This window comes from Streptomyces sp. NPDC048664 (assembly GCF_040650555.1).
In the GTDB taxonomy this organism is placed as follows: domain Bacteria; phylum Actinomycetota; class Actinomycetes; order Streptomycetales; family Streptomycetaceae; genus Streptomyces.
This window is the reverse complement of the sequence record NZ_JBEZHK010000020.1, coordinates 69,910-127,580: the sequence shown is the minus strand read 5'-3', so window position 1 is coordinate 127,580 and position 57,671 is coordinate 69,910. Positions and strand designations below refer to the sequence as shown.

Annotated in this window: 49 protein-coding genes and 5 tRNA genes (1 of these 54 running past the window's edge); 37 read left to right on the top strand and 17 right to left on the bottom strand. The window is 71.4% G+C overall.

Annotated features, from left to right (window positions below; all coding sequences use genetic code 11):
* From AB0C59_RS22230 to AB0C59_RS22195, 8 genes are all read right to left on the bottom strand, one after another.
* Window positions 1-251 carry the 5' end (the start) of an ATP/GTP-binding protein gene (locus tag AB0C59_RS22230; RefSeq protein ID WP_026248371.1) on the bottom strand. 331 nt of this gene lie to the left of the window's left edge, so the window shows 251 of its 582 coding nt (coding positions 1-251); it begins with the start codon at window positions 249-251; its stop codon lies beyond the left edge, outside the window.
* Entirely contained in the window at window positions 232-810 is a 579-nt protein-coding gene (locus AB0C59_RS22225; protein WP_363007115.1) for a DUF742 domain-containing protein, read from the bottom strand. Before AB0C59_RS22225 ends, AB0C59_RS22230 begins: the two co-directional genes overlap by 20 nt.
* Before the next feature lie 96 nt (window positions 811-906).
* A complete protein-coding gene (locus AB0C59_RS22220; protein ID WP_150472905.1) occupies window positions 907-1,320 on the bottom strand; it encodes a roadblock/LC7 domain-containing protein in 414 nt (137 codons plus the stop codon).
* Between the two features lie 10 nt (window positions 1,321-1,330).
* On the bottom strand, window positions 1,331-4,708 hold the full coding sequence (locus AB0C59_RS22215) for a nitrate- and nitrite sensing domain-containing protein (RefSeq protein ID WP_363007113.1): 3,378 nt from the start codon (window positions 4,706-4,708) through the stop codon (window positions 1,331-1,333).
* A gap of 366 nt (window positions 4,709-5,074) precedes the next feature.
* Window positions 5,075-5,650 carry an ATP/GTP-binding protein gene (locus AB0C59_RS22210; RefSeq protein ID WP_363007111.1) on the bottom strand — a complete coding sequence of 192 codons (576 nt, stop codon included), beginning with the start codon at window positions 5,648-5,650 and terminating at the stop codon, window positions 5,075-5,077.
* Window positions 5,631-6,029 carry a DUF742 domain-containing protein gene (locus AB0C59_RS22205; protein WP_363007109.1) on the bottom strand — a complete coding sequence of 133 codons (399 nt, stop codon included), beginning with the start codon at window positions 6,027-6,029 and terminating at the stop codon, window positions 5,631-5,633. The genes AB0C59_RS22210 and AB0C59_RS22205 overlap by 20 nt, the downstream gene beginning before the upstream one ends.
* Before the next feature lie 112 nt (window positions 6,030-6,141).
* Window positions 6,142-6,555, bottom strand: coding sequence for a roadblock/LC7 domain-containing protein (locus AB0C59_RS22200; RefSeq protein WP_363007107.1), 414 nt, complete (start codon window positions 6,553-6,555; stop codon window positions 6,142-6,144).
* Between the two features lie 9 nt (window positions 6,556-6,564).
* Window positions 6,565-10,467: a nitrate- and nitrite sensing domain-containing protein gene (locus tag AB0C59_RS22195; protein WP_363007105.1), complete on the bottom strand. Its 3,903-nt coding sequence runs from the start codon at window positions 10,465-10,467 to the stop codon at window positions 6,565-6,567.
* A gap of 601 nt (window positions 10,468-11,068) precedes the next feature.
* Between AB0C59_RS22195 and AB0C59_RS22190 the strand changes: the two genes are divergently transcribed.
* The 9 genes from AB0C59_RS22190 to AB0C59_RS22150 all read left to right on the top strand — a co-directional run bounded on the left by AB0C59_RS22190 (window position 11,069) and on the right by AB0C59_RS22150 (window position 15,170).
* A complete protein-coding gene (locus AB0C59_RS22190; protein WP_363007103.1) occupies window positions 11,069-11,257 on the top strand; it encodes a hypothetical protein in 189 nt (62 codons plus the stop codon).
* Window positions 11,258-11,427: 170 nt separating this feature from the next.
* Window positions 11,428-12,204, top strand: coding sequence for a fumarylacetoacetate hydrolase family protein (locus AB0C59_RS22185; RefSeq protein ID WP_363007101.1), 777 nt, complete (start codon window positions 11,428-11,430; stop codon window positions 12,202-12,204).
* The gene (gltX, locus tag AB0C59_RS22180) at window positions 12,197-13,672 is read left to right on the top strand and encodes a glutamate--tRNA ligase (RefSeq protein ID WP_363007099.1); all 1,476 of its coding nucleotides are present in this window, start codon (window positions 12,197-12,199) and stop codon (window positions 13,670-13,672) included. Before AB0C59_RS22185 ends, gltX begins: the two co-directional genes overlap by 8 nt.
* Before the next feature lie 140 nt (window positions 13,673-13,812).
* Window positions 13,813-14,568 carry an HAD family hydrolase gene (locus AB0C59_RS22175; RefSeq protein WP_363007097.1) on the top strand — a complete coding sequence of 252 codons (756 nt, stop codon included), beginning with the start codon at window positions 13,813-13,815 and terminating at the stop codon, window positions 14,566-14,568.
* A 91-nt stretch (window positions 14,569-14,659) separates the two neighbouring features.
* Window positions 14,660-14,731: transfer RNA gene (locus tag AB0C59_RS22170), tRNA-Gln, on the top strand.
* Between the two features lie 39 nt (window positions 14,732-14,770).
* Window positions 14,771-14,843 (top strand) — tRNA-Glu (locus AB0C59_RS22165).
* 61 nt (window positions 14,844-14,904) lie between these two features.
* Window positions 14,905-14,977 (top strand) — tRNA-Glu (locus tag AB0C59_RS22160).
* Between the two features lie 20 nt (window positions 14,978-14,997).
* Window positions 14,998-15,069: transfer RNA gene (locus tag AB0C59_RS22155), tRNA-Gln, on the top strand.
* A gap of 28 nt (window positions 15,070-15,097) precedes the next feature.
* Window positions 15,098-15,170 (top strand) — tRNA-Glu (locus AB0C59_RS22150).
* 238 nt (window positions 15,171-15,408) lie between these two features.
* Here the strand turns inward: AB0C59_RS22150 and ndgR are convergent.
* Window positions 15,409-16,125 carry an IclR family transcriptional regulator NdgR gene (gene ndgR, locus AB0C59_RS22145; RefSeq protein WP_363007095.1) on the bottom strand — a complete coding sequence of 239 codons (717 nt, stop codon included), beginning with the start codon at window positions 16,123-16,125 and terminating at the stop codon, window positions 15,409-15,411.
* 189 nt (window positions 16,126-16,314) lie between these two features.
* On the opposite strand from ndgR, the gene leuC reads away from it, so the two are divergent.
* From leuC to AB0C59_RS22125, 4 genes are all read left to right on the top strand, one after another.
* Window positions 16,315-17,739: a 3-isopropylmalate dehydratase large subunit gene (leuC, locus tag AB0C59_RS22140; RefSeq protein WP_363007093.1), complete on the top strand. Its 1,425-nt coding sequence runs from the start codon at window positions 16,315-16,317 to the stop codon at window positions 17,737-17,739.
* 5 nt (window positions 17,740-17,744) lie between these two features.
* On the top strand, window positions 17,745-18,338 hold the full coding sequence (gene leuD, locus AB0C59_RS22135) for a 3-isopropylmalate dehydratase small subunit (RefSeq protein ID WP_363007091.1): 594 nt from the start codon (window positions 17,745-17,747) through the stop codon (window positions 18,336-18,338).
* Window positions 18,339-18,605: 267 nt separating this feature from the next.
* Window positions 18,606-18,836 carry a hypothetical protein gene (locus AB0C59_RS22130; RefSeq protein WP_363007089.1) on the top strand — a complete coding sequence of 77 codons (231 nt, stop codon included), beginning with the start codon at window positions 18,606-18,608 and terminating at the stop codon, window positions 18,834-18,836.
* Between the two features lie 126 nt (window positions 18,837-18,962).
* Window positions 18,963-19,598, top strand: coding sequence for an HU family DNA-binding protein (locus AB0C59_RS22125; RefSeq protein ID WP_363007087.1), 636 nt, complete (start codon window positions 18,963-18,965; stop codon window positions 19,596-19,598).
* Window positions 19,599-19,688: 90 nt separating this feature from the next.
* Here AB0C59_RS22125 and AB0C59_RS22120 read toward each other — a convergent pair whose 3' ends face one another.
* Complete coding sequence (locus AB0C59_RS22120; RefSeq protein ID WP_363007085.1) at window positions 19,689-19,892, bottom strand: hypothetical protein; 204 nt, start codon at window positions 19,890-19,892, stop codon at window positions 19,689-19,691.
* A 9-nt stretch (window positions 19,893-19,901) separates the two neighbouring features.
* Complete coding sequence (cofC, locus tag AB0C59_RS22115; protein ID WP_363007083.1) at window positions 19,902-20,591, bottom strand: 2-phospho-L-lactate guanylyltransferase; 690 nt, start codon at window positions 20,589-20,591, stop codon at window positions 19,902-19,904.
* Window positions 20,592-20,784: 193 nt separating this feature from the next.
* Here cofC and AB0C59_RS22110 point away from each other — a divergent pair, with 193 nt between their 5' ends.
* The 3 genes from AB0C59_RS22110 to AB0C59_RS22100 are packed head-to-tail and all read left to right on the top strand — an operon-like array spanning window position 20,785 to window position 23,836.
* The gene (locus AB0C59_RS22110; RefSeq protein ID WP_363007081.1) at window positions 20,785-21,609 is read left to right on the top strand and encodes a lysophospholipid acyltransferase family protein; all 825 of its coding nucleotides are present in this window, start codon (window positions 20,785-20,787) and stop codon (window positions 21,607-21,609) included.
* Complete coding sequence (locus tag AB0C59_RS22105; protein ID WP_363007079.1) at window positions 21,606-22,616, top strand: NAD(P)H-dependent glycerol-3-phosphate dehydrogenase; 1,011 nt, start codon at window positions 21,606-21,608, stop codon at window positions 22,614-22,616. Before AB0C59_RS22110 ends, AB0C59_RS22105 begins: the two co-directional genes overlap by 4 nt.
* 59 nt (window positions 22,617-22,675) lie before the next feature.
* Entirely contained in the window at window positions 22,676-23,836 is a 1,161-nt protein-coding gene (locus AB0C59_RS22100; protein ID WP_363007077.1) for a D-alanine--D-alanine ligase family protein, read from the top strand.
* Window positions 23,837-24,187: 351 nt separating this feature from the next.
* Here AB0C59_RS22100 and AB0C59_RS22095 read toward each other — a convergent pair whose 3' ends face one another.
* Window positions 24,188-24,670, bottom strand: coding sequence for a DUF3515 domain-containing protein (locus AB0C59_RS22095; RefSeq protein ID WP_363007075.1), 483 nt, complete (start codon window positions 24,668-24,670; stop codon window positions 24,188-24,190).
* 20 nt (window positions 24,671-24,690) lie between these two features.
* Window positions 24,691-24,924: an Lrp/AsnC ligand binding domain-containing protein gene (locus AB0C59_RS22090; protein WP_363007073.1), complete on the bottom strand. Its 234-nt coding sequence runs from the start codon at window positions 24,922-24,924 to the stop codon at window positions 24,691-24,693.
* A 206-nt stretch (window positions 24,925-25,130) separates the two neighbouring features.
* Here AB0C59_RS22090 and AB0C59_RS22085 point away from each other — a divergent pair, with 206 nt between their 5' ends.
* Window positions 25,131-26,096, top strand: a complete 966-nt coding sequence (locus tag AB0C59_RS22085; protein WP_363007071.1) for a thiamine-phosphate kinase — start codon at window positions 25,131-25,133, stop codon at window positions 26,094-26,096.
* 158 nt (window positions 26,097-26,254) lie between these two features.
* Here AB0C59_RS22085 and rpmB read toward each other — a convergent pair whose 3' ends face one another.
* Window positions 26,255-26,440 carry a 50S ribosomal protein L28 gene (gene rpmB, locus AB0C59_RS22080; RefSeq protein ID WP_356404139.1) on the bottom strand — a complete coding sequence of 62 codons (186 nt, stop codon included), beginning with the start codon at window positions 26,438-26,440 and terminating at the stop codon, window positions 26,255-26,257.
* A 289-nt stretch (window positions 26,441-26,729) separates the two neighbouring features.
* On the opposite strand from rpmB, the gene AB0C59_RS22075 reads away from it, so the two are divergent.
* The 9 genes from AB0C59_RS22075 to mutM all read left to right on the top strand — a co-directional run bounded on the left by AB0C59_RS22075 (window position 26,730) and on the right by mutM (window position 36,089).
* The gene (locus AB0C59_RS22075; protein ID WP_363007069.1) at window positions 26,730-28,388 is read left to right on the top strand and encodes a DAK2 domain-containing protein; all 1,659 of its coding nucleotides are present in this window, start codon (window positions 26,730-26,732) and stop codon (window positions 28,386-28,388) included.
* A gap of 261 nt (window positions 28,389-28,649) precedes the next feature.
* Window positions 28,650-30,848: an ATP-dependent DNA helicase RecG gene (gene recG / locus AB0C59_RS22070; RefSeq protein WP_363007067.1), complete on the top strand. Its 2,199-nt coding sequence runs from the start codon at window positions 28,650-28,652 to the stop codon at window positions 30,846-30,848.
* The gene (rsmD, locus tag AB0C59_RS22065; RefSeq protein ID WP_363007066.1) at window positions 30,845-31,546 is read left to right on the top strand and encodes a 16S rRNA (guanine(966)-N(2))-methyltransferase RsmD; all 702 of its coding nucleotides are present in this window, start codon (window positions 30,845-30,847) and stop codon (window positions 31,544-31,546) included. Before recG ends, rsmD begins: the two co-directional genes overlap by 4 nt.
* Before the next feature lie 26 nt (window positions 31,547-31,572).
* Window positions 31,573-32,052: a pantetheine-phosphate adenylyltransferase gene (gene coaD / locus AB0C59_RS22060; protein WP_363007157.1), complete on the top strand. Its 480-nt coding sequence runs from the start codon at window positions 31,573-31,575 to the stop codon at window positions 32,050-32,052.
* A 123-nt stretch (window positions 32,053-32,175) separates the two neighbouring features.
* Window positions 32,176-33,294: a cell division initiation protein gene (locus AB0C59_RS22055; protein WP_363007064.1), complete on the top strand. Its 1,119-nt coding sequence runs from the start codon at window positions 32,176-32,178 to the stop codon at window positions 33,292-33,294.
* Between the two features lie 190 nt (window positions 33,295-33,484).
* Window positions 33,485-34,123: a YceD family protein gene (locus AB0C59_RS22050; RefSeq protein ID WP_363007155.1), complete on the top strand. Its 639-nt coding sequence runs from the start codon at window positions 33,485-33,487 to the stop codon at window positions 34,121-34,123.
* Window positions 34,124-34,125: 2 nt separating this feature from the next.
* The gene (rpmF, locus tag AB0C59_RS22045) at window positions 34,126-34,299 is read left to right on the top strand and encodes a 50S ribosomal protein L32 (RefSeq protein WP_007493396.1); all 174 of its coding nucleotides are present in this window, start codon (window positions 34,126-34,128) and stop codon (window positions 34,297-34,299) included.
* 19 nt (window positions 34,300-34,318) lie between these two features.
* A complete protein-coding gene (gene rnc / locus AB0C59_RS22040; protein WP_363007062.1) occupies window positions 34,319-35,149 on the top strand; it encodes a ribonuclease III in 831 nt (276 codons plus the stop codon).
* A gap of 82 nt (window positions 35,150-35,231) precedes the next feature.
* Window positions 35,232-36,089: a bifunctional DNA-formamidopyrimidine glycosylase/DNA-(apurinic or apyrimidinic site) lyase gene (gene mutM, locus AB0C59_RS22035; RefSeq protein WP_363007060.1), complete on the top strand. Its 858-nt coding sequence runs from the start codon at window positions 35,232-35,234 to the stop codon at window positions 36,087-36,089.
* 257 nt (window positions 36,090-36,346) lie between these two features.
* On the opposite strand, the gene AB0C59_RS22030 is transcribed toward mutM, so the two are convergent.
* Window positions 36,347-37,270 (bottom strand): CAP domain-containing protein, encoded by a 924-nt coding sequence (locus AB0C59_RS22030; protein ID WP_363007058.1) that lies wholly within the window; start codon window positions 37,268-37,270, stop codon window positions 36,347-36,349.
* A 199-nt stretch (window positions 37,271-37,469) separates the two neighbouring features.
* Between AB0C59_RS22030 and AB0C59_RS22025 the strand changes: the two genes are divergently transcribed.
* The 4 genes from AB0C59_RS22025 to AB0C59_RS22010 all read left to right on the top strand — a co-directional run bounded on the left by AB0C59_RS22025 (window position 37,470) and on the right by AB0C59_RS22010 (window position 43,772).
* Window positions 37,470-37,751: an acylphosphatase gene (locus AB0C59_RS22025; protein WP_363007056.1), complete on the top strand. Its 282-nt coding sequence runs from the start codon at window positions 37,470-37,472 to the stop codon at window positions 37,749-37,751.
* Window positions 37,752-38,131: 380 nt separating this feature from the next.
* On the top strand, window positions 38,132-38,335 hold the full coding sequence (locus AB0C59_RS22020) for a hypothetical protein (RefSeq protein ID WP_059131751.1): 204 nt from the start codon (window positions 38,132-38,134) through the stop codon (window positions 38,333-38,335).
* 236 nt (window positions 38,336-38,571) lie between these two features.
* On the top strand, window positions 38,572-42,126 hold the full coding sequence (gene smc / locus AB0C59_RS22015; protein ID WP_363007054.1) for a chromosome segregation protein SMC: 3,555 nt from the start codon (window positions 38,572-38,574) through the stop codon (window positions 42,124-42,126).
* Window positions 42,127-42,353: 227 nt separating this feature from the next.
* Entirely contained in the window at window positions 42,354-43,772 is a 1,419-nt protein-coding gene (locus AB0C59_RS22010; RefSeq protein ID WP_363007052.1) for a sugar porter family MFS transporter, read from the top strand.
* A gap of 126 nt (window positions 43,773-43,898) precedes the next feature.
* On the opposite strand, the gene AB0C59_RS22005 is transcribed toward AB0C59_RS22010, so the two are convergent.
* Window positions 43,899-44,870: an LLM class flavin-dependent oxidoreductase gene (locus tag AB0C59_RS22005; RefSeq protein WP_363007153.1), complete on the bottom strand. Its 972-nt coding sequence runs from the start codon at window positions 44,868-44,870 to the stop codon at window positions 43,899-43,901.
* Between the two features lie 133 nt (window positions 44,871-45,003).
* Here AB0C59_RS22005 and ftsY point away from each other — a divergent pair, with 133 nt between their 5' ends.
* On the top strand, window positions 45,004-46,215 hold the full coding sequence (gene ftsY, locus AB0C59_RS22000) for a signal recognition particle-docking protein FtsY (RefSeq protein WP_363007050.1): 1,212 nt from the start codon (window positions 45,004-45,006) through the stop codon (window positions 46,213-46,215).
* A 224-nt stretch (window positions 46,216-46,439) separates the two neighbouring features.
* On the opposite strand, the gene AB0C59_RS21995 is transcribed toward ftsY, so the two are convergent.
* The gene (locus tag AB0C59_RS21995; RefSeq protein ID WP_363007048.1) at window positions 46,440-47,108 is read right to left on the bottom strand and encodes a bifunctional DNA primase/polymerase; all 669 of its coding nucleotides are present in this window, start codon (window positions 47,106-47,108) and stop codon (window positions 46,440-46,442) included.
* Window positions 47,109-47,552: 444 nt separating this feature from the next.
* Here AB0C59_RS21995 and AB0C59_RS21990 point away from each other — a divergent pair, with 444 nt between their 5' ends.
* The 6 genes from AB0C59_RS21990 (at window position 47,553) to ftsH (ending at window position 57,390) form a co-directional block, all read left to right on the top strand.
* Window positions 47,553-49,055 carry a hypothetical protein gene (locus AB0C59_RS21990; RefSeq protein ID WP_363007046.1) on the top strand — a complete coding sequence of 501 codons (1,503 nt, stop codon included), beginning with the start codon at window positions 47,553-47,555 and terminating at the stop codon, window positions 49,053-49,055.
* A 384-nt stretch (window positions 49,056-49,439) separates the two neighbouring features.
* Complete coding sequence (locus AB0C59_RS21985) at window positions 49,440-50,822, top strand: ammonium transporter (RefSeq protein WP_363007044.1); 1,383 nt, start codon at window positions 49,440-49,442, stop codon at window positions 50,820-50,822.
* Window positions 50,819-51,157: a P-II family nitrogen regulator gene (locus AB0C59_RS21980; protein WP_363007042.1), complete on the top strand. Its 339-nt coding sequence runs from the start codon at window positions 50,819-50,821 to the stop codon at window positions 51,155-51,157. Before AB0C59_RS21985 ends, AB0C59_RS21980 begins: the two co-directional genes overlap by 4 nt.
* 58 nt (window positions 51,158-51,215) lie before the next feature.
* Window positions 51,216-53,678: a [protein-PII] uridylyltransferase gene (locus tag AB0C59_RS21975; protein WP_363007040.1), complete on the top strand. Its 2,463-nt coding sequence runs from the start codon at window positions 51,216-51,218 to the stop codon at window positions 53,676-53,678.
* Window positions 53,679-53,811: 133 nt separating this feature from the next.
* Window positions 53,812-55,362 (top strand): signal recognition particle protein, encoded by a 1,551-nt coding sequence (ffh, locus tag AB0C59_RS21970; RefSeq protein ID WP_363007038.1) that lies wholly within the window; start codon window positions 53,812-53,814, stop codon window positions 55,360-55,362.
* A 93-nt stretch (window positions 55,363-55,455) separates the two neighbouring features.
* Window positions 55,456-57,390 carry an ATP-dependent zinc metalloprotease FtsH gene (gene ftsH / locus AB0C59_RS21965; RefSeq protein ID WP_363007036.1) on the top strand — a complete coding sequence of 645 codons (1,935 nt, stop codon included), beginning with the start codon at window positions 55,456-55,458 and terminating at the stop codon, window positions 57,388-57,390.
* The last annotated feature ends 281 nt before the right edge of the window (window positions 57,391-57,671 follow it).

Here is a 57,671-nt window from a genome sequence, read left to right as displayed (position 1 = left end):
AGGATCAGGTCCTGGTCCAGGGTGATGCGGCCGAAGTCCATGGCCACCGTGGTGGTGGTCTTGTCCCCCGTGTGGGTGAGGTCGTCGATGCCCGCCGAAGCGGACGTCATGACGGCCTCGGTGCGCAGCGGGTTGATCTCCGAGACGGCACCGACGAACGTGGTCTTGCCCACGCCGAAGCCGCCCGCCACCACGATCTTCGCGGAGGTGGTGGAGCGGGAAGGACCGCCGCTAGAGCTTGCGAAGTCCACTGAGCACCCTTTCGAGCAGTGTCACGTCTGGCTGACCGCCGGCGTTCTCGTCGCCGCCGGGCTGATGAATGGCGACCAGGCCCGCCTCCGCCAAGTCGGCGACGAGAATCCTGGCCACGCCGAGAGGGATCGTCAGAAGGGCCGAGATCTCGGCCACCGACTTGATTTCCCGGCACAGATGGCAGATCCGCTGATGTTCGGGCAGCTGCCCCTGCATCTGATGCGGTTGAGCGGTGGTGTGCACCAGCGCCTCGATGGCGAGCTGGTAGCGGGGCCTGGTACGGCCGCCCGTCATGGCGTACGGACGCACCAGAGGATTGTTCGACGATCCCGAAGGCGCCGGTTCGGGTGCTCGGCGCTGCGGCTGCACCGGCTGGATGCGCGGCGCCGGCGGCTGGTCGTACGGCGAGGGACCGGGGCCCTGGGGGCCCTGGGACGCGTACGGCTGACGCCGCGGAGTTGAGGGGTAGCCGTACAGGTTCTGCTCGCCCTGCCCCTGCCCCTGGCCGGGGCCGTAGGGCCAGTTACCCGCGGACGAACCGCCTGGGGGTGTTGCCACGTTCTCTCCTCCTCCTACTGCGCCGGGCATGCAACTCGTGGATGCCGCGTCCCGAAACCTTACGGCCCCGGAACGCCTGCACGCACCGTCCGTCTGTTAGTTGAGAAGGCTTCCCTGAAGCTCCGCACGAAGGTCCGGAGTCAGGACCGTGCCGGCTCGGTCGACCAGAAGCGCCATCTCGTACCCGATGAGGCCGATGTCCGCCTCGGGGTGTGCGAGAACCGCGAGCGAGGAACCGTCGGAGATGGACATGAGGAACAGGAATCCCCGCTCCATCTCCACAACCGTCTGGTTCACGGCGCCACCCTCGAAGATGCGGGACGCACCCGCGGTCAGCGAGGTCAGACCGGACGCGACAGCGGCGAGCTGGTCGGCCCGGTCGCGCGGGAAGCCTTCGGACATCGCCAGAAGGAGTCCGTCGGCGGAGACCACCACCGTGTGCGACACCCCTGGGGTGTTGTCCACGAAGTTGGTGATCAACCAGTTCAGGTTCTGCGCCGCCTGGCTCATCGGGCTCACACTAACGCTCCTGGTTGTAGGTGCTGTCAGGACCGAAGCCCTGGCCGTTCGTTTCACTGCCTTCGGTGCGCCCCCGCTGGACGCCCCGGCGCAGGTTGCTCAGCCTGCCCCGCACGTCCTCGGGAGCACGGGAGACCTGGGGGCCTCCCTGCGGGGTCGTCTCAGCGGCACCCTCGATCAGGTTGGCCTTGGGCACCCGTCGAGGCAGACCGGAAGAGGTGACACCGCCCGCCTTGGGTTTGCGGAGCTGCGAAGCCTGCTGCCACCGCTCGTCGTTGGCGGAGCGCCATGAGTCGCCCTGCTCCGTGGCCGGTGCGGGCTCCTGCTGCACGGGCTGCTGTCGGCCGGTGGAGCCGTCGGCCGCGTGGCCGCGGCGGGGCAGACCGGCGTCGGTCAGATCGTGGGCGGCGGAGGAGGCCGGTCCCGGACGGTCGAAGCCTACGCGGTCCCGCTCACCCGCGTCAGGAGCCTGCCGGGATTCCGTATCCGGAGCGTGATCGGCACGGTAGGAGCCCTGGTAGCCGTTCTGCTGAGGCCAGTCGTCCTGGTAGGACGCCCGCGACTGCTCCTCGAAGGGCGAGAACGACTCGGAGGCGTGGGAGCGGCCTGAGCGGTGGTTGTCCTGAGCCGGTTCCGCGTAGGCGGGCTCGGGGTAGCCGCCGGCGGGCGGGTAGGCGTCGCCCTGCGGCAGACCGCCGCCCTGGGGGCCGCCGTCGCGCAGACCGTTGCCGTTGCCCTGCGCACCGCCGTTCTGCGGGTAGTACGTCTCGTCGTACGACGGCTGCTGCCGCTCCTCGTACCCGGCCTGCCGGCCGTACCCCGACTGCTGGTCGTAGGCCGTCTGCTGGTCGTAGGAGGACTGCTGGTCGTAGGCCGTCTGCTGCTCGTCGTACGCGTGCTGGCCGTTGCCGTAGGAGGGCTGCCGCGGCTCGAAGCCGTCCTGGTAGGACTGCGCCGAGCGCTCGCCGTCCTCCTGCGGGCGGCTGTGGCCCTGCCCCAGCTGCGGCTGGTCCGGCGTCTGGCCGTGCGTCTGGGCCTCCAGGGCCGCGCGGCGCTCCTCGCGCACCAGCGAGCGGCCGACCGGGTCCAGGTCCCGCAGGTCGTCGGGCACCTCGGTGTAGCGGCTGTCGTCGAAGCCCAGCTCCGCCGCCGTCCGCATCGGCTGCCCGTCGAAGCTCTCGGCCGCCTGGAAGCCCTGCTGCTCCGGGATGATCTGCGAGACGGTGAACTCGTCGCGCTCCATCGGCTGCTCGCCGCCACCGCCGTGGGTGATGGCGTCCGGGAGCATGACCAGCGAGGTGGTGCCCGCCTGCTCGCCCGAGGGGCGCAGCTGGACGCGGACGCCGTGCCGGTCGGACAGCCGGCCGACCACGAACAGGCCCATGCGCTGGGAGATCGCGGCGTCCACGCTCGGCGGGTTGGCCAGCTTGTGGTTGATGTCCGCGAAGTCCTCGGCCGTCAGGCCGATGCCCTTGTCGTGGATCTCGATCATGACGCGGCCGTCGGGCAGACGGGTCGCGGTGACCCGCACCTTGGTCTGCGGGGAGGAGAACGTGGTGGCGTTCTCCAGCAGCTCGGCGAGCAGGTGCACGAGGTCGGTCACGGCGCGGCCGTGGATCTCGGCCTCCGGGACGCCGGAGAGCTCGACGCGCTCGTACTGCTCCACCTCGGAGGAGGCGGCGCGCAGGACGTCGACCAGCGGGACCGGCTGGTCCCAGCGGCGGCCGGGCTCCTCGCCCGCGAGGACCAGGAGGTTCTCGCCGTTGCGGCGCATACGGGTCGCGAGGTGGTCCAGACGGAAGAGGTTCTCCAGCTGGTCCGGGTCGGCCTCGTTGTTCTCCAGGTCGGTGATCAGGGTCAGCTGGCCCTCGATCAGCGACTGGTTGCGGCGCGACAGGTTGGTGAAGATCGCGTTGATGTTGCCCCGCAGCAGGGCCTGCTCGGCGGCGAGCCGGACGGCCTCGCGGTGGACCTGGTCGAAGGCCCTCGCGACCTCGCCGATCTCGTCCGTGGAGGCGATCGGGATCGGCGCCACCCGGGTGTCCACCCGGCCGGGGTCGGTGCGCGAGAGCTGGTCGACCAGCATCGGCAGGCGCTGCTCGGCGACACCGAAGGCGGCGTTGCGCAGCTGGCGCATCGAGCGGCTCATCTGGCGGGCCATGAGACCGGCCAGGATGAACGCGGCGAGCAGGGCGATGACGACGATGGCGCCGGTGACGATCGCGGACTGCTTGGCGTCGTCGGAGATGGTCGAGGCGTCCGTCACGGCCTTGTCGGCCAGGTCCGACTCGATCTGCCGGTAGGCGTTGTACTTGAGGGTGTTGACCGCCCACCAGTTCTGCGGGGTGACGCCCTTCTGCGCGAGCCCGTCGACGGCCGACTGGGTCGGGGAGGGCATCGTGGCGAGGGCGCTGACCATGCCGGTGGCGCCGGAGGGCGGCGGTACGTACGTCTCGCCCTTCTGCTGCGCCGCGGCGGCGGCCTGCTCGGCGAGGGCCTTGGCGTCCGCCTGGACCTTCACCTTGGCGTCGTCGAGCTTGCGGCCGTCGGCCTCGGTGCCGCCACCGATGTACTCCTCGGAGGCGATGCCCTCGAGGTAGGCGTACGAGGACAGGGAGACCCGCTGCTTGCCGAACTGGTCGGCGTCCGGACCCGGCTTGATCAGCAGGTGCATGCCGATGGAGCGCTCCAGGGAGAGCGCGGCCTTGGTCAGCGAGATGGCGTAGACGGTACGGCCGTAGCTGGTGATGTTGCCCGTGCCCAGGCCCAGCTCGTTGGCGAACTCCATCAGCGGGTGGGCGACGTCGACGTAGCCCTCCTCGGTCGCCACGCCCTTCAGCTTCGAGGTGTACGCGGCCTGGCGCAGCGCCGGCAGCTTCGTCTCGGACTCGCGGAAGATCGACAGACGGCGCACCAGACCCGGCTTGCGGGGCATGTTCTTGGCCGCCGCGTCGAAGGTCTCGGCCGCCTTGTCCGTGGCCGCCTGGACGTTCTTGACGGTCGCCTTGTCCTCGGCGGTCTCGTCCTTGCCCCGCAGCAGCGGAGCGGCGGAGACGTCACGCTCCTGGTAGAGGGCGTCCGCGTAGGACAGCGACGCCTGGACCAGACGGGCGGTGGCCTCCGCGTCCTGGGCTTCCTGCCAGGTGTCGATCGAGCTCTTCACCTGGAAGCCGCCCATGACGAGGCCGACCAGGACGGGGATCAGCAGAATGGCGTTCAGCTTGGCAGGCACCCGCCAGTTGCGGGGGGAGAAGCGACTGCCACTGGGCGGGAGCGCGGCCGGCTCCGGTCCAGACACTTGTGCGGGCGCCGCTCCGCGCGGCGGCGGGGTGAAGTTGCCCCGTGCCGACGGCTCGGGACCGTTCTTGCTTCGCCTCACTCGACCAACAACCTCTCGGCGACGGCACCTACGTCGTGCCGCGGTGTCTCCAGAGCCCTGTCTGAGACATGTACGTCCTTGACTCCTGGGCAGTTCAGGAATTTCAGCACGTCAGCCTGCTGATGCCAAACACTCGGAACCGAGCATTCCGCTGACACGAACCACCAGATAAAACGGTCATAAAGAGCGAGCCCCGCCAAAAGGCGGGGCTTTCGTGAACGCAGCGGCATCAGTCGACCGCGACGCGTGTCGATGCCCGCGGATATCTCTGTCGAAACGTTATGAACAGCGGAGCCGACCGTGTCAAACGCCACAGTCGGCTTCCGCACATCTACGACAACTGCCGTACGGAGACGACGACTTGATCTACCGCAGCCGGGCCATCAGGGCGTGCTCGACCAGCGTGATCAGCGCACTCTTGGCGTCCGCGCGGTGACGGGCGTCCGTCGTGATGATCGGGGTGTCCGCACCGATCTGCAGAGCCTCGCGCACCTCTTCCGGGTTGTAGGGCTGATGCCCGTCGAAACCGTTGAGGGCGACCACGAAGGGGAGCCCGGAGTTCTCGAAGTAGTCGACCGCCGGGAAGCAGTCGGCCAGACGCCGGGTGTCGACCAGGACGACGGCACCGATCGCGCCGCGGACCAGGTCGTCCCACATGAACCAGAAGCGGTCCTGGCCGGGGGTGCCGAACAGGTACAGGATCAGGTCCTGGTCCAGGGTGATGCGACCGAAGTCCATCGCCACCGTCGTGGTGGTCTTCCCCCCGGTGTGGGTGAGGTCGTCGATGCCCGCCGAAGCGGACGTCATGACGGCCTCGGTGCGCAGCGGGTTGATCTCCGAGACGGCGCCCACGAACGTGGTCTTGCCCACGCCGAAGCCGCCCGCCACCACGATCTTGGCCGAGGTGGTCGCCCGGCCCGTGTCAGAGCTTGCGAAGTCCACTGAGCACCCTTTCGAGCAGTGTCACGTCCGGGGCGCCGCCGGCGTTGTCGTCGCCGCCCGGCTGGTGGATCGCGACGAGTCCGGCCTCCGCGAGGTCCGCGACGAGGATCCGTGCCACACCGAGCGGCATGGCGAGCAGGGCCGACACCTCGGCCACCGACTTCACCTCGCGGCACAGGTGGCAGATCCGCTGGTGCTCCGGCAGCAGTCCCATCAGCTGGGCCGGGTCGGCCGTGGTGCTGATCAGCGCCTCGATGGCGAGCTGGTAGCGCGGCCGGGTCCGGCCGCCAGTCATCGCGTACGGACGGACCAGCGGCTGGTCGCCCTCGTCCCCGTACGGCTCTGCGTACGGATCGTGAGAGGCGGTGGGCGGGGTCATGAATCCTCCGGGCGGGACAGCAGGTCGGTCAGTCGTGCCGTCGGACGGTGGCCGGTGGGGGGATTGTGGCGGCCGGACGGTTGTTTGGTGTGACGGGTGGTGCCTGGGCCGGTCAGTGGAGCAGACTTCCCTGGAGTTCGGCGCGCAGGTCGGGCGTGAGCACCGCGCCCGCGCGGTCGACCAGGAGAGCCATCTCGTAGCCGACGAGACCGATGTCGCACTCGGGGTGCGCGAGCACGGCCATCGACGAACCGTCCGAGATGGACATGAGGAACAGGAAACCGCGCTCCATCTCCACGACGGTCTGCGCGACGCTGCCGCCCTCGAAGATCCGGGAGGCACCGGCGGTCAGTGAGGTGAGCCCGGAGGCCACCGCCGCGAGCTGGTCCGCGCGGTCGCGCGGAAAGCCGTCCGACAACGCCAGCAGAAGCCCGTCGGCGGACACGACGACGGTGTGGGACACCCCTGGGGTGTTGTCCACGAAGTTGGTGATCAACCAGTTCAGATTCTGTGCCGCCTGGCTCATCGGACTCAACTATCGCTCCTGCTGGTGAGTGGGGCTGGGGTGGCTGCCTGTCTGGCTGTTGCCGGCCTGGCGGCCCTGTGCGATGCCCCGTCGGAGATTGGTCAGCCGGCCGCGTACGTCATCGGGCGCACGCGAGACCTGCGGACCGCTCTGGTTCTGCTGCTGCTGGGCCGTGCCCGCCACGAGGTTGGCGCGCGGGACGCGACGCGGCAGTCCTGAGGTGGTGATGCCGCCCGCGGCGGGCTGCCGGACGCGCTCGGCCTGGCGGCCGAGATCGTCGTTGGGCGAGCTGCGCCAGGTCGCCGCCGTGGGGGCGGGACGCTGCGCGGGAGCCGCGGGGGACTGCTGCTGGGGCTGGGAGGCCCCGCCGTTCGGGTTGCCCCGCCGGGGAGCGGGACCCTGGGCGGCGGAGGACCCGTTCTGCTGCCGACCCTGGCCCTGGCCCTGCGGCTGCCGACCCTGCGGCTGGCCCTGGGGCTGCGCCTGGCCCTGACCCTGGGTCTGCGCCTGGCCCTGGCCGTTCTGGCCGTGGAACCAGTTGGTCTCCAGAGTGTCGTACAGCGGGGTGCGTCCGTCGCCGGGACCCGCCGCCGGGGGCAGCGCCTCGGGCTCCTGACGGCGCGGGGCCGCCTGGGGCTGCGGCATCTGCGGAGCCTGGGACTGCGGAAGCTGCGGGACACCCGGCCGGGCGCCACCGTAGCCGTCGCCGTCCGCGCGGGGCCGCTCGAACTGGCCCGTGGTGGACGCGTCCTGGCGGTTCCCGTAGCCGGGGGAGGCGAACTGGCCGGTGGAGGCGGCGTCGTAGCCGGCGGCCGGAACCGCGTACTGCCCGGTGGTGGACGGGTCCTGGCCGCGGACGGGGGCCGGGTACTGGCCCGTCGTGCCGCCGTGCTGCGCGTTCGCGCGTGGGTTGGCCTGCTGCCCCATGCCGTGGCCGGGGTTGCCCTGGCCACCGCTGCCGTAGATCTCCGGGCGGCCGAACTGTCCGCCGTCGCCCTGACCGGCGTCCTGCCGGCCGCTGTTCGCGCCGGGGCGCTGGGCGCCCCGGTCCTGGCCGGTGAACTCGGAGCCGTTCCCGGCGCCCTGGCGGTCGTCGACCCGGGGCATCGGGGCGGTGGAGGTCAGCGCGTCCGGCTCCTCGTGGCCGCGCGGGGCGTCCAGCGAGGCGCGCGGCACCGACGGCTGGGCGTTCTCGTCGCTCCAGCTCGGCCGCTGCTGCTGGCCCTGGCCGCTACCACCCGGAAGCTCGGCACGCGGAGCACCGCGACCGGGCAGCTGCGGGCGGCGGCGGCCGCCGCGCTCCTTGCCCTGCTGCTTCTGGGGCTTGTCCGCCTGCTGGCGGCCGTCCGTGCGCTCCGCGTCACCGGGGCCGCTATGCCGCGCACCCGATTCCGGGAAGCCCTGGCCGCGCTGCGCCTCCGGGGCCGCGCTCTGCCCGAAGGCAGCCGCACTCTGTCCGAAGGCGTCGGCGCCCTGCCCGAAGGAGGCCGCGCCCGCCGGGGCCTGGCGGCCCTGCTGCGGGGAGACCGGGGCCGTCAGGCCCGGGCCGCCGGGACGTGCGCCGGGTCCGCTGCCGGGCAGCGCGGCACGCGGGCCCTGACCGGCGCCCACCTGTCCGCGCTGCGGGGCGGAGCCCAGGCCGCCACCGGGGGTGCCGGTGCCGAAGGACGAACCGCTCTGCTGGGCCTGGCGACGAGCCGCGGCCACACCCGCGGCGGCCTGCGCCGCGGCCGGGCCCGACTGTCCGCCGCCCTGGCCCGGCTTGCCGGGAGCGGGCTTCTTGCCGCCCTGGGCGACGTCGACGGGAAGCATGACCAGCGCGGTCGTACCACCGGAGTCCGACGGGCGCAGCTGGATGCGGATGCCGTGGCGCTGCGACAGACGGCCGACCACGAACAGACCCATGCGGCGGGAGACGGAGACGTCCACCGTGGGCGGAGCGGCGAGCCGCTCGTTGATCTGGGCGAGGTCCTCGGGGGAGAGGCCGATGCCGGTGTCGTGGATCTCGATCAGCACGCGGCCGTCGGGCAGCGCGTGACCGGTGACCTTGACCTTGGTCTGCGGGGAGGAGAACGAGGTGGCGTTCTCCAGCAGCTCGGCGAGCAGGTGCACGAGGTCGTTGACGACCCGGCCCGCGACCTCGGTCGAGGGGACCGAGGCCAGCTCGATGCGCTCGTACTGCTCCACCTCGGACGCGGCGGCGCGCAGGACGTCGACCAGCGGGACCGGGCGGGTCCAGCGGCGGCCGGGCTCCTCACCGGCGAGGACGAGGAGGTTCTCACCGTTACGGCGCATACGCGTCGCGAGGTGGTCGAGCTTGAACAGCGAGGACAGCTGGTCCGGGTCGGCCTCGCGGGACTCCAGTTCGGAGATCAGCGACAGCTGGCGCTGGATCAGACCCTGCGAGCGGCGCGAGAGGTTGGTGAACATCGCGTTGACGTTGCCCCGCAGCAGGGCCTGCTCGGCGGCGAGGCGGACCGCCTCGCGGTGCACGTCGTCGAAGGCCGCGGCCACCGAGCCGATCTCGTCCCGGGAGTGCACACCGACCGACTCGACGGAGGTGTCCACGTCCTGCGGGTCGGACTCGGACAGCTGCTTGACCAGCTCGGGCAGGCGGTCCTGGGCGACCCTGGTCGCGGTGTCCTGCAGCCGGCGCAGCGAGCGGATCATGGAGCGGGCCACGACGAAGGCGCCGACGAGGGAGACGCCGAGGACGAGGAGGACCAGGGCACCGGAGATGATCGCCTCGCGCTCGGAGGCGCTGCGCAGCTCGCGGGCCTTCTGCTCCATCTCCTCCAGGAGCGTGCCCTCGATCTTCTTCATCTGCTCGATCTTGGCCGAGTCGTCGTCGACCCAGTCCTTGTACGAGCGCTTGTCCTCGCTGGTCAGGCCGCTCTTGAGGACGCGGTCGGCGTAGGAGTCGGCCGACTCGATGGTCGGGCTGCCCTGGTCGATCGGCTTGGTGAGCTCCTGGGCGCCGTCACCGTAGATGATGCGGAAGCTGTCCAGCTCGGACTTCTGGCTCTGCAGGGCCGAGAGCGCGTACTGCTGGTCGTTGTCGGAGAGCTTGCCGTACGCGCGGTTGGTCTCGGGCAGCGCCGCCGCGATGACCGCTCGCTGGACGGAGGCGTACTCCTTGGCGTTGGAGAAGGCGGCCAGCGCGCGGGTGCGCTGGATCATCTCCGGGTTGCTGGTCGCCTCCGCCATGTCCTGGGACAGGCCGAGCAGGTCGGTGATCAGGCGGTGGTACGCCTCGACCGTCCGCGTGGAGTTCGACGGGTCCTTGTACGCCGCGGCCCGGATGGCGCTGAGGTTGCTCAGCTCGCTGGTGATACCGACGATGTTCTCGCGGACACCGGTGAGCTGGCCGTTGCTGGACGCGTCGTCGATCTCCTGCGTGCCGTCGACGAAGGACGCCTTGGCGCGGTCCGACTTGTCGCGCACGCCCTTGACCGAGTAGTCGCTCGCGCCCGCACCGTGGGCGAGCGGGCCGGCGGACTCGTCGCGCTCCTCCTGGAGCGCCTCCGCGAGCTGCGTCGCCTGCTTGGTCATGTCCGTCAGCAGCTTCATGTTGTCGAGCTGCTGGATCTGGTCCATGTTGTCGCTGATGCGCAGGGCGCCGAGCGAGGTGGCCGCGACCACGGGGAGCGCGAGCAGCGACACGAGGCGCGTGGAGATGCGCCAGTTGCGCAGGTGCAGACGCGAACCGGAGTCGTCGGAAGGAGTGGTGGTGGATGGGGCGGCGGGCACGGGGGCCGCGGTGGCGCCGCCGCGCCCAGCACGTTCAAAGCCGCCGCCGGACGATGCCGGCCCGGGGTTCTGGGCGTGCTGGGGCGAGGAACCACGGTCGGTCCCGCCGTGCGGCTCCGGCTCCGCCGAAGCGCTGCCATCCCTCTTGAAACGTCCCTGCACTAGCGTCGCAACCTCTGGACCAGGCGCCCCTCCGCGTGAACGGCGGGACGGTGTCGGCGTGATGAGGGGCGTCCTGAATTCGTCCCTCGGGTGGTCGTGAGTGACCGGCGCTGGCTCCCCCTCCCCGCCGCAGCTTTGGCGCTGCGTTGCGCCCTTGCGCGCCGGTGCGATCCCGCGGCGGTCCGTGGAATTCCAGCACAGTGCCGGATCTCCAACAAGGCCAACGGGTGAGCCTGTGACCACCGTGACACCTTGTAAGGAGTACGTCACAAGACGTAGAAAGTTTTCTCGTACATAACGGACGTAAATGAGCGAATCTTTACGCTGCGCGAGGTGTCCCAGTCGCCATGATCAGGAGCGGAATGCGCGCTTCGATGAGTCAATGTCGGTTTTGCCAGGGGGGTGCGGCCGCCCGAATCATCCGCTTTGTCCGTCGCTCAGTGAGCAAACTCACAGACAGATCATGACCACTTCACGCCTTGGGCCGGGAATTGCATGTTTAGCCTGACGCTTTACAGGGATGGCGAATCCGACAACCCGCGCACCCGTGAGAGCCCTTGAGGCTCGCGGGGCGCCCGCAACGACAAGGTCAACAACACCAGTGAAGACCACGATGATGTTCCGCACCATAGCCAACCCGCGGCGCACGACGCTGGCGCACCTGGAGGACGCCGCCGAGTTCGAGGCCCCCGCGGTGCCGGAACTCTCCGTCGACCTTCCCACCCAGACCGCCAATCCCCAGCGCACCGTTCTCATGGAGGCCCCGGTTCAGGTCTCCTTCGCCGAGTAGTACGCGCTCCGCCGGTCGCCCGTTCACGGCGGGCGACCGGCCCTGGCAGCGCCCCGGCGCCGCCACGGGAACCCGGAGGCCTGCCCCCGACCGGCTACCCTGAGTCGTCAGCACGCCGGCAAGCCGGACGGCCAGCCGCACCAGTTCTCAGTGAGGGGCGCAAGGATCCCGTGCGCATCGCCAGGTTCTCCATCGACGGGAATGTCGCTTTCGGCGCCGTCGAGGGCGACAGACAGGACGAACTCGTCCTCGACATCATCAAGGGCATCCCGTTCGCGGACTTCGAGCTCTCCGGCACGAAGGTGCCGCTGAACAAGGTCAGGCTGCTGCCGCCGGTGCTCCCCAACAAGGTCGTGGCCTACGGCCGCAACTACGCGGAGCACGCGCGCGAGCTGGGCGACGAGGTCCCCGAGGTCCCCTTCGCCTTCCTCAAGCCGTCCACCTCGGTGATCGGCTCCGGCGACGAGATCGTGTACCCCTCCTTCTCCGAGGAACTGCACCACGAGGCGGAGCTCGCCGTGGTGATCGGCCGGCTGTGCCGCGAGGTCCCGCGTGAGCGCGTCAAGGACGTGGTCCTCGGCTACACCTGCGCCAACGACGTGACCGCGCGTGACGTCCAGCGGCGCGAGAAGCAGTGGGCCCGGGCCAAGGGCTTCGACACCGCCTGCCCGCTCGGCCCCTGGGTGGAGACCGACCTCGACCCGGCCGACCTCACCATCCAGCTCACGGTCAACGGGCAGCAGCGCCAGCTCGGCCGCACGAGCGAGATGATCAACTCGGTCGAGGACCTGATCGTCCACATCAGCGAGGCGATGACGCTGCTGCCCGGCGACGTCATCCTCACGGGCACCCCGGCTGGGGTCGGCCCCCTCAACCCCGGCGACGAGGTCGCCGTCACCATCGAAGGCATCGGCACTCTCACCAACAAGGTGATCAAGCGTGGCTAACGGCTCCGTCCGCGTACGTTTCTGTCCCTCCCCGACCGGCAACCCCCACGTGGGCCTGGTCCGCACCGCCCTGTTCAACTGGGCGTACGCCCGCCACACCGGCGGCACCTTCGTCTTCCGCATCGAGGACACGGACGCCGCCCGCGACTCCGAGGAGTCCTACGTCCAGCTCCTGGACTCGCTGCGCTGGCTGGGCTTCGACTGGGACGAGGGTCCCCAGGTCGGCGGGCCCCACGAGCCGTACCGCCAGTCGCAGCGCATGGACATCTACCAGGACGTCGCCCGCAAGCTCCTGGAGGGCGGCCACGCCTACCGCTGCTACTGCAGCACGGAGGAGCTCGACACCCGCCGTGACGCGGCCCGCGCCGCAGGCAAGCCCTCCGGGTACGACGGGCACTGCCGCGAGCTGACCGCCGAGCAGGTGGCGGCCTACGAGGCCGAGGGCCGTACGCCCATCGTCCGCTTCCGGATGCCCGACGAGACGATCACCTTCACGGACCTGGTCCGCGGCGAGCTGACCTTCACCCCGGAGAACGTGCCGGACTACGGCATCGTGCGCGCCAACGGCGCCCCGCTGTACACGCTCGTCAACCCCGTGGACGACGCGCTGATGGACATCACGCACGTGCTGCGCGGCGAGGACCTGCTGTCCTCCACCCCCCGCCAGATCGCCCTCTACAAGGCGCTCACCGAGCTGGGCATCGCGAAGTCGGTGCCGCAGTTCGGCCATCTGCCCTACGTGATGGGCGAGGGCAACAAGAAGCTCTCCAAGCGCGACCCGCAGTCCTCGCTCAACCTCTACCGCGAGCGCGGCTTCCTGCCCGAGGGCCTGCTCAACTACCTGTCCCTGCTGGGCTGGTCCCTCGCCGCCGACCGCGACATCTTCACCGTCGAGGAGATGGTGGCCGCCTTCGACGTCGCGGACGTGAACCCCAACCCGGCCCGCTTCGACCTGAAGAAGGCCGAGGCGATCAACGCGGACCACATCCGCCTGCTGGACGTGAAGGACTTCACGGAGCGCTGCCGGCCGTGGCTGAAGGCCCCGGTCGCCCCCTGGGCGCCGGAGGACTTCGACGAAGCGCGCTGGTTGGCCATCGCCCCGCACGCGCAGACCCGCCTGAAGGTCCTGTCGGAGATCACCGAGAACGTCGACTTCCTCTTCCTGCCCGAGCCGGTCTTCGACGAGCCGTCCTGGACCAAGGCCATGAAGGAGGGCAGCGACGCGCTGCTGCGCACGGCACGGGAGAAGCTGGAGGCGGCCGACTGGACGTCCCCGGAGTCCCTGAAGGAGGCCGTCCTGGCCGCCGGCGAGGCCCACGGTCTCAAGCTCGGCAAGGCCCAGGCCCCGGTCCGCGTCGCCGTCACCGGCCGCACGGTCGGCCTGCCCCTCTTCGAGTCCCTGGAGGTCCTGGGCAAGGACACGACCCTGGCCCGCGTCGACGCGGCCCTGGCCAGGCTCGCGGCCTGAGTCCCGCACCGCCACGAGAGGCGCCCACCCACCCGGGTGGCCGCCCCTCGGCCGTGCCGCCGCACGGCCCCGACCGGGGGCGCGAGGAACCCCGTGCGCGGGCCTGGCCGGGGCCACAGGACCCCGCTACCGTCACCCCCATGAGCATCCTCGCCGTGGTCTGGGACGTGGACGACACCCTGTTCGACTACGCCACCGCGGACCGCGCCGGCATGCGCGGCCACCTCGCCGTGGAGGGCCTGCTGGCCGGGTACGACAGCGTGGAGCAGGCCCTCGCCCGCTGGCGGGTGATCACCACCGAGCAGTGGGCGCGCTTCGCGGCCGGCGAGGTCACCTTCGAGGACCAGCGCAGGGACCGCGTCCGCGTCTTCACGGGCGCCCGGATGAGCGACGACGAGGCCGACGCCTGGTTCCAGCGCTACCTGACCCACTACGAGGCCGCCTGGGCCCTCTTCCCGGACGTGCTGCCCGTCCTGGACGCCCTCGCGGGCAGCCACCGGCACGCGGTCCTGTCCAACTCCAACGGACGCGTCCAGGAGCGCAAGCTCCGCGTCCTCGGCCTGCGCGACCGCTTCGAGGCCGTGCTGTGCGCGACGGAGCTGGGAGTCTCCAAGCCGGACGCCCGGGCCTTCCACGCGGTCTGCGACACGCTCGGCCTGGCCCCGCACCAGGTGGCGTACGTCGGCGACCACCCGGAGATCGACGGCCGCGGTGCCGCCGACGCGGGGCTGGTGTCCGTCTGGATCGACCGCGCCGGCCCCGGCGCCACGGCGGCGGCGCCCACCCCGATGCCGGCCGGCGGCGCCCCCGGCCCGTACCGGATCGCCTCCCTCGCCGAACTCCCCGCGGTCCTCGGCGCGGATAGCCGTTTTGGAGCGCCGTCCACCTTCGGGTAATGTTCTTTCTGCGCCGCCGAGGAGCGGGCCGAAAGGCCGGGACTCGGAGGCGCAAGCTAGAACAAAATCCCCGCAGGGGCTTGTGTTCCAGTGGCCTATGGTGTAATTGGCAGCACGACTGATTCTGGTTCAGTTAGTCTTGGTTCGAGTCCAGGTAGGCCAGCTCGCAGAGCTCATCTGCACCCGCGGATCTCATCCGCGAGCCCCCGTTGTGTAGCGGCCTAGCACGCCGCCCTCTCAAGGCGGTAGCGCCGGTTCGAATCCGGTCGGGGGTACAGATCCTTCCCGCGAAGGCAACCGGGTCGCTCCCGTTGCCCTCGACGCAGGATCGCTAGGGCCCCCGTTGTGTAGCGGCCTAGCACGCCGCCCTCTCAAGGCGGTAGCGCCGGTTCGAATCCGGTCGGGGGTACGAACTGGTCTAAACCACATTGGTCTATGGTGTAATTGGCAGCACGACTGATTCTGGTTCAGTTAGTCTTGGTTCGAGTCCAGGTAGACCAGCTCGGATCTGCGGAAACGCAAGATCCACGCCCCCGTTGTGTAGCGGCCTAGCACGCCGCCCTCTCAAGGCGGTAGCGCCGGTTCGAATCCGGTCGGGGGTACGCGACCCGTAGGGCCCCTACTCCGGTAGGGGCCCTACGGCGTTCCTGCGACCCCGCGCATCAACTCCACGCAGAACACAAGCCGTTCCACGCCGCGGGCGCAGCCGAGCACCCCCTTCAGGGGCGCGGGGAACTGCGCAAAACCCACAACGAGGGCCGCACCCGACGACGCACGGCAGCGACCCCCTTCAGGGGCGCGGGGAACTGCGCAAACCCCCACCTCCCCCGAAAGCCCCCCTCAGCCGTTCCGCCGCAACGCCTCGGAAAGACGGGACGCGGCGTCGATCACCGCCTGCGCATGCATCCGCCCAGGATGCCGCGTGAGCCGCTCGATGGGCCCGGACACGGACACCGCCGCCACCACCCGGTTGGACGGCCCCCGCACCGGCGCGGAGACGGACGCGACCCCCGGCTCACGCTCACCGATCGACTGGGCCCACCCCCGGCGCCGCACACCGGACAGCGCCGTCGCCGTGAAGCGGGCGCCCTGAAGACCCCGGTGCAGCCGCTCGGGCTCCTCCCAGGCCATGAGGATCTGCGCCGACGAGCCGGCCTTCATCGTGAGCGTGGAGCCGACCGGCACGGTGTCCCGCAGTCCGGACAGGCGTTCCGCGGCGGCCACGCAGATCCGCATGTCGCCCTGGCGGCGGTACAGCTGGGCGCTCTCGCCGGTGACGTCGCGCAGATGCGTGAGCACGGGCCCCGCCGTCGCCAGCAGCCGGTCCTCACCCGCCGCCGCGGCCAGCTCGGACAGCCGGGGACCGAGGATGAACCGTCCCTGCATGTCGCGCGCCACCATCCGGTGGTGCTCCAGTGCCACGGCCAGCCGATGAGCCGTGGGTCGTGCCAGCCCGGTGGCCCCGACCAGACCCGCGAGGGTGGCCGGACCGGACTCCAGAGCGCTCAGGACAAGGGCTGCCTTGTCCAGAACGCCGACGCCGCTACTGTTGTCCATGCAACGATACTCCCGTCTCACTCTGTGAAACGCAAGTTCAATTTTCCGTGGAACGCGCAACCCTGGAATGCACAAGGGGCCCGTGGATCGGCGGGCCCGGCGGCGGGCGCCCGAGGCCAGGGGGCGCGGGAGCCGCCCCCCGAGATCTCTAGCAGGGCCGGCACTCGCGTGCGGGCCGAAGGGAAAGCGATGGGTAGGACACTCGCGGAGAAGGTCTGGGACGACCACGTCGTCCGGCGCGCCGAGGGCGAGCCCGACCTCCTCTACATCGATCTGCACCTGCTGCACGAGGTGACCAGCCCGCAGGCCTTCGACGGGCTGCGCAAGAACGGCCGCCAGGTCCGCCGCCTCGACCTCACCATCGCGACCGAGGACCACAACACCCCCACCCTCGACATCGACAAGCCCATCGCGGACCCGGTCTCCCGCGCCCAGCTGGAGACGCTGCGCAAGAACTGCGCGGAGTTCGGCGTGCGGCTGCACCCGCTCGGTGACGTCGAGCAGGGCGTGGTGCACGTCGTCGGCCCGCAGCTCGGCCTGACCCAGCCGGGCACGACCGTCGTCTGCGGCGACTCGCACACCTCCACGCACGGCGCCTTCGGCGCGCTCGCCTTCGGTATCGGCACCTCCCAGGTGGAGCATGTGCTCGCCACTCAGACGCTGCCGATGGCCCGCCCCCGGACCATGGCGATCACGGTCGACGGGGAGCTGCCCGAGGGCGTCACCGCCAAGGACCTGATCCTCGCGATCATCGCCAGGATCGGCACCGGCGGCGGCCAGGGCTACGTCCTGGAATACCGCGGCCCGGCCATCGAGAAACTCTCGATGGAGGCGCGGATGACCATCTGCAACATGTCGATCGAGGCCGGCGCCCGCGCGGGCATGATCGCCCCCGACGACACCACGTTCGCCTACCTCGAGGGCCGTCCGCACGCGCCCGAGGGCGCCGACTGGGACGCCGCGGTGGAGTACTGGAAGACCCTGCGCACCGACGACGACGCGGAATTCGACGCCGAGGTCCGCATCGACGCCACCGCCCTCTCCCCGTTCGTCACCTGGGGCACCAACCCGGGCCAGGGCGCACCGCTTTCGGCGTCCGTCCCCGACCCCGCCTCCTACGAGGACGCCTCGGAGCGCCACGCCGCCGAAAAGGCCCTGGAGTACATGGGTTTGGAGGCCGGGCAGCCGCTGCGCTCCATCGAGGTGGACACCGTCTTCGTCGGCTCCTGCACCAACGGCCGCATCGAGGACCTGCGCGCCGCCGCCGACATCCTCCGGGACCGCAAAGTCGCCGACGGCGTACGGATGCTGGTCGTGCCGGGCTCCGCGCGGGTGGGCCTGCAGGCCGTCTCCGAGGGTCTGGACGTGGTCTTCAAGGAGGCCGGCGCCGAATGGCGGCACGCGGGCTGCTCCATGTGCCTCGGCATGAACCCGGACCAGCTGGCCCCGGGCGAGCGCTCCGCCTCCACCTCCAACCGCAACTTCGAGGGTCGGCAGGGCAAGGGCGGCCGCACGCACCTGGTCTCCCCGCAGGTCGCCGCGGCCACCGCCGTCACCGGCCACCTGGCCTCCCCGGCCGACCTGTCCGACGTCCCCGCGCCCGCTGGAGTCTGAGAACGATGGAAGCATTCACCACGCACACCGGCCGGGCCGTGCCGCTGCGCCGCAGCAACGTGGACACCGACCAGATCATCCCCGCCCACTGGCTCAAGAAGGTGACCCGGGACGGGTTCGAGGACGGGCTGTTCGAGGCGTGGCGCAAGGACCCGCGGTTCGTGCTCAACCGCCCCGAGCGGCAGGGCGCGTCCGTCCTGGTCGCGGGTCCCGACTTCGGCACCGGCTCCTCCCGTGAGCACGCGGTGTGGGCGCTGCAGAACTACGGCTTCAAGGCGGTCGTCTCCTCGCGCTTCGCCGACATCTTCCGCGGCAACTCACTCAAGAACGGCCTGCTCACGGTCGTGCTGGAGCAGAAGATCGTGGACGCCCTGTGGGAGCTGACCGAACGCGACCCCGAGGCGGAGGTGACCGTCGACCTCGAGGCCCGCGAGGTCCGCGCCGAGGGTCTCACCGCCCCCTTCGAGCTGGACGAGAACGCCCGCTGGCGGCTGCTGAACGGCCTGGACGACATCTCCCTCACCCTCCGGAACGAGCCCGACATCGCGGCGTACGAGACGGAGCGGCCCTCCTACAAGCCGCGCACGCTCCACAGCTGATCCCGGGCGCCTCCGCAAGGCTGGTTTCAGCCATCGCAACACCCCTGTGTACCCCCAATCGTGGACGGTTGGGGGTACCGCCGTGTCGGGGGTGGAACAGCCTCGGCGCGCCGCCCCGCGAGGCGGCAACATGCCTGGTTACAAGGGGTGTTGTGGGGGTAGCCGCCTCCCGGGACGGGGAGTTGGACAGGCGCCCGAGGCGCCGCGAATCAGCGGCAGTTGCCCCCAGCGCGGGCGACAACTCGCCCCAGATGGCACAATCTGTGCATGGACCACGACGGCCAACTCGCGCTCTATGCGGCAGTCGCGGCCAAGCTCAAGGAAGCGCACGCAAGGGTGCGCTCACTGCAAGTCCCGGAGGGCGTACGGATGGCGCTGACCCGGAAGCTGCTGGTCATTACGGCCGCGGCCAAGCACGATCCCGCCGAAGCGGCCAGGCGGCTGGAGCGGTTCACCAGCGATCTCGACGTGGACCGAATCCCTGATGACGAACTCTGAGCGGCCGAGTCTGTTGCGGCACAAGGGTGATTAGCCCGTTTCGTGTTTGATTTGCGGTATATATCTGCCTAACGTGCGAAATAGCTTGAACACATTCGTTCTGGCGATGTCTCCGAAGGGGAAGACGTGAACAAGGCGCAGCTCGTAGAAGCGATTGCCGACAAGATGGGCGGCCGCCAGCAGGCCGCCGATGCTGTCGACGCGGTCCTGGACGCCATCGTCCGCGCGGTTGTCGGAGGCGACCGGGTCTCGGTCACCGGCTTCGGTTCGTTCGAGAAGGTCGAGCGTCCGGCCCGTTACGCCCGTAACCCCCAGACGGGCGAGCGGGTTCGTGTCAAGAAGACCTCCGTGCCGCGCTTCCGCGCCGGTCAGGGCTTCAAGGACCTGGTCAGCGGGACGAAGAAGCTCCCCCGTGGCGGAGAGGTCGCCGTCAAGAAGGCGCCCAAGGGAAGCCTCACCGGCGGTGCCTCGGCCACCGTCAAGAAGGCCGCGGCCAAGAAGAGCACCGCGAAGAAGGCGACCGCCGCCGCGAAGAAGACCGCCGCGAAGAAGGCGACCGCGAAGAAGACCACGGCCGCCGCCAAGAAGACCACGGCGAAGAAGACGACCGCCAAGAAGACCACCGCAGCGGCCAAGAAGACCACGGCCAAGAAGACGACCGCGAAGAAGGCGGCCGCCAAGAAGGCCCCGGCGAAGAAGGCCCCCGCCAAGAAGTCCTCGGCGCGCAAGACCACCGCCAAGAAGGCCACCGCCCGCGGGTGACCGGGGCGCACGCACAGACACTCACGCGACGGGCCGGGCTCCCAGGAGGAGCCCGGCCCGCGGTCTGTCCGTCCCCGGCGCCCCGGAAATTCAGAAGGTCTGCAGGGTGATCAGCGTGATGCGGCCGGCCGCCGTCCCGCCCTCCGTCTCGATCCGCACCCGCTGCCCCGGACGCAGCAGCCTGAGCCCGCCCGCGTCGAACGCCGGCGCGTCGAAGGCCAGGGGAGTGCCGTCGTCGAGCAGCACCTGACCGGTGCGCGTCTCGGGGTCGTAGGTGTACGCGGTCGCCTGCATGACGGCAGCCTACCCACCGCCCGGTGCCCCCGCGGGGCGGTCCTGCGCCGCCCTGCGCCCCGGCTGCCCCGGAACGAGGAGCCGGGCCGCCTCCGCCGCCGTGCGCGGCCCCACGCCGAGCGCCAGCGCCGCCCGCAGATCGTCTCCGGTGTCCACGTCCTGCCGTACGGAGTCCACCGCGCCCGGCGCCAGCTCCACGGCACCCGACGCCAGGTGCGCCCCCCGAGAAGCCGCGCCGAAGGCGGGCCGCAATTCCCGCCAGGGAGCCGCGGTGAGCAGTGTCGTACCGATTCCGGCGGCATCCGGCAGAAAAGCACGGGGAAATGCGGCGGCGGCATCCAGGACCAGGGCCAATTCGGAGGGGCGCAGGGCGGGGAGATCCGCGTTGAGCGCCGCCACCGCGCCGTCGGGACGCAGGCGCCGCACGGCGGCCGCCGCGTGGACGAGTGCGGCGTTGAGCCCGCCCGCCGGCTCGTCCCCGACGATCCGGGCGCCGAGGGCCGCGAGCCGTCGCCCGGCCAACGGATCGTCCGTGACGACCGCCACATCACGCACCGCGGCACTGGCCAGCGCCGCGGCCACCGTGTCCTCGGCGAAGGCGAGCGCGAGCCGCGGCCGCAGTCCGTCCGGCGCGGTGTCCGAGAGCCTGCTCTTCGCCCGTGCCAAGGGTTTCAGGGGCACGACCACAGTCCACTGCACGAGCGCTCCGTCCTCGTCTTGTCGCGTCCATTGTCACCCGATTCCGGCCGGGGCCGACGAGGGAGCGCCGGGCCGCCGGCGGGGCGGGGCGTACCGTGTTCTCGACAGACGGGCGGGCCCGGGGCGACACTTGTGCGGCCCGCGCAGCCCCCGGCTCCGGGCCTCGCCCGGGTCCCTAGAGGAAGGTGTCCGCGTGCCCCGCCGCAGAATCGGCTTCTGGTACCGCTTCGCAGCGGTCCTGTGCAAACCGCCGCTGGTGGTTCTGCTCAAGCGGGACTGGCGCGGAACGGAGAATATTCCGGCCGACGGCGGATTTATCACCGTGGTGAACCACAATTCCCACGTGGATCCGTTCGCCTACGCGCACTATCAGTACAACACCGGACGCGTTCCCCGTTTCCTCGCGAAGAGCGGTCTTTTCAAGAAGGGATTCGTCGGCGCCATGATGCGCGGCACCGGCCAGATCCCCGTCTACCGCGAGACCACGGACGCGCTCAGCGCTTTCCGGGCCGCGATCGACGCGGTGGAGCGCGGGGAGTGCGTCGCCTTCTACCCCGAGGGCACCCTCACCCGGGATCCGGACGGCTGGCCGATGACCGGCAAGACCGGCGCGGCCCGGGTCGCCCTGCAGACCAAGTGCCCGGTGATCCCGGTGGCCCAGTGGGGCGCCAACGAGTTGCTGCCGCCCTACGCCAAGAAGCCCGACCTGCTGCCCCGCAAGACGCACCGGATCCTCGTGGGCCCGCCGGTGGACCTCACGCGCTTCTACGACCAGGAGATGACTCCGGAGCTCCTGAAGGAGGCGACGGAGGTCATCATGGCCGCCATCACCCGGGAGCTGGAGAAGATCCGTGGCCGGAAGGCGCCCGAGAAGCGGTTCGACCCGCGCGAGGTGCGCATCGAGCAGCGCCGCCGCAGCGCCGCCCAGGTGAAGGCGCAGGCGGAGCGCGGGGCGCGGGTCGAGGCGCAGCAGAAGGTGCAGGAGAAGGCCGGGCAGAAGGAGGGGCAGGGCAAGTGAGCAAGCCGGTCAAGGCGGCCGTGTTCGGAACGGGATCGTGGGGGACCGCCTTCGGCATGGTGCTCGCCGACGCCGGGTGCGACGTGACCCTGTGGGCGCGCCGTGCCGAGCTGGTCGAGGCGGTCAACTCCACCCGTACGAACCCCGACTACCTGCCGGGCGTCGAACTGCCGGGGAACCTGCGGGCCACCACGGACGCCGCCGAGGCCGCGCGGGACGCCGACTTCACGATACTCGCGGTCCCCTCGCAGACCCTGCGCGGGAACCTCGCCGACTGGACGCCCCTGCTCGCACCCGACACGATCCTCGTCTCCCTGATGAAGGGTGTCGAACTCGGCTCCGCCATGCGGATGAGCGAGGTCGTCATGGACGTCGCCAAGGTCGGCGCGGAGCGCGTCGCCGTCGTCACCGGCCCCAACCTGGCCCGGGAGATCGCCGCCCGGATGCCGGCCGCCGCCGTGGCCGCCTGCACCGACGAGGCCGTGGCACGCCGGCTCCAGGCCGTCTGCCACACGCCCTACTTCCGCCCGTACACCAACACCGACGTCGTCGGCTGCGAGCTGGGCGGAGCGGTCAAGAACGTCATCGGGCTCGCCGTCGGCATCGCGGACGGCATGGGCCTCGGCGACAACGCCAAGGGCTCGCTCATCACCCGGGGGCTCGCCGAGACCACCCGGCTCGGCCTGGCCATGGGGGCCGACCCGCTGACCTTCTCGGGACTCGCGGGCCTCGGCGACCTGGTGGCCACCTGCTCCTCGCCGCTGTCGCGCAACCACACGTTCGGCACCAACCTGGGCAGGGGCATGACCCTGGCGGAGACCATCGCGGTCACCAAGCAGACCGCCGAGGGCGTCAAGTCCTGTGAGTCGGTGCTGGATCTGGCCCGCAGGCACGGAGTCGACATGCCCATCACCGAGACGGTCGTCGACATCGTGCACGAGGGCAAGCCGCCGGTGGTCGCCCTCAAGGAGCTGATGTCGCGCAGCGCGAAGCCCGAGCGACGCTGAGCGAACCCGCCGGTCAAACGCTGTATCAGGGCGCTACCAACGGGTACTCTCGACGCGATATGAGCACCGAGAACCTCCCCCAGAACCCTGACCAGCAGCCGCCTCGCAAGCCGCGCGTGGCCGTCGTGTTCGGTGGCCGCAGCTCCGAACACGGGATCTCCATGGTCACCGCGGGAGCCATCCTGCGGGCCATCGACCGGACGAAGTACGACGTCCTGCCGATCGGTATCACCCGGGAGGGCCGCTGGGCGCTCACGGCCGACGATCCGGAGCGGATGGCGATCGTGGACCGCCGCACGCCCAGCGTCGAGGACCTGGCGGAGGGGCAGGAGGGCGGTGTCGTCCTGCCCGTCGACCCCGCCAACCGCGAAGTGGTCTACAGCGAGCCGGGTTCGGTCCCCAAGGCGCTCGGTGAGGTCGACGTCGTCTTCCCCATGCTGCACGGCCCCTACGGCGAGGACGGCACCCTCCAGGGCCTCCTGGAGCTGTCCGGTGTCCCGTACGTGGGCTCCGGCGTGCTCGCCTCGGCCGTCGGCCAGGACAAGGAGTACATGAAGCGGGTCTTCACCTCGTTCGGGCTCAAGGTCGGGCCGTACCTGGTGATCAGGCCGCGCGAGTGGAAGCAGGACGAGTCCGCGGCCCGCAAGAAGATCATCGACTTCGCGGGCGAGCACGGGTGGCCGCTGTTCGTGAAGCCCGCGCGGGCCGGCTCCTCCATCGGCATCACCAAGATCGACGACCTCTCGGAGCTCGACGACGCGATCGCCGAGGCCCAGCGGCACGACCCGAAGATCCTCGTGGAGGCCGCCGTGCGCGGCCGCGAGATCGAGTGCGGCGTCCTGGAGTTCGAGGACGGCCCGCGCGCCTCGGTGCCGGCCGAGATCCCGCCGCCGGACGCGCACGCGTACTACGACTTCGAGGCGAAGTACATCGACTCGACGCCGGGTCTCGTGCCCGCGCCGCTGACCGAGGAGCAGACCGCCGAGGTGCGCCGGCTCGCCGTGGACGCGTTCGAGGCGGCGTCCTGCGAGGGGCTGGTCCGGGCGGACTTCTTCCTCGACGAGGACGGGGAGTTCGTGATCAACGAGATCAACACGATGCCCGGGTTCACGCCGATCTCCATGTACCCCCAGATGTGGGCCGCCACCGGGGTGCCCTACGGCGAACTGGTGGACCGCCTGATCCAGAGCGCACTGACCCGCTCCACGGGCCTGCGGTAACGCCCCCCCTCGGGGCCAGGGGTCGCTCCCGGTCGCGAGCACCCGCACGCGCCCGCGGGTGGCGACGTACGGGTGGGGCCGGATCGCCAGGGGCCCGGGGAACCGCGCAAAACCTCCCACGCGCCCGCAGACGACGATGCACGGACGCGGGTCGACAAGGGGCGCGGGGAACTGCGCGAAATCCTCCGCGCGCCTGCAGACGACGACGTACGGGTGGGGCTGGACCAGTGGGGGCGCGGGGAACTGCGCAAAACCCTCCACGGGCCCGCAGATGGCGACGTACGAGAGGGCGGGACCGATCAGGGGCGCGGGGAACTGCGCGAAAGGGCCCGCTGCGCAGGCGCGGACGGGTCAGGAGGCGATGCCCGGAGGGATCGTCCGCTTGAGGGCCGAGGCCAGATCGGTCAGCGGCGAGAGCCCCCCGGAGGCCCGTGACTCGGGCAGGCTCACCTCCACATACGCCTGCCGCAACGTCGTCGTGAACCGGAACGACCCGTCGCCCTGCTTCTCCAGCAGCCACCCCACCCCGTCCACCTCCACCCCGTCCGCCTCCGGGTCGTCCATCTTGGCGGGCCTGGCCACCCCGCAGCGCAGTATGATCGCCGGGCTTCCCCAGCCCGCCGTGAGCGCGGACCGGGGATCGGGATCGTTCCGGTCGAGGCCGTCCACCGTCCGCGGCAGTGCTTCGGCCAGGTTCCGGCAGAGCTTCGTGACCTTCGTGTCCGGACGCGGAACCGCGGCCGTGGGCCTGCCGTCGTCGGAGGAGCAGCCCGCCGCCGCGATCAGCAGGGCGAGGGCGGGCAGACCGAGGAGCCGGTGACGGGAGAATCGCACCGGCCCAGAGTAGACGGGGGCTACAGGTGGACGACCGGGCAGGTCAGCGTGCGCGTGATGCCCTCCACTTGCTGGACTTTCGCGACCACCATGCGACCGAGCGCGTCGACGGTGTCCGCCTGGGCGCGCACGATGACGTCATAGGGTCCCGTCACGTCCTCGGCCTGGATGACTCCAGGGATCTTGCCGATCATCTCGGCGACGGCCGACGCTTTGCCGACCTCCGTCTGGATCAGGATGTACGCCTGTACCACGGAACCTCCAGGGCGGCCACGAGGATCATGTGGGGAGAAGGACCGCCACGGTATCGCGTCGCCACTCACCTCGGGGAGACCCCCGGGGACTGTGGCGTGCGAGCGGGGTACCGGCGGCGACAGAAGTTGACGGTCGACTCGACCGTACCGACGACGATGGCGGCTCGCGACCGGGCCCGGCAGGCAAGAGAAGGGGACGTACGACGATGAAGGGCACCGTGGGCGAGCTCGGCGAGTTCGGGCTCATCAGGGAGCTCACCTCCCGGCTCACCACCACCCCGGCGGTCAGGGTCGGCCCGGGCGACGACGCGGCGGTCGTCGCCGCACCCGACCGCAGGGTGGTGGCGAGCACCGACATCCTGCTGGAGGGCCGGCACTTCCGCCGCGACTGGTCGACCGCCTACGACGTCGGGCGCAAGGCGGCCGCGCAGAACCTGGCGGACATCGCGGCCATGGGCGCGGTGCCCACCGCGCTGCTGCTCGGCCTGGTCGTTCCCGCCGAACTGCCCGCCTCCTGGCCCGTGGAGCTGATGGACGGTCTGCGCGACGAGTGCCAGGTGGCGGGCGCGGCCGTGGTCGGCGGTGACGTCGTACGCGGCGACACGATCATGATCTCGATCAGTGCGCTCGGCGATCTGCGCAACCACGAGCCGGTCACCCGGGCCGGCGCCCAGCCCGGCGACGTGGTCGCCGTCACCGGCTGGCTGGGCTGGTCCGCGGCCGGCCACGCGGTCCTCTCGCGGGGCTTTCGCTCGCCGCGCGCGTTCGTGGAGGCGCACCGGCGTCCCGAGCCGCCGTATCACGCGGGACCGGCCGCGGCGGGCCTGGGCGCGACGGCGATGTGCGACGTGAGCGACGGGCTCATCGCGGATCTCGGGCACATCGCGGAGTCGAGCAAGGTGCGGATCGACATCCGCTCCGGCGCCGTCGACATCCCGTCCCAGATGAACGACATCGGGCAGGCCGTGGGCGTCGACCCGATCCAGTGGGTGCTCACGGGAGGCGAGGATCACGCGATCGTGGCGACCTTCCCGCCGGACGTGAAGCTGCCGGCGCGCTGGAAGGTGATCGGCGAGGTCCTCAACCCCTCGGCCCTGCCCCAGGTGACGGTCGACGGAGCGCCGTGGACCAGCAAGGGCGGCTGGGACCACTTCGGGGACATCGAGTCCTAAGGGCCGCGGCAGCGGTCAGGGGTCGGTCGTGGGTCCCGGCGGGCAGCCGGGGCCTTCGGGCCGGGCCACGCGGGCGGACGGGCACAGCAAAAAGCCGGCCCACACAAGTGGACCGGCTTCGTGCAGCGAACCAGCGATGGTTGCGCGCTTAACTGGCGTCAGCGCGCGACCTTGCCGGCCTTGATGCACGAGGTGCAAGCGTTCACGCGCTTCGGCGTCCCGCCCACCACGGTACGCACACGCTGGATGTTCGGGTTCCAGCGGCGGGGCGTACGGCGGTGCGAGTGCGAGATGTTGTTGCCGAAGCCCGGCCCCTTGCCACAGACGTCGCAGTTGGCAGCCACGGGTCACTCCAAGACTTCAGATGTACTGATGGTTGAACCCGGCATGCCGGGATCTGATCGTAGGATCTGAGTGGCTCTGCCAGGGATGAGCCCGATGGGATCGGGCAACCGGAGCAGCATACAACGCCTGCTCCCGTAGAACGAAACTACCACGGACGCCCCGGCCCCCGTCCCGGCTCCCCAGCCGTCCCGGGGACCCGCTGCGCCCGCCCCGGCGGCCCTCTTCCGGGCGGCCGCCGCCCTGGGTCTACGCTGCGTTGCAGGTGTCCAGCAGCTCAAGGAGGCGCAGGTGGCGCAGGTGCCGCAGCCCATGGATGCTCTCGCGGTGCGCACCTGGTGCGGTCTCGCGCTACAGGCTCTGGGGCGGGCGCGTGAGGAGATCGACGCGATCAACGTCTATCCCGTGGCCGACGGGGACACCGGCACCAACCTCTACCTGACGGTGGAGTCGGCCGTGGCGGCCGTCGAGGCGGTCTTCGCCGGACACGAGACGGGCGGTGGCCGGCGGCCCACGCTGGCCGACGCCGTACGGGCCATGGCGCACGGGGCGCTGATCGGGGCCCGCGGGAACTCGGGCACGATCCTCGCGCAGCTGCTGCGCGGCATGGCGCAGGTGCTCGCCGCCGAGGGTGAGACCTCTCACGGCGGCGCCCGGGAGCTGGCGCTCGCGCTGAGGCAGGCGGCCGACTCCGCGCGCGCGGCCGTCGAGCACCCCGTGGAGGGCACCGTCCTCAGCGTCGCGTCGGCCGCCGCGGACGCGGCCGGTGCCGCCGAGGGCGACTGCCCGGGGGTGGCCCGGGCGGCGTACGAGGGTGCGCGGGCGGCGCTGGAGGCGACCCCGGCGCAGCTCGCGGTTCTGGAGCGGGCCGGCGTGGTCGACGCGGGCGGCCGGGGTTTGGTGGCGGTGCTCGGGGCTCTGGTCCAGACCTTCACGGGGGAGGCGCCGAGGGTCCCCGACCGGCGCCCGCCCGCCGTCCAGGAGTGCGCCGACGACTCCCCCCGGGAGCGCGACGACGCCGCGAGCGGGCCCGCCTACGAGGTGATCTACCTCCTGGAGGCCGGGGACGGGGCCGTGGCCCGGCTGCGGGAGCGGCTGGACGCGCTCGGTGACTCGCTCGTCGTGGTCGGCGGCGACGGACTGTGGAACGTCCATGTGCACGTCGACGACGCCGGCGCCGCCGTGGAGGCCGGGGTGGAGGCCGGGCGGCCGTACCGGATCCGGATCACGCACTTCGGCGCCGAGGACGTGCACGCCGGGGGCGGCGGGCGGCCCGCGCGCGAGCCGATCCAGCGCGCGGTGGTGGCCGTCGTGCCGGGGGAGGGGCTGGCCGGGCTGTACCAGGAGGCCGGGGCGACCACGGTGCTCGCCCGGGCCGGGGAACCGCCCGCCAGCGGCGAACTCGTGGACGCGGTGCGGCGCGCGCACGCGCGCGAGGTGGTGCTGCTGCCCAACGACGCCGACCTGCGCCAGACCGCGGCGGTGGCCGCCGAACAGGCGCGGACCGACGGCGTCCGGGTGGCCCTGATCCCGACCCGCTCCGCCGTGCAGGGCATCGCGGCACTGGCCGTGCACGAGCCGGAACGGCGCTTCGACGAGGACGTGGTGGCGATGACCTCGGCGGCGGGCGCCACCCGCTACGCCGAGGTGGTGGTCGCCGAGCGCCAGTCCTGGACGATGGCGGGCATCTGCCAGGCGGGCGACGTCCTCGGCCTGATCGACGGCGACGTGGCGATCATCGGCTCCGACGTCACGGCGACGGCGGAGGCGGTGGTGGACCGGATGCTCGCGGCGGGCGGCGAGATGGTCACGCTGGTCCTGGGCGACGAGGCCCCGGCCCCGATCGGGGCCCACCTGGAGGCCCGGGTGCGCGAGTCGTACCTGGCGGTGGACACGGTGGTCTACCACGGCGGCTGCCAGGGCTCCCTCCTCCTGATCGGCGTGGAGTAGCCACGGACCCCTCCGGGGGAGGAAGCACATGAACCCCGCCCCCCGACCCCACTCACAAGGGCCGCCAGCCTGCAAGGGCCGCGGGGAACTGCGCAAAACCCCAACGGACCCGCACCCAACGACGCACCGACCCGGCCCCCGCCCCATAGGGGGCGCGGGGAACTGCGCAAAACCCCCGACGTGCCCGCACGCGAAAACGCACCGCCCCCCCGGCCCCCCGGCGTACCCACCGATGTCAGTGCCGTGGTGTGGAATGGACCCGTGCCCGCACTGGAACAACCGCTCAAGAGCGTGCTCGGCCCCGCCACCGCGAAGGTGATGGCCGAGCACCTCGACCTGCTCACCGTCTCGGACCTGCTCCACCACTACCCCCGCAGATACGAGGAGCGCGGCCAGCTCACCCACCTCGCCGACCTCCCCATGGACGAGCACGTCACGGTGGTCGCCCAGGTCGCCGACGCCCGGCTGCACACCTTCGCCTCCTCCAAGGCCCCCCGCGGCAAGGGCCAGCGCCTGGAGGTCACGATCACCGACGGCAGCGGCCGCCTCCAACTGGTCTTCTTCGGCAACGGCGTGCACAAGCCGCACAAGGACCTGGTGCCGGGCACCCGCGCCCTGTTCGCGGGCAAGGTCTCCGTCTTCAACCGCAAGCTGCAACTGGCCCATCCGGCCTATGAGTTGCTGCAAGGCGACGACGACTCGGAGGCGGTCGACAGCTGGGCCGGCGCCCTGATCCCGATCTACCCGGCCACCGCCAAGCTGGAGTCCTGGAAGATCGCCAAGGCGGTGCAGACGGTGCTGCCGAGCGCCGTGGAGGCCGTCGACCCGCTGCCCGACTCCCTGCGCGACGGCAGGGGACTGGCGTCCCTGCCCGAAGCCCTCCTCAAGATCCACCGCCCGCACACCAAGGCGGACATCGAGGACGCGCGCTCCCGGCTCAAGTGGGACGAGGCCTTCGTCCTCCAGGTCGCGCTGGCCCGCCGCCGCCACGCGGAGACCCAGCTCCCGGCGGTGCCCCGCGTCCCCGGCCCCGACGGACTGCTCACGGACTTCGACGCGCGCCTCCCGTTCACCCTCACCGACGGCCAGCGCAAGGTCTCCGAGGAGATCTTCCACGACCTGGCGACCGAGCACCCCATGCACCGGCTGCTCCAGGGCGAGGTCGGCTCCGGCAAGACCCTGGTCGCCCTGCGCGCCATGCTCGCCGTCGTCGACGCGGGCGGCCAGTCCGCCATGCTCGCCCCCACCGAGGTGCTCGCCCAGCAGCACCACCGCTCCGTGGTCGAGATGATGGGCGAGCTGGCCGAGGGCGGCATGCTGGGCGGCGCCGAGCACGCCACCAAGGTCGTGCTGCTCACGGGCTCCATGGGTGCCGCGGCGCGACGCCAGGCGCTGCTCGACCTCGTCACCGGCGAGGCCGGGATCGTGATCGGTACCCATGCGCTGATCGAGGACAAGGTCCAGTTCCACGACCTGGGCCTGGTCGTCGTGGACGAACAGCACCGCTTCGGCGTCGAACAGCGCGACGCGCTGCGCGGCAAGGGCAAGCAGCCGCCGCATCTGCTGGTCATGACCGCCACCCCCATCCCCAGGACCGTCGCCATGACCGTCTTCGGTGATCTGGAGACCTCCGTCCTCGACCAGCTCCCGGCCGGCCGGTCGCCCATCGCCAGCCATGTGGTCCCGGCGGCCGACAAGCCGCACTTCCTCGCGCGCGCCTGGGAGCGCGTGCGCGAGGAGGTGGACGGCGGTCACCAGGCGTACGTGGTCTGCCCCCGCATCGGCGACGAGGAGGACGACCCCAGGAAGGCGAGCGGGAGGTCGCCCGAGGACGAGGCGGAGAAGCGGCCACCGCTCGCCGTGCTCGACGTGGCCGGACAGCTGGCCGAAGGGCCCCTGCGGGGACTGCGCGTCGAGGTGCTGCACGGGCGCATGCCGCCCGACGACAAGGACGCGGTGATGCGCGCGTTCGCCGCGGGTCAGGTCGACGTCCTGGTCGCGACGACGGTCATCGAGGTCGGCGTCAACGTCCCGAACGCCACCGCCATGGTGATCATGGACGCCGACCGCTTCGGAGTGTCCCAGCTCCACCAGCTGCGCGGCCGGGTCGGCCGCGGCGCGGCGCCCGGCCTGTGCCTCCTGGTCACCGAGATGCCCGAGGCGAGCGCGGCACGCCAGCGGCTGAACGCGGTCGCCACCACCCTCGACGGCTTCGAGCTCTCCCGCATCGACCTCGAACAGCGCCGCGAGGGCGACGTCCTAGGCCAGGCCCAGTCCGGCGCCCGCTCCTCGCTGCGGGTGCTCGCCGTCATCGACGACGAGGAGATCATCGCCGAGGCCCGCGAGGAGGCCGCGGCGGTGGTCGCGGCGGACCCCGGCCTCGAGCACCTGCCGGGACTGCGGACCGCGCTCCAGGCGCTGCTGGACGACGAGCGGGAGCAGTACCTGGAAAAGGGGTGACCGCGCGTGGAGCACGCCCGGGCTGCGAGACTGGAACGGCACACCGGCCCCCTGGCAGCAGGGGGCCCGAAGTCCCCTGGCCAGACCGCCCACCGACAAGGACGCACGAGATGACCCGCGTGATCGCCGGCCGGGCCGGCGGACGCCGCCTGGCCGTTCCGCCGGGAAACGGCACCCGCCCCACCTCCGACCGCGCACGTGAGGGACTCTTCTCCACCTGGCAGTCCCTGCTCGGCGGCCCGCTCGACGGCGAGCGCGTCCTCGACCTGTACGCGGGCTCGGGCGCCGTCGGCCTGGAGGCGCTGTCCCGCGGCGCGGGACACACCCTCCTCGTGGAGGCCGACGCCCGCGCCGTGCGCACCGTCCGCGACAACGTCGGCGCGCTCGGACTGCCCGGCGCCGAGGTCAGGTCGGGCAAAGCGGAACAGATCATCCACACCGCGGCGCCGCAGCAGCCGTACGACCTCGCCTTCCTCGACCCCCCGTACGCGGTCTCGGACGACGATCTCCGGGAGATTCTCCTCACACTCCGCTCGGGGGGCTGGCTCGCGGCCGATGCCCTCGTCACCGTGGAGCGCAGCACCCGAGGCGGGGAATTCCGGTGGCCGGACGGCTTCGACGCGATCCGGGCCCGTCGCTACGGCGAGGGGACGTTTTGGTACGGTCGCGCCGCCTCTACGTGCGAAGACGCACGATGACCGGACCGGAGAGCGAGGGATCTCAAGTGCGCCGCGCCGTATGTCCCGGGTCATTCGACCCGATCACCAACGGACACCTCGACATCATCGCCCGTGCCTCCAGGCTCTACGACGAGGTCTACGTCGCGGTGATGATCAACCAGTCGAAGAAGGGCCTGTTCGAGATCGAGGAGCGGATCGACCTCATCCGCCAGGTCACCGCCGAGTTCGGCAACGTCCAGGTCGAGTCCTTCCACGGACTGCTGGTCGACTTCTGCAAGCAGCGCGACATCCCCGCCATCGTCAAGGGCCTGCGCGCCGTCAGCGACTTCGACTACGAACTGCAGATGGCCCAGATGAACAACGGCCTGTCGGGGGTGGAGACCCTCTTCGTCCCCACCAATCCCACCTACAGCTTCCTGTCCTCCTCGCTCGTCAAGGAGGTCGCCGCCTGGGGCGGCGACATCGCCCACCTGGTGCCGCCGGCCGTCCTGGAGGCGCTGAACGGGCGCCTGGGCGAGCGCTGAGCCCCCGGGCGGCGGCCGCCGGGTGCCCGTGACAGCGCGTCACCCGGTGTCGGCGGGGGCGGCAGTGGCCGTACAGTCGACCCGTCCGTCTCCATCACAGCTGTAGAGAGTGGCGAGCACACGGTGGACGTGCAGAAGAAGCTGGACGAGATCGTCACGCTGATCGGCAGCGCCCGGTCGATGCCCATGTCGGCCTCGTGCGTGGTCAACCGGGCCGAACTGCTCGCGATGCTCCAGGAGGTGCGCGCGGCGCTGCCCGGCTCCCTGGCCGAGGCCCAGGAACTGATCGGCGACCGCGAGCACCTGGTCGAGCGGGCTCGCCAGGAGGCCGAGCGGATCATCGAGAGCGCGCACGCCGAGCGCGGCTCGCTGGTCTCCGGCACGGAGGTGGCCCGCCACTCCCAGGGCGAGGCCGACCGCATCCTCACCGAGGCCCGTCAGGCGGCCGAGGAGGTCCGCGCCGAGGCCGACGACTACGTCGACTCCAAGCTCGCCAACTTCGAGGTCGTCCTCACCAAGACCCTCGGCTCGGTGGGCCGGGGACGCGAGAAGCTCCTGGGCACCGGACCGGGGCTGGACGAGGACGGCTACGAGGACGAGGACGCGCCCGAGCGCAGCCACGACCCCGAGACCCTGCGACGGGACGCCGACGCCTACGTGGACGTCAAGCTGGGCGCGTTCGAGGCGGTCCTGGCCAAGACCCTGGAAGCCGTCGGGAAGGGCCGCCTGAAGCTGCACGGGCGGATCGCCTCCGACGACCTCGGCGCCCTCGCCGACGACCTGACCACCCGGCAGCACTCCAGCGACGCCGACTACCTCGCCGACCTCGCGGCCCTCGCCGAGACCCCCGCGCGCGCCCAGGCCGCCCCGGCGCCCGCCGCCCCGGCCGAGCAGGGCGAGCCGGTCTACGCGCAGACGCAGGACCCGTACGGCTACCAGCAGCCCGATCCCTACGGCTACCAGCAGGGGTACGCCCAGCAGGATCCGTACGGCTACCAGCAGGGCGACCCGTACGCCGCCTATCCGCAGCAGACCTACGAGCAGCAGGGCGCCTACGGGCACGGCCCGCAGCACGGCCACCCCCAGGAGTTCGGCCACGACCAGGGCCCCGCGCAGGGGCAGCAGGCCCAGGCGGGGGCCTACGGCCAGGGCGGCGCCCTGGACGAGACCAGCCTCTTCGACACCGGCATGATCAGCGCCGAGCAGCTGCGCGCCTACGAGCAGGGGCGCGGCGGGCACTGAGCGCGCCGTCGGCGCGGCCCCGGAGCGGCTCGCAGGCACCGGATTGGGCCGAGAGCGAAAGGTCAAGTATCCTGGCTCTTCGGTCGCGCATACGTACCGCGATCCAAGCTGCCTGGAACACCTCGGGTCACCGTGGTCACCCCGGGGCAGCACCCTCCCCGAGCATCGAAGACCGAAAGCAGGAACGGCCCTGAACGCCCGCCTCGACCACCGCAACCCCCTCGTGTTCGACACGCACGAGCTGGGGCGGCGTCCTGGTGCGCTCCAGCGCCTGTCCCGCACGATCGACGCACCGAGGGACTTCGGAATCCAGGGCGTCATCGGAGTGCCGGAAGGCGCCCCGATGGAGCTCGACCTCCGACTTGAGTCGGTCATGGAAGGGGTGCTCGTCACAGGCACCGCCCGTGCATCGGCCGAGGGGGATTGCGTAAGGTGTCTGGAGCCGCTGGAGCTCGAGCTCGAAGCGGACTTCCAGGAGATGTTCTCGTACCCTGACGCCGACGACCGGGGCCGTGTCAAGACGGAGCCGGCCGACGACGCCGAGGAAGACGAGGACAGGCTCTTTCTCGAGGACGGTCTGTTCGACCTCGAGTCCGTGCTGCGTGACGCGGTGGTGCTCGCACTGCCGATGCAGCCGGTGTGCCGGGAAGACTGCCCGGGCCTGTGCTCCGACTGCGGAGCGTCGCTCGCGGACGACCCGGACCACCACCATGACGCCGTCGACATTCGTTGGGCGGCACTGCAGGGACTCGCCGGTTCACCTGAAGACGGCGAGAAGGACGAGATGAGCGGCGCCGAAGCGGGCGTCGACGAGAAGCAGGAGAAGTAGCCGTGGCTGTTCCGAAGCGGAAGATGTCGCGCAGCAACACGCGCCACCGCCGGTCGCAGTGGAAGGCTGCGGTCCCCACCCTGGTTGCGTGCGAGCGCTGCCACGAGCCGAAGCTGCAGCACATCGCGTGCCCGTCTTGCGGCACCTACAACAAGCGTCAGGTCCTCGAGGTCTGATCGGCTGGTGACAGGTCTGATGTCTGACGCCCACAACAGTCCCCGCAAGGCTGGGGGAAGTTCGGCGGAGAACACAGCCTCGTCCCACACGCTTCTGGAAGGGCGGCTCGGCTACAAGGTCGAGTCCGCCCTTCTGGTGCGTGCGCTGACCCACCGTTCGTACGCGTACGAGAACGGCGGTCTGCCGACGAACGAGCGTCTGGAGTTCCTCGGGGACTCCGTGCTCGGCCTCGTCGTCACCGACACGCTGTATCGCACCCACCCCGACCTGCCCGAAGGCCAGCTGGCCAAGCTTCGGGCCGCGGTGGTCAACTCGCGCGCACTGGCGGAGGTGGGCCGCGGGCTCGAACTCGGCTCCTTCATCCGGCTCGGCCGGGGCGAAGAGGGCACGGGCGGCCGGGACAAGGCGTCCATCCTCGCCGACACACTGGAAGCAGTGATCGGCGCTGTCTATCTCGACCAGGGGCTGGACTCGGCGGCGGAGCTGGTGCACCGCCTGTTCGACCCGCTGATCGAGAAGTCCTCGAATCTCGGTGCCGGCCTGGACTGGAAGACCAGCCTCCAGGAGCTCACCGCGACCGAGGGGCTCGGCGTGCCCGAGTACCTGGTCACGGAGACCGGCCCGGACCACGAGAAGACCTTTACTGCTGCCGCCCGCGTCGGAGGCGTCTCGTACGGCACCGGCACCGGCCGCAGCAAGAAGGAGGCGGAGCAGCAGGCGGCGGAGTCCGCGTGGCGCTCCATCCGTGCCGCCGCGGACGAGCGTGCGCAAGCCGCCGCCGCGCAGGCCGCCACCGACGGGGCCACCGGTCCCGCCTCGGCGACGGCGAGTGGCTCGGCCACGGCCTGACATCCTTCGACACGGACCCGGTGGTGGCACGCGAGCCACCACCGGGTCCGTTCTCCTTCCCTCTCCCCCTTCCGGAGGATTCGTGCCCGAGCTGCCCGAGGTCGAGGTCGTACGGCGCGGTCTGCAGCGGTGGGCCGCCCATCGGACCGTCGCCGAGGCCGAGGTGCTGCATCCGCGTGCCGTGCGCCGGCACACCGCGGGCGGCGAGGACTTCGCGCACCGCCTCAAGGGGCGGCGCCTGGAATCCCCCTGCCGCCGGGGCAAGTACCTCTGGGTCCCCGTGGAATCCACCGGTACGGCGATCCTGGCCCACCTGGGCATGAGCGGCCAGCTCCTGGTCCAGCCCGAGGACGCACCGGACGAGAAGCACCTGCGCATCCGGTTCCGGTTCGCCGACGGCCTCGGCACCGAGCTGCGGTTCGTGGACCAGCGCACCTTCGGCGGCCTCTCCCTGCACGACACCACACCGGACGGGCTGCCCGACGTCATCGCGCACATCGCCCGCGACCCCCTGGACCCGCTCTTCGACGACGAGGCCTTCCACCAGGCCCTGCGCCGCAAGCGCACCACGATCAAACGGGCCCTGCTCGACCAGTCCCTGATCAGCGGCGTCGGCAACATCTACGCGGACGAGTCCCTGTGGCGTTCACGCCTCCACTACGAGCGCCCCACCGCGCACCTCACCCGCCCGCGCACCGCGGAACTGCTGGGCCATGTCAGGGACGTCATGAACGCGGCGCTCGCGGTGGGCGGCACCAGCTTCGACAGCCTCTACGTCAACGTCAACGGAGAGTCGGGCTACTTCGACCGCTCCCTGGACGCCTACGGCCGCGAGGGACTCCCCTGCCGCCGCTGCGCCACCCCGGTCCGCCGTCGCCCGTGGATGAACAGAAGCAGCTACTACTGCCCCCACTGCCAACGCCCACCAAGAACGACATAGCCCCGCCAGCGCCCTTCTCCAGAGCGCGGCAGCTTTCCAGGGGCGCGGGGAACCGCGCGAAGACCCCACTCAACCTGCACGCGACGACGCACCGAACCGTCCCCGGCCGACAAGGGGCGCGGGGAACTGCGCAAAACCCCACTGAACCCGCACCTGACATCGCACGCGGGCCAGGGGCGCGGGGAACTGCGCGAGAACCCCACCCGACCCGCACCCGACACCACACGCCGGCCGCAGGCCACCCCGCGCTCAGACGATCAGTACCCGAAGTCCTGCGTCCACCAGGGCCCACCATCCCCGAGATGCACCCCGACGCCGAGCGTCTGGAAGTCGCAGTTCAGGATGTTCGCCCGATGCCCGGGGCTCTTCATCCACGCGTCCATCACATCCGCGGCGCTCAGCTGCCCCCGCGCTATGTTCTCCCCGCCCAGGTCCGTGATACCGAGCCCCGCCGCACGGTCCCAGGGATCCTTGCCGTCCGGGTCGGTGTGGTCGAAGAAGCTGCGCGTGGCCATCTCCGAGCTGAACGCCTGCGCCAGCTCGGCCAGCGGCCCGTTCGAGGTCACGGGGCTGCACCCCACCTTCGCCCGCTCCGCGTTGACCAGCCGCAACACCTCGGACGCGGCAGCGGCCTCGCTGCTCACCTGCGGGGGAGCGACGTCCTGCGCCCGCTGCTTCCCCTTTCCCTTGCCCTTCTGGGCCGGCGGCGCCACCGTCACGGGCTTCGTGGCCGAGGGGGACGGCGTGTGCGCGGGCTTCTGCGACGGCACCGGGGCCGACGGGGAGGACGGCGCGGACGGAGTGGACGGCGCGGCGCCGGGCGTGTGCGCGCGGTCGAAGTCGCGGCTGGTGGAAGCGGACCCGCGGCCGTCGGAGGCGGAACCGCTGGTGCCCCCCTGCTGGGTGGCGACGTCCGACGGGGTGCTGCCCTGGGCCTGCACGTCGCTCGCGTCGCCGCTCACCGTGAAGTGGTTGCCGCCGGGCAGCACGCCCGCGGCGACCGCCACGGTGCCCAGGGCGACGGCGGCGGAGACCCCCAGCAGTCCGGTGCGCACCGGCGTCGCGGCCTTCTTCTTGCGGTGCGAGCGGGTGGCGGCCCTTTCGGCCTCCAGGACCGCGGCGAAGCCGTAGAGGTTCTCCGGTCCGTAGCGCTCCGTGGGCGGCTCGGTCCCTCGAGTCACCCCGTTCGCGCGGCCTGAGGCGGCGCGTCCGGCGTCGGAGCGTCGGTGGCGTCCCATCTGCTGGCCTTCCTGGTCTTGCAGTCAGCGCCACTCACCCCATTGAGTGAGTTTCACATGAGCTTCATAACGATGGGGACGCTACAGCATGGTGCAAGGGGAGTAAGTGCCCAGTGGGACTTTGTCCGGTTAACGTGCACGCATGAAAGACGAGGCTCGACTGGTCGCGTGGGTGCGCGGACGGGTACAAGGTGTGGGTTTCCGCTGGTTCACCCGGGCCAAGGCGCTGGAGATCGGTGGGCTGCGTGGTTTCGCCCTGAATCTGGACGACGGCAGGGTCCAGGTCGTCGCGGAGGGATCCAGGCAGGGTTGTGAAGGGCTGCTGGACTGGCTCAGGGGCGGCGACACACCCGGGAGGGTGGACGGAGTGACGGAGATTTGGGACACCCCGAGGGGTGGCTACGAGGGCTTCGCGGTCCGCTGAGCGCCCCTCCCCGACCTCCGTCACCGGAAGCGGAACGGCATGCCACCGGCACCTGCCCGGAGCGGAAAGGGCCTGGTGGTTGCCAAGAATCGCTTCTCGTGGAAGGCTCCGGAAGTAAGGATGATCTCCATACTCGCCGGCGCCCGCAGGAGTCGCGGCGTGGCCCGTCAAGGGCCGTGCGCCCCCGGGCCGCCCGCCATTGAGCGGTGTGATCGTGTTGACCGTCAAACTTTTTGGTGAGACGCTGAAAGCCCCGCGCACCTTAGCTGTTTGGCATGTAAGAACGGCGCAAGAACTGAAGAGTGCCAAGCACCGCGGGTGCGATTCCCTCACGACCCACACCGATTCGGTCGGTCACTCAGTGTGGAGGACCATCCATCATGGCAAAGGCGCTTCTCGGTTACGTCGGCGGCTCCGACCCTCGACTCCTCGCCGAGATGCGACGGCTGCAGCAGCGCGTCCAGGAGCTCGAATCCGAGCTCGGACGTATCCAGGCGGAGAACGACGCGCTGACGGCTGCCGCTTCTCACGACAGGATCATGGAGAGCGTCGACGCACACCAGGCGGAGCCTGCGCTCACCTGACCCCTGCGTCGCTCCACGAACAGTACACGCAGCAGCACACGCAGTGGTTGGGCCGCCCGTATCAGCCGCTCGTCTTCAGATGTGCATCAGAGTCGCAAGGGACGCTTCGGCGTCCCTTCTTTCTGAGCCGGTCGCGTGGTCTCCAGTCTCTTTAACGGATGGTGTGCCCTGCGCGTTCACAGGTGAAACCGCGGGTTCATGGAGTGGGAAACCGCCGGAAGGTAGAGTCCGGCGGCGTGCACCTCAAGGCCCTGACTCTTCGCGGGTTCAAGTCGTTCGCCTCGGCGACCACCCTCCGGTTCGAACCGGGGATCACATGTGTCGTGGGCCCGAACGGTTCGGGCAAGTCCAACGTCGTTGACGCGCTCAGCTGGGTCATGGGCGAGCAGGGCGCCAAATCGCTGCGCGGCGGAAAGATGGAGGACGTCATCTTCGCCGGCACCACCGGCCGCCCGCCGCTCGGCCGCGCCGAGGTGTCCCTGACCATCGACAACAGCGACGGCGCCCTCCCCATCGAGTACGCCGAGGTCACCATCACGCGGATCATGTTCCGCAACGGCGGCAGCGAGTACCAGATCAACGGCGACACCTGCCGCCTGCTCGACATCCAGGACCTGCTCTCCGACTCCGGCATCGGACGCGAGATGCACGTCATCGTCGGCCAGGGCCAGCTCGACTCCGTCCTGCACGCCGACCCGATGGGCCGCCGCGCCTTCATCGAGGAGGCCGCCGGCGTCCTCAAACACCGCAAGCGCAAGGAGAAGGCGCTGCGCAAACTGGACGCCATGCAGGCGAACCTCGCCCGCGTCCAGGACCTCACCGACGAACTGCGCCGCCAGCTCAAACCGCTGGGACGGCAGGCCGCGGTCGCGCGCCGGGCGGCCGTCATCCAGGCCGATCTGCGCGACGCCCGGCTGCGCCTGCTCGCCGACGACCTCGTACGGCTGAAGGACGCCCTCAGGACCGAGGTCGCGGACGAGGCCGCGCTCAAGGAGCGCAAGGAGAGCGCCGAGACCGAACTGAAGAGGGCGCTCCAGCGCGAGGCACTGCTGGAGGACCAGGTGCGGCAGCTGACGCCCCGTCTTCAGCGGGCCCAGCAGGACTGGTACGAACTCTCCCAGCTCGCCGAACGGGTGCGCGGCACGATCTCGCTCGCCGACGCCCGGGTGAAGAGCGCCACCTCGGCGCCCCCCGAGGAACGCCGTGGGCGCGACCCCGAGGACATGGAGCGTGAGGCCGCCCGGATCCGCGAGCAGGAGGCCGAGCTGGAGGCCGCGCTGGAAGCGGCCGAGCGGGCCCTGGACGACACCGTCGCCCACCGCGCCGAACTGGAACGCGAACTGGCGGTCGAGGAACGCCGGCTGAAGGACGCGGCCCGTGCCATCGCCGACCGCCGTGAAGGGCTCGCCCGACTGAACGGGCAGGTCGGCGCGGCCCGTTCACGCGCCGCCTCCGCCCAGGCCGAGATCGACCGCCTCGCCACCGCCCGCGACGAGGCACAGGAACGCGCCGTCGCCGCCCAGGAGGAGTACGAGGCGCTCAAGGCCGAGGTCGACGGGCTCGACGCCGGCGACGCGGACCTGGCCGAGCGGCACGACGTCGCCAAGCGGGCCCTCGCCGAGGCCGAGACGGCCCTGGCGACCGCCCGCGAGGCCGCCGTCTCGGCCGAACGCCGACACGCCGCGGTGGCAGCCCGGCGCGAGGCCCTGGCCCTGGGCCTGCGCCGCAAGGACGGCACGGGCGCCCTGCTGAACGAGGGCGACCGCCTGGCCGGACTGCTCGGCCCCGCGGCCGAACTGCTCTCCGTCACCCCCGGCCACGAGGTCGCGCTCGCCGCCGCCTTCGGCGCCGCGGCGGACGCGGTCGCGGTGGACACCCCGGCCGCGGCGGCCGAGGCGATCCGGCTGCTGCGCAAACAGGACGCCGGCCGCGCGGCGCTGCTGCTCGGCGGCGCCCCCGACGACGTACCGGAGCAGCCGCCCGCCCCCGGAGTGCCGTACGCCGCCGATCTCGTGCGCGGTCCCGGAGAGCTGCTGCCCGCCGTCCGCCGACTGCTGCGCGGCATCGTCGTGGTGGGCACCCTGGAGGAGGCCGAGGACCTGGTCCGTGCCCGCCCCGAGCTGACCGCCGTCACCGCCGAGGGGGATCTGCTGGGGGCGCACTTCGCGCACGGCGGCTCCGCCGGTGCGCCGAGCCTCCTGGAGGTCCAGGCCTCCGTGGACGAGGCCGACGCCGAGCTGGCCGAGCTGGCCGTGCGGTGCGAGGAACTGGCCGCCCGGCAGCGGCTCGCCGTGGAGCAGCGCAGGGAGCACGCCGCCCTGGTCGAGGAGCTGGGGGAGCGGCGCGGGGCGGCCGACCGGGAGAAGTCCTCCGTCGCCCAGCAGCTGGGCCGGCTCGCCGGCCAGGCACGGGGCGCCGCCGGGGAGGCCGAGCGCTCCACCGCCGCGGCGGCCCGCGCGCAGGAGGCGCTGGACAAGGCCCTCGGGGAGGTCGAGGAACTCGCCGAGCGGCTCGCCGTCGCCGAGGAGATGCCGGTTCAGGAGGAGCCCGACACCTCCGGGCGCGACCGGCTCGCCGCCGACGGCGCGAACGCCCGGCAGACCGAGATGGAGGCCAGGCTCCAGGTCCGCACCCACGAGGAGCGGGTCAAGGGCCTGGCCGGACGCGCCGACTCCCTGGACCGGGGCGCGCGCGCCGAACGCGAGGCGCGCGCCCGTGCCGAGCAGCGGCAGGCCCGGCTGCGCCACGAGGCGGCCGTGGCCGAGGCCGTGGCCGTGGGCGCGCGGCAGCTCCTCGCCCATGTCGAGGTGTCCCTGAGCCGGGCGGACGCCGAGCGCACCGCGGCCGACACGGCCAAGGCCCGCCGTGAGGAGCAGCTCGCCGCCGCCCGCACCGAGGGGCGCGACCTCAAGGCGGAGCTGGACAAGCTCACCGACTCCGTGCACCGGGGCGAGGTGCTCGGCGCCGAGAAGCGGCTGCGGATCGAGCAGCTGGAGGCCAAGGCGCTGGAGGAACTCGGCGTCGAGCCGGCCGGGCTGATCGCCGAGTACGGCCCCCACCAGCCGGTGCCGCCCTCGCCGCCCGCCGAGGGCGAGGAGCTTCCCGAGGACCCGGAGCATCCGCGCAACCAGCCGCGCCCGTTCGCGCGCGGTGAGCAGGAGAAGCGGCTCAAGGCCGCCGAGCGCGCCCACCAGCAGCTCGGCAAGGTCAACCCGCTGGCCCTGGAGGAGTTCGCGGCGCTGGAGGAGCGCCACCAGTTCCTCAGCGAGCAGCTGGAGGACCTCAAGAAGACGCGCACCGACCTGCTCCAGGTGGTCAAGGAGGTGGACGAGCGCGTCGAGCAGGTCTTCACCGAGGCCTACCGGGACACCGCCCGCGAGTTCGAGGGCGTCTTCGGCAGGCTGTTCCCGGGCGGCGAGGGCCGGCTGGTGCTGACCGACCCCGACAACATGCTCACCACGGGGGTGGACGTCGAGGCGCGCCCGCCGGGCAAGAAGGTCAAGCGGCTCTCGCTGCTGTCCGGCGGCGAGCGCTCACTGACCGCCGTGGCCCTGCTCGTGTCCATCTTCAAGGCCAGGCCCAGCCCCTTCTACGTCATGGACGAGGTCGAGGCGGCCCTGGACGACACCAACCTCCAGCGGCTGATCCGCATCATGCAGGAGCTCCAGGAGGCCTCGCAGCTGATCGTGATCACGCACCAGAAGCGCACGATGGAGGTCGCCGACGCGCTGTACGGCGTCTCCATGCAGGGCGACGGTGTGTCGAAGGTCATCTCGCAGCGGCTGCGCTGATCCGCTGATCCCCGGGTAGTCGGAACACGTGTTCCCGCAACCGCAGTTCATGATTCCTTCACTTCTTGAATCCAATGCTCTTGCGGCCTGTGGTTGATTCCCGCTTCTGGACCTATTGACTTCGAAACTTGAAGGCATAGTCTCTGCAACGTTGCTTTTACCTTCAGGTCTCACCTGTAGGGCTGACCCCCACTCCGGCAGTGCAGCCGGAGGCCCGAGGAGTACACGTGACCAGCACAGCGCAGGCACCCCAGCCAGGAGCCAGTACGGCACCCCCGGAACACCTGGGGCACGTCATCTTCATCGCGGCGGCGGCCGCGATGGGCGGCTTCCTCTTCGGCTACGACAGCTCCGTGATCAACGGCGCCGTCGAGGCCATCCGGGACCGCTACGACATCGGTTCCGCGGCGCTCGCCCAGGTCATCGCCATCGCCCTGATCGGCTGCGCCATCGGTGCCGCCACCGCGGGCCGCATAGCCGACCGCATCGGCCGCATCCGGTGCATGCAGATCGCCGCCGCCCTGTTCACCGTCAGCGCGGTCGGCTCGGCCCTGCCCTTCGCCCTGTGGGACCTGGCCCTGTGGCGCGTCGTCGGCGGCTTCGCCATCGGCATGGCCTCCGTGATCGGCCCCGCCTACATCGCCGAGGTCGCCCCGCCCGCCTACCGCGGCCGGCTCGGCTCCTTCCAGCAGGCGGCCATCGTCGTCGGCATCGCCATCTCCCAGCTGGTCAACTGGGGCCTGCTCAACGCCGCCGGCGGCGACCAGCGCGGCAAGCTGATGGGCCTTGAGGCCTGGCAGGTCATGCTCGGCGTGATGGTCGTCCCCGCCGTGCTCTACGGCCTGCTCTCCTTCGCCATCCCCGAGTCCCCGCGCTTCCTGCTCTCCGTCGGCAAGCGGGACCGCGCCCGCGCGATCCTCGCCGAGGTCGAGGGCGAGCGGTCCGACCTGGACGCCCGCGTCGCCGAGATCGAGCACGCCATGACGAGCGAGGACAAGTCCACGTTCAAGGACCTGCTCGGCGGCGGGTTCTTCTTCAAGCCGATCGTCTGGGTCGGTATCGGCCTCTCGGTCTTCCAGCAGTTCGTCGGCATCAACGTGGCGTTCTACTACTCCTCCACGCTGTGGCAGTCCGTCGGCGTCGACCCCGCGGACTCGTTCTTCTACTCGTTCACCACGTCGATCATCAACATCCTCGGCACCGTGATCGCCATGATCTTCGTGGACCGCATCGGCCGTAAGCCGCTGGCCGTCATCGGCTCGGTCGGCATGGCGGTCGGCCTCGCCCTGGAGGCCTGGGCGTTCTCCTCCCACCTGGTCGACGGCCGCCTGCCGAGCACCCAGGGCTGGGTCGCCCTGGTCGCCGCCCACGTCTTCGTGCTCTTCTTCGCCCTGTCCTGGGGCGTGGTCGTCTGGGTCATGCTCGGCGAGATGTTCCCGAACAAGATCCGCGCCGCCGCCCTGGGCGTGGCCGCGGCAGCGCAGTGGGTCGCCAACTGGGCCATCACCGCGAGCTTCCCGTCCCTGGCCGACTGGAACCTGTCCGCGACCTACGTGATCTACACGGTCTTCGCCGCGCTCTCCATCCCGTTCGTCCTGAAGTTCGTCAAGGAGACGAAGGGCAAGTCGCTGGAGGAGATGGGCTGAGCCGCCCCCGAACTCGAGGAGAAGGGCCAAGTCCCCGCTGCCCCTCTCCTCGTACCCTTCCGCAGCCCCCGCCCGGCCACTGCCCGGGCGGGGGCTGCGGTGCGCACCGGCCTCGGGCCGTGCGGGTCAGTCGCCGAGCCGCGGCAGCACCCGCTCCGCGAACAGCGTGAGGCTCCGCCAGCCCTCCTCCAGCGGCATCCCGCCCGCCAGCGGATGCAGGACGAGGCTGTCGAGCCCCTGGGTCAGGCACTCGTCCGGCGTGAGGATCTGGTAGACGCCCTCCGCCCGCAGCTCGTCCACGGTCGTCGCCGCCGACTTCACCGCCGAGCGGATGTCCCCGGACTGCCAGGAGGCGTACGTCCGTGCCTCGTGCAGGAAGTGGCGCCCGTACGCGGCCCACGACCGGTCCGGGTCCTCGGCGATGTGCAGCAGCGGGGTGCGGGCCGCGGGCATCATCGTCCAGCCCTCCGTCCCGTACTCCACGAGCCGCTCCTTGTAGTACGCCTCCAGCTCGGGCAGATGCGCGCTCGGGAAGAACGGGAGCCCCAGGCGGGCCGCGCGACGGGCCGCCGCCTTCGAGGAGCCGCCCACCAGCAGCAAAGGGTGCGGCTGGGTGTACGGACGCGGGGTGACGCGCACGGTACGGCCGCGCCAGGTGAACTCCTCACCGGTCCACGCCTTCAGCAGGGTCTCGAGCAGCTCGTCCTGCAGCCTCCCGCGCCGCTTCCACTCCACGTCGAACAGGGCGTACTCCTCGGGCCGGTACCCGATGCCCGCGACCGTGACCAGGCGGCCGCCGCTGAGCAGGTCAAGGACGGCGATCTCCTCGGCCAGGCGCAGCGGGTCGTGCAACGGGCCAATGATCGCGGAGACGGTGACCGCGATGTTCCGGGTGGCTCCGAACACCGTCCCCGCGAAGGAGAACGGCGAGGGCAGCCAGTTGTTCTCGGCCCCGTGGTGCTCCTCCGTCTGCACGGTGGTGATCCCGTGCTCGTCGGCGTACGCGGCCATCTCCACCGCCGCCCGGTAGCGGGCCTGCAGCGAGACGGGGGTCGCGCCGGGCTCCACGAGGTTGAAACGTACGACCGTGACGGGCATGAGGGCCCCCTTCGCCTTGGCCGGGCGGGTGTGCAGGGGGACGGTAGCTGACGGTGTGTCAGACATCCAGGGACGTGAACCCCGGAGCCGTCGCCGAACCGCCCGGGGGCCGGTCCCGCATACTGGTGCCGTTATGGAAACCATCATCCTTGCTGTAGTCATCGCCGTGGTCGTGATCGGCGCGCTCGGCGGGCTGATCGTCAGCAGCCGGCGCGGAAAGCCGCTGCCTCCGGCGCCGCCGACGACGCCCGACATCACCGCCCCTCCGGCCGAGCCGCACGTCGGCGAAGAAGCCGAGAAACCGAGCGACGAGGAACGCCGGACGATCGAGGAGGTGGGTCTTCCGGGCGGTTCCCCTCCCGTCGCGGTCGAGGAACCGCCGTCCGTCGAAGCGCCCGAAGCGCCTCCGATCGAGATCCCCGAACCGGCCGCCGGTCGTCTGGTCCGCCTGCGCGCCCGCCTGTCCCGCTCGCAGAACGCGCTGGGCAAGGGGCTGCTCACGCTCCTGTCCCGCGAGCACCTCGACGAGGACACCTGGGAGGAGATCGAGGACACGCTGCTGACCGCCGACATCGGTGTGCAGCCCACCCAGGAACTGGTCGAACGGCTGCGCGAAAGGGTGAAGGTGCTCGGCACCCGCACCCCGCAGGAGCTGCGCACGCTGCTGCGTGAGGAGCTGCTCACGCTGGTCGGTCCCGACATGGACCGCACCGTCCACACCGAGCCCGAGTCCAGCAAGCCCGGCATCGTGATGGTCGTCGGGGTGAACGGCACCGGCAAGACCACCACCACCGGCAAGCTGGCCCGCGTCCTCGTGGCCGACGGCCGTACCGTCGTCCTCGGCGCCGCCGACACCTTCCGTGCCGCCGCCGCCGACCAGCTCCAGACCTGGGGCGAGCGCGTCGGAGCCCACACCGTGCGCGGCCCGGAGGCCGGCGACCCCGCCTCCGTCGCCTTCGACGCGGTCAAGGAGGGCAAGGAGATCGGCGCCGACGTCGTCCTCATCGACACGGCCGGCCGGCTGCACACCAAGACCGGGCTCATGGACGAGCTGGGCAAGGTCAAGCGCGTCGTGGAGAAGCACGCACCGATCGACGAGGTGCTGCTCGTGCTCGACGCCACCACCGGGCAGAACGGCCTGGTGCAGGCCCGCGTCTTCGCCGAGGTGGTCGACATCACCGGCATCGTGCTCACCAAGCTCGACGGCACGGCGAAGGGTGGCATCGTGGTCGCGGTCCAGCGAGAGCTGGGCGTACCGGTGAAGTTGGTGGGCCTCGGTGAGGGCGCCGACGACCTGGCCCCCTTCGAGCCCGAGGCGTTCGTGGACGCCCTGATCGGCGACTGACCCCTCCCCACGGCCCGGCCGAGCCTCCCGCTCGCCCGGGCCGTGGCCCCGGCTCGCTGTCCGCCAGCCACCGAGTCGCCGCACACCGCGTGCCCAGACCCGGCACACCCAGTCCGCAGGCCCCGGCCGACCTTTCGCCCCGGCCAAGCCCGGCACATTCAGCCCGTCCGGCGTTTGAGGACGAGGCCGTGCAGGCCGATGACCCGGTGCACCCCCGCCGGAGGCTACCCGCGGCCCCCCGACCGATGCGCCACGTACGCCAACGCCCCGATCACCAGCCGCACAGCCGGCGGCCTCGCCGCCGACTCCAGCGCCGGCGCCCGCAGCCAGCGAACCGGCCCCAGCCCGCCCCGGTCCGACGGCGGCGCCGTGACATACGCCCCGGGCCCCAGGCCGTGCAGATCCAGCACCGCGTCGTCCCACGCCATCCGGTACAGCAGCCCGGGCAGCGCGGCCGCCGACCCCGGCGAGACGAAGAACTGGGCCCGTCCCTCGGGCGTCACCGTCACCGGCCCCAGTGGCAGCCCCATGCGCTCCAGCCGGACCAGCGCCCGCCGCCCCGCCGCCTCGGCGACCTCGATCACGTCGAACGCGCCGCCGACCGGCAGCATCACCGCCGCCCCCGGCACCTCGCCCCACGCGTCGACCGCGTCGTCGAGCGTCGCGCCCGCCCGCACCACGGGGGTGGTGTCCAGCGGATGCGCGCCGGGTGCGGGGCAGTCCCGCCTGCCGCAGGAGCACGCCCCCGCGACCGCCCGCGCGCCGGGCACCACGTCCCAGCCCCACAGTCCCGCGTACTCGGCCACGGCCGTGCACTCCGTGGAGCGACTCCGGCGCCGCGCGCCGGGCCGGATCTCGCGGATGGCCCGCGTGCCGCCGATCGTGAAGCCCATGCCCCCTCCAACGGGTCCGGCGCACAGATGGTTACGTGACGAACCGACCAGGTGACTCTGTGTAGTTCGTGCAGCGAACGCGCGCCCGGATGTCACGGGTTCCGGGTGGCGCCCAGGCGCATCCGGGGGCGTGTGCCCGGTGGCGCGCGCCGACCGATGCTCCCCTCCATCCGCTTTCGGCCGTCATGTGTCAAGTGAATCGCGCGAAGGCCACGGCGCGTTCATTCGAAGGGGTGGCGAATGGTGGCGCTTCTGCAATCGCCATGGCTGGGCCAGTGATCGTGGGACTACGGTCAGTGCACAAGTCCAATGGATGCGTGCATTCGTGGGTATGCCGGAGGCAACCGGGTCCTGTCCGAACGAGTGAGAACCACCGGACGCGAAACGGCGACCATCGGCATTCTGGTAGGGCTTGGCCCACACAGCGCACAAGTGGTTTGAGGGATGGGGGCGTTCCAGGTGGACGGCAACGGCGGCGGCAACAGCGGTGGCAGTACCCACGCTGACAAGCGCCCGAACGAGTTGCTCGGCTCGTGGTTCACGCGCAGCGGCTGGTCCAAGGGCGAGCTGGCACGCCAGGTCAACCGCAGAGCCCGCCAGATGGGCGCCGCCCACATCTCCACGGACACCTCGCGGGTGCGCCGCTGGCTCGACGGAGAGAACCCGCGCGAACCCATCCCGCGCATCCTCTCGGAGCTGTTCTCGGAGCGTTTCGGCTGTGTGGTCGCCGTCGAGGACCTCGGGCTGCGCACCGCGCACCAGTCACCCTCGGTGTCCGGCATCGACCTCCCCTGGACGGGCCCCCAGACGGTCGCGCTGATCGGTGAGTTCTCCCGCAGCGACCTGATGCTGGCCCGGCGCGGCTTCCTCGGCAGCTCGCTGGCCCTGTCCGCCGGCCCCGCCCTCATCGAGCCCATGCAGCGCTGGCTCGTGCCCGGCCCCACCGCCCCGCGCGAGGAGCCCGAGCCCCAGTCCACCGGGCGCGGCCGCAGCCGGCTGTCCCGGCCCGAGCTCGACCTCCTCGAGGCCACCACGGTGATGTTCCGCACATGGGACGCGCAGTGCGGCGGCGGCCTGCGCCGCAAGGCCGTCGTCGGACAGCTGCACGAGGTGACCGACCTCCTCCAGGAGCCCCAGACCGGGCCGACCACCAGGCGGCTGTTCAAGGTGGCCGCCGAGCTGGCCGAGCTGGCCGGCTGGATGAGCTACGACGTGGGGCTCCAGCCCACCGCCCAGAAGTACTTCGTCCTCGCCCTGCACGCCGCGAAGGAGGCCGGCGACAAGCCGCTGGGCTCCTTCATCCTCTCCAGCATGAGCCGCCAGATGATCCACCTCGGCCGGCCCGACGACGCCCTGGAGCTCATCCACCTCGCCCAGTACGGCAGCCGGGACTGCGCGGGCCCCCGCACCCAGGCCATGCTGTATGCGATGGAGGCCCGCGCGTACGCGAACATGGGCCAGCCCGGCAAGTGCAAGCGGGCCGTGCGCATGGCCGAGGCCACCTTCGGTGACGTGGCCGACATCGACGAGCCCGAGCCCGACTGGATCCGCTTCTTCTCCGAGGGCGAGCTGTACGCGGAGAACGCCCACTCCTACCGCGACCTCGCCTATGCCGCGGGCCGCAGCCCCGTCTACGCCGCCGACGCCGAGCCCCTGATGCGCAAGGCGGTGGAGCTGTTCGCCGTGGACGACGTCCACCAGCGGTCGTACGCGCTCAACCTCATCGGCATGGCCTCCGTGCACCTGCTCAGGCGAGAGCCCGAACCGGGTGCGGTGATGGCCAGGCGGTCCATGGAGATCGCCCGCAAGGTGCGGTCCGAGCGGGTGAACACGCGTATCCGCAAGACCGTCGACACGGCCGTACGCGATTTCGGCGGCCTCGCCGAGATCACCGAACTCACCGACCATCTCGCCACCCACCTGCCCGAGACCGCCGAAGCAGTCTGACCCCCCCGGGCCCACCCCACCCCGTGGGCCCCACCGCACTCCGGCCGCGGCCGCCATCCCGAACCGCCCGACTCGGCTCCCCCATGCCAGGTCATCGGATGGCGCCGCGGCCGGGCTGTTCCACGGCACACTCCGCGCCACGGCGCTGCGCGAACGCGCGCCGCACGGGGGAGTGCGCCACCATATCGAGCAGCACCACCGTCATCCGGCAGTTCACCCACGCGTAACACGCCCGGCGCCTTCGTCACTGCGGCGAAACATCGAGGGGCTTCGACCGAAACCGCGCTGCGCCAATCTCATGGCGCACAACCGGCCAGCCCCTCATGACCGCACCGCTCCCAGGCTTCGCCCCCACGGGGCCGCACAACCGACGAGGAGACGCCGATGGCACCAGCCGCCATCATGCTCGCGGCGGACGCACCCAAGCTGTCGTCCGCCAACACAGGCTTCATGTTGATCTGTTCCGCCCTGGTGATGCTGATGACGCCGGGCCTGGCCTTCTTCTACGGAGGCATGGTCCGCGTCAAGAGCACCCTGAACATGCTGATGATGAGCTTCATCAGCCTGGGGATCGTCACCATCCTGTGGGTGCTCTACGGCTTCTCGATGTCCTTCGGAGCCGACAAGGGCTCCCTCGTCGGCTGGACCTCCGACTGGGTCGGCTTCTCCGGCATCGGCAAGACGGACCTGTGGCCCGGCTACACCATCCCGGTCTTCGTCTTCGCCGTCTTCCAGCTGATGTTCGCCATCATCACTCCCGCCCTGATCAGCGGCGCCCTGGCCGACCGCGTGAAGTTCTCCGCCTGGTCGATCTTCGTGGTGCTGTGGGTCACGATCGTCTACTTCCCGGTCGCCCACTGGGTCTGGGGCACCGGCGGCTGGGCCTTCGAACTCGGTGTGATCGACTTCGCCGGCGGCACCGCGGTCCACATCAACGCCGGTGCGGCGGCGCTCGGCGTGATCCTCGTCATCGGCAAGCGGGTCGGCTTCAAGAAGGACCCGATGCGCCCGCACAGCCTCCCCCTGGTGATGCTCGGCGCGGGTCTGCTGTGGTTCGGCTGGTTCGGCTTCAACGCCGGCTCCTGGCTCGGGAACGACGACGGCGTGGGCCCCCTGATGTTCGTCAACACCCAGGTCGCCACCGGCGCCGCCATGCTCGCCTGGCTCGCCTACGAGAAGATCCGGCACGGCGCATTCACCACGCTGGGCGCCGCCTCCGGCGCCGTCGCGGGACTGGTCGCGATCACCCCGTCGGGCGGCGCCGTCTCCCCGCTCGGCGCCATCGCGGTCGGCGCCATCGCGGGCGTGCTGTGCGCCATGGCCGTCGGCCTCAAGTACCGGTTCGGCTTCGACGACTCCCTGGACGTCGTGGGCGTCCACATGGTCGGCGGCATCCTCGGCTCCCTGCTCATCGGGTTCTTCGCCAGCGGCAAGGGCCAGTCCGACGTCAAGGGCATCTTCTACGGCGGCGGCCCGGACCAGCTGTGGAAGCAGTGCGCCGGTGTGTTCGCGGTCCTCGCCTACTCCCTGATCGCCTCCGCCGTCCTCGCCTTCCTCCTCGACAGGACGATCGGCATGCGCGTCACCGAGGACGAGGAGGTCTCCGGCATCGACCAGGCCGAGCACGCCGAGACCGCCTACGACTTCAGCGGCGCCGGCGGCGGCGTCATCACCTCCGCTCTCTCGGCCCTGGCCACCGAGGGCAGGAAGCCGGACAGCGGGAAGTCGGACGGCAAGCAGCCGCACAGCAAGAAGGTGGACGTATGAAGCTCATCACCGCCGTCGTCAAACCGCACCGGCTCGACGAGATCAAGGAGGCCCTCCAGGCCTACGGTGTCCACGGCCTGACCGTCACCGAGGCCAGCGGCTACGGCCGCCAGCGAGGACACACCGAGGTCTACCGCGGCGCCGAGTACACCGTCGACCTGGTACCCAAGATCCGTATAGAGGTACTGGCCGAGGACGACGACGCCGAACAGCTGGTCGAGGTCATCGTCAAGGCGGCCCGTACCGGCAAGATCGGGGACGGCAAGGTCTGGTCCGTCCCGGTCGAGACGGCCGTGCGGGTCAGGACCGGCGAGCGCGGCCCCGACGCGCTGTAGCGGGCCCGCGCACGAAGCACCGACGAAGCGCGAAGCACCGACGAACAGGAGTCGCTGGGTGAGGGGCATGGACGTACACACGGAAGCGGAAGACCCCGGACCCGGCGGCTACGCGGCGGCCCGGCTGCGCCTCCTCCAGGAGGAGGCGCGGTCCGGGCCGCCGCGCCGTGCCGCCCTCGCGGAGCTGACGGACGACTGGCTCGCCGGACTGTTCACCAGCGGCGCCGAAGCCGAAGGGCTGCGCGGCGTCTCGCTCATCGCCGTGGGCGGCTACGGCCGCGGCGAACTGTCCCCGCGCAGCGACCTCGACCTCCTGCTGCTCCACGACGCGGAGGACGGCAAGGCCGTCGCCGCCCTCGCCGACCGCCTCTGGTACCCCGTCTGGGACCTAGGCCTGGACCTCGACCACTCCGTGCGCACCCCGGCCGAGGCCCGCAGAACCGCCACCGAGGACCTCAAGGCCCAGCTCGGCCTCCTCGACGCCCGCCACCTCGCGGGCGACCGCGGCCTCACCGCCGGCCTGCGCACCGCCGTCCTCGCCGACTGGCGCAACCAGGCCCCCAAGCGCCTGCCCGAGCTGCGGGAACTGTGCGCCGAGCGCGCCGAGCGCCAGGGCGAACTCCAGTACCTCCTGGAGCCTGACCTCAAGGAGGCGCGCGGCGGACTGCGCGACGCCACCGCCCTGCGCGCGGTCGCCGCCTCCTGGCTCGCCGACGCCCCCCGCGAGGGCCTCGCCGACGCCCGGCGCCGGCTCCTGGACGTCCGGGACGCGCTCCACCTCGCCACCGGACGCGCCACCGACCGGCTCGCCCTCCAGGAACAGGACCAGGTCGCCGGCGCCCTCGGCCTCCTGGACGCCGACACCCTGCTGCGCCAGGTGTACGAGGCGGCCCGCGTCATCTCCTACGCCAGCGACGTGACCTGGCGCGAGGTCGGACGCGTCCTGCGCTCACGGGCCGTGCGCCCCCGACTGCGGGCGATGCTGAGCGGCGGCAAACCCACGGCCGAGCGCACCCCGCTCGCCGAGGGCGTGGTCGAGCACGACGGCGAGGCCGTCCTCGCCCGCACCGCCCGGCCCGAACGCGACCCCGTCCTGCCCCTGCGGGCCGCGGCCGCCGCCGCCCAGGCCGGCATCCCGCTCTCCCTGCACGCCGTCCGCCGCATGGCCACCGCACTGCGCCCCCTGCCCACCCCCTGGCCCGCCGAGGCCCGGGAGCAGCTGGTCACCCTCCTCGGCTCCGGCCGCCCGACCGTGGACGTCTGGGAGGCACTCGAAGCCGAAGGGCTCGTCACCCGCCTGCTGCCCGACTGGGAGCGCGTCCGCTGCCGCCCGCAGCGCAACGCCGTCCACCTGTGGACCGTCGACCGGCACCTGATCGAGACGGCGGTACGGGCCTCCGAGATGACCCGCCGCGTCGGCAGGCCCGACCTGCTCCTGGTCGCCGCGCTCCTGCACGACATCGGCAAGGGCTGGCCAGGCGACCACAGTGCGGCGGGCGAGACCATCGCCCGTGACGTGGCCGCCCGCATCGGTTTCGACCACGACGACGCGGCCGTCCTCGCCGCCCTCGTACGCCACCACCTGCTGCTCGTGGAGACGGCCACCCGACGCGACCTGGACGACCCGGCCACCGTACGGTCGGTCGCCGACGCCGTCGGCAGCCAGAGCACCCTGGAACTGCTGCACGCCCTGACCGAGGCGGACGCCCTGGCCACCGGCCCGGCCGCCTGGTCCACCTGGCGCGCCGGTCTCGTCAACGAACTCGTCACCCGCGTCGCGGCCGCCCTCGCGGGCCAGACCCCCGGCGAGGCCGAGCCCGCGGCGCCCAGCGCCGAACAGGAACGGCTGGCCGTCGAGGCGTTCCGCACGGGCGGCCCCGTCCTGACCCTGCGGGCCCAGAGCGAACCCCCGGCCGACGCGGGGGAGACCGGCGGGCAGCCCGAGCCGCTCGGCGTGCAGCTCGTGATCGCCGTGCCGGACCAGCCGGGCGTCCTCCCCGCCGTCTCAGGGGTACTGGCCCTGCACCGCCTGACCGTCGGCACCGCCGAGCTCGGCAGCCTGACCCTGCCGTCCGACGTGGACGACGGCGGCTCCGTCCTGCTGCTGAACTGGCGCGTCGCGGCCGAGTACGGCTCCCTGCCCCAGGCCGCCCGGCTGCGCGCCGACCTCGTACGGGCCCTGGAGGGCACCCTGGACATCGCCGCGCGCCTCGCGGAGCGGGACGCGGCCTACCCGCGCCGCCGGGGCCTCCTCGCGCCGCCGCCCCGGGTCACGGTCGCGTCGGCGGCCTCCCGGCACGCCACGGTGATCGAGGTACGGGCCCAGGACGCACCGGGTCTGCTGTTCCGGATCGGGGCGGCGCTGGAGAAGTCGGGGGTACGGGTGCGGAGCATGCACGTCTCGACGCTCGGGGCCAACGCGGTGGACGCGTTCTATGTGACGGACGACGCCGGAGAGCCCCTGCCGGAGCAGGAGGCCGCGTCCGTGGCGAAGACGCTGGAGGACGCTCTGCGGGCGTGACCTGGGACCGCTCCCACCGCCGCGGGCCCTCGTCCCCTGTCGCCGATACGGCGGCAGGGGACGATTTGGCCGCGGGGCCAGATACTCTGGAGGGCGACCCGATCTGCCGCCTACTCCGAGGACCGACGCCACCGTGTTCGATACTCTCTCCGACCGCCTGTCAGCCACGTTCAAGTCACTTCGGGGCAAGGGCAGGCTGAGCGAGGCGGACATCGACGCCACGGCGCGCGAGATCCGTATCGCACTCCTCGAAGCCGACGTGGCGCTGCCCGTCGTGCGGGCGTTCATCAAGAACGTCAAGGAAAGGTGCCTGGGCGTCGAGGTCTCCAGGGCCCTGAACCCCGCGCAGCAGGTCCTCAAGATCGTCAACGACGAGCTGGTGACGGTGCTCGGCGGGGAGACCCGCCGCCTGCGCTTCGCCAAGCAGCCCCCCACCGTCATCATGCTGGCCGGCCTCCAGGGTGCCGGTAAGACGACCCTCGCCGGAAAGCTGGCGAAGTGGCTCAAGGATCAGGGCCACTCCCCGCTGCTGGTCGCCTGCGACCTCCAGCGCCCCAACGCCGTCAACCAGCTGAGCGTCGTCGCGGACCGCGCGGGCGTCGCCGTCTACGCGCCCGAGCCGGGCAACGGGGTGGGCGACCCGGTCAAGGTCGCCAAGGACTCCGTCGAGCACGCGAGGACCAAGGTCCACGACATCGTGATCGTGGACACCGCCGGCCGCCTGGGCATCGACCAGGAGATGATGCAGCAGGCCGCGGACATCCGCGACGCGGTGCGCCCCGACGAGATCCTCTTCGTCGTGGACGCCATGATCGGTCAGGACGCCGTCAACACGGCCGAGGCGTTCCGTGACGGTGTGGGCTTCGACGGCGTGGTGCTGTCCAAGCTCGACGGCGACGCCCGCGGTGGCGCCGCCCTGTCGATCCGGCACATGACCGGCAAGCCGATCATGTTCGCCTCGAACGGCGAGAAGCTCGACGACTTCGACGCCTTCCACCCGGACCGGATGGCCTCCCGCATCCTCGACATGGGTGACCTGCTCACCCTGATCGAGCAGGCGGAGAAGACGTTCAGCCAGGAAGAGGCCGAGAAGATGGCCTCCAAGCTGGCGTCCAAGAAGGGCCAGGACTTCACCCTGGACGACTTCCTGGCCCAGATGGAGCAGGTCAGGAAGATGGGCAGCATCAGCAAGCTGCTCGGCATGCTCCCGGGCATGGGCCAGATCAAGGACCAGATCAACAACCTCGACGAGCGCGACGTCGACCGGATCGGCGCGATCATCAAGTCGATGACCCCGGGCGAGCGCCAGGACCCGACGATCATCAACGGCTCGCGCCGCGCCCGTATCGCCAAGGGCTCGGGCGTCGAGGTCAGCGCGGTCAAGGGGCTCGTGGAGCGGTTCTTCGAGGCGCGCAAGATGATGTCCCGCATGGCGCAGGGCGGCGGCATGCCCGGCATGCCGGGCATCCCGGGCATGGGCGGCGGCCCCGGCCGCACCAAGAAGCAGCCGAAGAAGGCCAAGGGCAAGCAGCGTTCCGGCAACCCGATGAAGCGCAAGCAGCAGGAGCTGGAGGACGCGCAGCGCCGCGAGGCGGCGGCCCAGGGCGGTGGCGCCCTCGGCCTGCCGGAGCAGGGCGGCAAGGACTTCGAGCTTCCGGACGAGTTCAAGAAGTTCATGGGCTGACATCCCGCCCGCCGTACGACGTCGAGGGCGTCCCCGAGCCGGGGGCGCCCTCAGCGCATGCCGGGGTCGGCCGGGTGCCGTACCGTCCGAAGTATGAGCAATACCGCGCCACCACGCGATCCCCCGGACAAGCCGTGGCGCACCGAGGGCGCGCCGGAGTCGGAGGAGCCGACCCGCCGCCCCGGCTGCAGGAAGATGCGCGGCGGCTGGTGGGGGCTGGTCGTCGCCGCGGTGGTGGTCTTCCTGATCGCCTACGGGGCGCTGTCGTACTACACCTCGACCGGTGAGCCGGCGATCTCCTACACGGAGTTCAGCAGACAGGTCGACCGCGGCAACGTCACCAAGATCTACTCCAAGGGCGACGCGATCCAGGGGGAGCTGCGAAGTTCCCAGCCGAAGCCGGGCGGTGGGACCTACACCAAGTTCAAGACGCAGCGTCCGGCCTTCGCCGACGACAAGCTGTGGCAGAACCTGAGCGCGCACCATGTGACGGTGACGGCCCAGCCGGTGGTGCAGGAGCGCGGCTATCTGTCCAACCTGCTGCTGTCGCTGGTGCCGATCGCGGTGCTGGTCGCGGCGTGGGTGCTCATCGCGCGCCGGGTGCGGTCGGGTCTGGGGGGCATGGGCGGCATGCTGGGGCGCAAGGCGCCGCCCAAGCCGGTCGAGCTGCAGCCGGGCAAGAAGCGCACGACGTTCGCCGACGTGGCCGGGATCGACGAGGTCAAGGGCGAGCTGGACGACGTCGTCGACTTCCTCAGGAATCCGGACGCGTACCGCAGGATGGGCGCGAAGATGCCGCGCGGCGTGCTGCTGACGGGGTCGCCGGGCACCGGCAAGACGCTGCTGGCGCGGGCCGTGGCGGGCGAGGCGGGGGTGCCGTTCTTCTCCGCGTCCGCGTCCGAGTTCATCGAGATGATCGTGGGTGTCGGCGCCTCGCGGGTGCGTGAGCTGTTCGCCGAGGCCCGCAAGATGGCCCCGTCGATCATCTTCATCGACGAGATCGACACGATCGGGCGGGTGCGCGGCGGCGGCGCGTCCGTGAGCGGGCACGACGAGCGCGAGCAGACACTGAACCAGATCCTGACCGAGATGGACGGCTTCTCCGGTTCGGAGGGCGTGATCGTCATCGCGGCCACGAACCGGGCGGACATCCTGGACCCGGCGCTGACCCGGCCGGGCCGCTTCGACCGGCTGGTCAACGTGTCGCCGCCGGACCGCGACGGGCGCGAGGCGATCCTGCGGATCCACACGCGGGACATCCCCCTGGCACCGGGCGTGGACCTGGCGCAGGTGGCGCGGGTGACACCGGGCATGACCGGTGCGGAGCTGGCCAACCTGGCCAACGAGGCGGCGCTGCTGGCGGTGAAGCGCGGGCAGCGCGAGGTGGCGCAGCCCGACCTCATGGAGGCGCTGGAGAAGGTGCAGCTGGGCGCCGAGCGGCCGCTCGTGATGCCGGAGGACGAGCGCCGGCGCACGGCGTACCACGAGAGCGGCCACGCGTTGCTGGGCATGCTCCAGCCGGGCGCGGACCCCGTCCGCAAGATCACCATCGTGCCGCGCGGCAGGGCGCTCGGGGTGACGCTGTCGACGCCCGACGCGGACCGGTACGCGTACACGGAGGAGTACCTGCGCGGCCGGATCATCGGCGCGCTGGGCGGCATGGCGGCGGAGTGCACGGTCTACGGGGTGATCACGACGGGCTCGGAGAACGACCTGGAGCAGGTCACCAACATCGTCCGCGGCATGGTCGCGCGCTGGGGAATGAGCGAGCGGGTGGGCCGCTTCTCGGCTCTGCCGAACGACGCCCAGCAGGCGTACGGGCTCTCGGCGGCGCCGCACACGCTGGATGTGATCGAGAGCGAGATGCGGCGCGTGGTGGACGAGTGCTACGAGGAGGCGTGCCGCAAGCTCCAGGACCACCGCGGCCAACTGGACGCCCTGGCGGAGGCCCTGCTGGCCAACGAAACCCTGGAGGAAGCAGAGGCCTACCGCATCGCCGGCATCCTCCGCACCCGCAAGGACGACTGACCCACCCCGTGTCTGAAGGCGCGCGGGGAACTGCACGAATCCCACAACGCACCGTCAGTTGCCGGCGCACCGGCCCGGGCACGATCTGAAGGGGCGCGGGAACTGCGCGATCCCCACGACGCACCCGCACGTTCCAGCGCCGCCCGGCGTATCGAGGGGCGCGGGGAACTGCGCGAATCCCAGGACGCACGGGCACCCGTCATCGCACCGGCCCGGGCACGATCTGAAGGGGCGCGGGGAACTGCGCGATCCCCACGACGCACCCGCACGTTCCAGCGCCG

What these genes read in the sequence shown, in the direction of transcription:
- ftsH (WP_363007036.1), top strand. Translation starts at nt 55,456, where the DNA reads ATGAGCAATACCGCGCCACCACGCGATCCCCCGGACAAGCCGTGGCGC.
- AB0C59_RS21980 (WP_363007042.1), top strand. Translation starts at nt 50,819, where the DNA reads ATGAAGCTCATCACCGCCGTCGTCAAACCGCACCGGCTCGACGAGATC.
- AB0C59_RS22175 (WP_363007097.1), top strand. Translation starts at nt 13,813, where the DNA reads ATGAGCATCCTCGCCGTGGTCTGGGACGTGGACGACACCCTGTTCGAC.
- AB0C59_RS21985 (WP_363007044.1), top strand. Translation starts at nt 49,440, where the DNA reads ATGGCACCAGCCGCCATCATGCTCGCGGCGGACGCACCCAAGCTGTCG.
- AB0C59_RS22120 (WP_363007085.1), bottom strand. Translation starts at nt 19,892, where the DNA reads ATGCAGGCGACCGCGTACACCTACGACCCCGAGACGCGCACCGGTCAG.
- AB0C59_RS21990 (WP_363007046.1), top strand. Translation starts at nt 47,553, where the DNA reads ATGGGGGCGTTCCAGGTGGACGGCAACGGCGGCGGCAACAGCGGTGGC.
- ndgR (WP_363007095.1), bottom strand. Translation starts at nt 16,125, where the DNA reads ATGGACAACAGTAGCGGCGTCGGCGTTCTGGACAAGGCAGCCCTTGTC.
- AB0C59_RS21995 (WP_363007048.1), bottom strand. Translation starts at nt 47,108, where the DNA reads ATGGGCTTCACGATCGGCGGCACGCGGGCCATCCGCGAGATCCGGCCC.
- AB0C59_RS22130 (WP_363007089.1), top strand. Translation starts at nt 18,606, where the DNA reads ATGGACCACGACGGCCAACTCGCGCTCTATGCGGCAGTCGCGGCCAAG.
- leuC (WP_363007093.1), top strand. Translation starts at nt 16,315, where the DNA reads ATGGGTAGGACACTCGCGGAGAAGGTCTGGGACGACCACGTCGTCCGG.
- AB0C59_RS22020 (WP_059131751.1), top strand. Translation starts at nt 38,132, where the DNA reads ATGGCAAAGGCGCTTCTCGGTTACGTCGGCGGCTCCGACCCTCGACTC.
- rnc (WP_363007062.1), top strand. Translation starts at nt 34,319, where the DNA reads ATGTCTGACGCCCACAACAGTCCCCGCAAGGCTGGGGGAAGTTCGGCG.
- AB0C59_RS22085 (WP_363007071.1), top strand. Translation starts at nt 25,131, where the DNA reads ATGAAGGGCACCGTGGGCGAGCTCGGCGAGTTCGGGCTCATCAGGGAG.
- AB0C59_RS22005 (WP_363007153.1), bottom strand. Translation starts at nt 44,870, where the DNA reads ATGCCCGTCACGGTCGTACGTTTCAACCTCGTGGAGCCCGGCGCGACC.
- AB0C59_RS22200 (WP_363007107.1), bottom strand. Translation starts at nt 6,555, where the DNA reads ATGAGCCAGGCGGCACAGAATCTGAACTGGTTGATCACCAACTTCGTG.
- leuD (WP_363007091.1), top strand. Translation starts at nt 17,745, where the DNA reads ATGGAAGCATTCACCACGCACACCGGCCGGGCCGTGCCGCTGCGCCGC.
- AB0C59_RS22025 (WP_363007056.1), top strand. Translation starts at nt 37,470, where the DNA reads ATGAAAGACGAGGCTCGACTGGTCGCGTGGGTGCGCGGACGGGTACAA.
- AB0C59_RS22205 (WP_363007109.1), bottom strand. Translation starts at nt 6,029, where the DNA reads ATGACCCCGCCCACCGCCTCTCACGATCCGTACGCAGAGCCGTACGGG.
- AB0C59_RS22100 (WP_363007077.1), top strand. Translation starts at nt 22,676, where the DNA reads ATGAGCACCGAGAACCTCCCCCAGAACCCTGACCAGCAGCCGCCTCGC.
- ftsY (WP_363007050.1), top strand. Translation starts at nt 45,004, where the DNA reads ATGGAAACCATCATCCTTGCTGTAGTCATCGCCGTGGTCGTGATCGGC.
- AB0C59_RS22220 (WP_150472905.1), bottom strand. Translation starts at nt 1,320, where the DNA reads ATGAGCCAGGCGGCGCAGAACCTGAACTGGTTGATCACCAACTTCGTG.